The 55,224-nt window shown below is 70.6% G+C and carries 55 protein-coding genes, 1 rRNA gene and 2 pseudogenes (1 of these 58 cut by a window edge); 26 read left to right on the forward strand and 32 right to left on the reverse strand.

Annotated features, from left to right (window positions below):
* Positions 1 to 12: 12 nt before the first annotated feature.
* Together ACFY16_RS03560 and ACFY16_RS03565 are read right to left on the reverse strand one after the other, a co-directional pair.
* Positions 13 to 1,538: ribosomal RNA gene (locus tag ACFY16_RS03560) — 16S ribosomal RNA — on the reverse strand.
* 623 nt (positions 1,539 to 2,161) lie between these two features.
* Positions 2,162 to 2,541: pseudogene (locus ACFY16_RS03565) on the reverse strand (DNA-3-methyladenine glycosylase); the annotation flags it as partial.
* Between the two features lie 130 nt (positions 2,542 to 2,671).
* Between ACFY16_RS03565 and ACFY16_RS03570 the strand changes: the two are divergent.
* Complete coding sequence (locus ACFY16_RS03570) at positions 2,672 to 2,953, forward strand: recombinase family protein (RefSeq protein WP_390645399.1); 282 nt, start codon at positions 2,672 to 2,674, stop codon at positions 2,951 to 2,953.
* Here ACFY16_RS03570 and ACFY16_RS03575 read toward each other — a convergent pair.
* Both ACFY16_RS03575 and ACFY16_RS03580 read right to left on the reverse strand, forming a co-directional pair.
* Positions 2,881 to 3,492: a DNA-3-methyladenine glycosylase gene (locus tag ACFY16_RS03575; RefSeq protein WP_390645400.1), complete on the reverse strand. Its 612-nt coding sequence runs from the start codon at positions 3,490 to 3,492 to the stop codon at positions 2,881 to 2,883. The two genes, ACFY16_RS03570 and ACFY16_RS03575, sit on opposite strands and share 73 nt — an antisense overlap.
* A gap of 20 nt (positions 3,493 to 3,512) precedes the next feature.
* A pseudogene (locus ACFY16_RS03580) lies at positions 3,513 to 3,764 on the reverse strand (DNA-3-methyladenine glycosylase); the annotation flags it as partial.
* A 139-nt stretch (positions 3,765 to 3,903) separates the two neighbouring features.
* Between ACFY16_RS03580 and ACFY16_RS03585 the strand changes: the two are divergent.
* The 3 genes from ACFY16_RS03585 to ACFY16_RS03595 all read left to right on the forward strand — a co-directional run bounded on the left by ACFY16_RS03585 (position 3,904) and on the right by ACFY16_RS03595 (position 5,918).
* Positions 3,904 to 4,686 carry a sporulation protein gene (locus ACFY16_RS03585; protein WP_390645401.1) on the forward strand — a complete coding sequence of 261 codons (783 nt, stop codon included), beginning with the start codon at positions 3,904 to 3,906 and terminating at the stop codon, positions 4,684 to 4,686.
* Between the two features lie 41 nt (positions 4,687 to 4,727).
* A complete protein-coding gene (locus tag ACFY16_RS03590) occupies positions 4,728 to 5,267 on the forward strand; it encodes a YbhB/YbcL family Raf kinase inhibitor-like protein (protein ID WP_390645402.1) in 540 nt (179 codons plus the stop codon).
* Between the two features lie 144 nt (positions 5,268 to 5,411).
* On the forward strand, positions 5,412 to 5,918 hold the full coding sequence (locus ACFY16_RS03595; protein ID WP_390645403.1) for an HNH endonuclease: 507 nt from the start codon (positions 5,412 to 5,414) through the stop codon (positions 5,916 to 5,918).
* A gap of 77 nt (positions 5,919 to 5,995) precedes the next feature.
* Here the strand turns inward: ACFY16_RS03595 and ACFY16_RS03600 are convergent, their stop codons facing one another.
* From ACFY16_RS03600 to ACFY16_RS03610, 3 genes are all read right to left on the reverse strand, one after another.
* Positions 5,996 to 6,952, reverse strand: a complete 957-nt coding sequence (locus ACFY16_RS03600) for an SPFH domain-containing protein (RefSeq protein ID WP_390645404.1) — start codon at positions 6,950 to 6,952, stop codon at positions 5,996 to 5,998.
* Positions 6,953 to 7,082: 130 nt separating this feature from the next.
* Complete coding sequence (locus tag ACFY16_RS03605) at positions 7,083 to 7,514, reverse strand: NfeD family protein (RefSeq protein ID WP_390645405.1); 432 nt, start codon at positions 7,512 to 7,514, stop codon at positions 7,083 to 7,085.
* A 95-nt stretch (positions 7,515 to 7,609) separates the two neighbouring features.
* Positions 7,610 to 8,407 carry an ABC transporter ATP-binding protein gene (locus ACFY16_RS03610; RefSeq protein WP_390645406.1) on the reverse strand — a complete coding sequence of 266 codons (798 nt, stop codon included), beginning with the start codon at positions 8,405 to 8,407 and terminating at the stop codon, positions 7,610 to 7,612.
* A 136-nt stretch (positions 8,408 to 8,543) separates the two neighbouring features.
* Between ACFY16_RS03610 and ACFY16_RS03615 the strand changes: the two genes are divergently transcribed.
* Positions 8,544 to 9,332 (forward strand): hypothetical protein, encoded by a 789-nt coding sequence (locus tag ACFY16_RS03615; RefSeq protein WP_390645407.1) that lies wholly within the window; start codon positions 8,544 to 8,546, stop codon positions 9,330 to 9,332.
* Positions 9,333 to 9,666: 334 nt separating this feature from the next.
* Here ACFY16_RS03615 and chpE read toward each other — a convergent pair whose 3' ends face one another.
* The 3 genes from chpE to ACFY16_RS03630 all read right to left on the reverse strand — a co-directional run bounded on the left by chpE (position 9,667) and on the right by ACFY16_RS03630 (position 11,884).
* On the reverse strand, positions 9,667 to 9,912 hold the full coding sequence (chpE, locus tag ACFY16_RS03620) for a chaplin ChpE (RefSeq protein WP_351146891.1): 246 nt from the start codon (positions 9,910 to 9,912) through the stop codon (positions 9,667 to 9,669).
* Between the two features lie 168 nt (positions 9,913 to 10,080).
* Entirely contained in the window at positions 10,081 to 10,722 is a 642-nt protein-coding gene (locus ACFY16_RS03625; RefSeq protein WP_390645408.1) for a response regulator, read from the reverse strand.
* Positions 10,715 to 11,884 (reverse strand): GAF domain-containing sensor histidine kinase, encoded by a 1,170-nt coding sequence (locus ACFY16_RS03630; RefSeq protein ID WP_390645409.1) that lies wholly within the window; start codon positions 11,882 to 11,884, stop codon positions 10,715 to 10,717. The genes ACFY16_RS03625 and ACFY16_RS03630 overlap by 8 nt, the downstream gene beginning before the upstream one ends.
* 227 nt (positions 11,885 to 12,111) lie before the next feature.
* Between ACFY16_RS03630 and ACFY16_RS03635 the strand changes: the two genes are divergently transcribed.
* The 3 genes from ACFY16_RS03635 (at position 12,112) to ACFY16_RS03645 (ending at position 15,232) form a co-directional block, all read left to right on the forward strand.
* Positions 12,112 to 12,810 (forward strand): SDR family NAD(P)-dependent oxidoreductase, encoded by a 699-nt coding sequence (locus tag ACFY16_RS03635; RefSeq protein WP_390645410.1) that lies wholly within the window; start codon positions 12,112 to 12,114, stop codon positions 12,808 to 12,810.
* On the forward strand, positions 12,807 to 14,108 hold the full coding sequence (locus tag ACFY16_RS03640) for an S-adenosylmethionine:tRNA ribosyltransferase-isomerase (RefSeq protein ID WP_390645411.1): 1,302 nt from the start codon (positions 12,807 to 12,809) through the stop codon (positions 14,106 to 14,108). Before ACFY16_RS03635 ends, ACFY16_RS03640 begins: the two co-directional genes overlap by 4 nt.
* 299 nt (positions 14,109 to 14,407) lie before the next feature.
* The gene (locus ACFY16_RS03645) at positions 14,408 to 15,232 is read left to right on the forward strand and encodes a transglycosylase SLT domain-containing protein (RefSeq protein WP_390645412.1); all 825 of its coding nucleotides are present in this window, start codon (positions 14,408 to 14,410) and stop codon (positions 15,230 to 15,232) included.
* A gap of 86 nt (positions 15,233 to 15,318) precedes the next feature.
* Here the strand turns inward: ACFY16_RS03645 and ACFY16_RS03650 are convergent, their stop codons facing one another.
* Positions 15,319 to 17,835 (reverse strand): FHA domain-containing protein, encoded by a 2,517-nt coding sequence (locus ACFY16_RS03650; protein WP_390645413.1) that lies wholly within the window; start codon positions 17,833 to 17,835, stop codon positions 15,319 to 15,321.
* 238 nt (positions 17,836 to 18,073) lie between these two features.
* On the opposite strand from ACFY16_RS03650, the gene ACFY16_RS03655 reads away from it, so the two are divergent.
* Together ACFY16_RS03655 and serB are read left to right on the forward strand one after the other, a co-directional pair.
* A complete protein-coding gene (locus tag ACFY16_RS03655; RefSeq protein ID WP_390645414.1) occupies positions 18,074 to 20,206 on the forward strand; it encodes a streptophobe family protein in 2,133 nt (710 codons plus the stop codon).
* 495 nt (positions 20,207 to 20,701) lie between these two features.
* Positions 20,702 to 21,916 carry a phosphoserine phosphatase SerB gene (gene serB / locus ACFY16_RS03660; RefSeq protein WP_390645415.1) on the forward strand — a complete coding sequence of 405 codons (1,215 nt, stop codon included), beginning with the start codon at positions 20,702 to 20,704 and terminating at the stop codon, positions 21,914 to 21,916.
* Positions 21,917 to 22,071: 155 nt separating this feature from the next.
* On the opposite strand, the gene ACFY16_RS03665 is transcribed toward serB, so the two are convergent.
* The 4 genes from ACFY16_RS03665 to ACFY16_RS03680 form a co-directional block, all read right to left on the reverse strand.
* Positions 22,072 to 22,590 (reverse strand): SixA phosphatase family protein, encoded by a 519-nt coding sequence (locus ACFY16_RS03665; RefSeq protein ID WP_390645416.1) that lies wholly within the window; start codon positions 22,588 to 22,590, stop codon positions 22,072 to 22,074.
* 112 nt (positions 22,591 to 22,702) lie between these two features.
* On the reverse strand, positions 22,703 to 22,909 hold the full coding sequence (locus ACFY16_RS03670; protein WP_390645417.1) for a hypothetical protein: 207 nt from the start codon (positions 22,907 to 22,909) through the stop codon (positions 22,703 to 22,705).
* A gap of 211 nt (positions 22,910 to 23,120) precedes the next feature.
* Positions 23,121 to 23,237: an SGM_5486 family transporter-associated protein gene (locus tag ACFY16_RS03675; RefSeq protein WP_390645418.1), complete on the reverse strand. Its 117-nt coding sequence runs from the start codon at positions 23,235 to 23,237 to the stop codon at positions 23,121 to 23,123.
* Positions 23,238 to 23,285: 48 nt separating this feature from the next.
* Positions 23,286 to 24,605, reverse strand: coding sequence for a CynX/NimT family MFS transporter (locus ACFY16_RS03680; RefSeq protein WP_390645419.1), 1,320 nt, complete (start codon positions 24,603 to 24,605; stop codon positions 23,286 to 23,288).
* 70 nt (positions 24,606 to 24,675) lie between these two features.
* Between ACFY16_RS03680 and ACFY16_RS03685 the strand changes: the two genes are divergently transcribed.
* Positions 24,676 to 25,365: a FadR/GntR family transcriptional regulator gene (locus ACFY16_RS03685; protein WP_390645420.1), complete on the forward strand. Its 690-nt coding sequence runs from the start codon at positions 24,676 to 24,678 to the stop codon at positions 25,363 to 25,365.
* On the opposite strand, the gene ACFY16_RS03690 is transcribed toward ACFY16_RS03685, so the two are convergent.
* The 4 genes from ACFY16_RS03690 to ACFY16_RS03705 form a co-directional block, all read right to left on the reverse strand.
* Positions 25,346 to 25,693, reverse strand: a complete 348-nt coding sequence (locus ACFY16_RS03690; RefSeq protein ID WP_390645421.1) for a hypothetical protein — start codon at positions 25,691 to 25,693, stop codon at positions 25,346 to 25,348. The genes ACFY16_RS03685 and ACFY16_RS03690 overlap by 20 nt on opposite strands.
* Before the next feature lie 186 nt (positions 25,694 to 25,879).
* Positions 25,880 to 26,647: an enoyl-ACP reductase FabI gene (gene fabI, locus ACFY16_RS03695; RefSeq protein ID WP_390645422.1), complete on the reverse strand. Its 768-nt coding sequence runs from the start codon at positions 26,645 to 26,647 to the stop codon at positions 25,880 to 25,882.
* Between the two features lie 5 nt (positions 26,648 to 26,652).
* A complete protein-coding gene (gene fabG, locus ACFY16_RS03700; protein WP_390645423.1) occupies positions 26,653 to 27,372 on the reverse strand; it encodes a 3-oxoacyl-[acyl-carrier-protein] reductase in 720 nt (239 codons plus the stop codon).
* Positions 27,373 to 27,590: 218 nt separating this feature from the next.
* Positions 27,591 to 28,712 (reverse strand): SEC-C domain-containing protein, encoded by a 1,122-nt coding sequence (locus ACFY16_RS03705; RefSeq protein ID WP_390645424.1) that lies wholly within the window; start codon positions 28,710 to 28,712, stop codon positions 27,591 to 27,593.
* Positions 28,713 to 28,874: 162 nt separating this feature from the next.
* Here ACFY16_RS03705 and ACFY16_RS03710 point away from each other — a divergent pair, with 162 nt between their 5' ends.
* From ACFY16_RS03710 to tyrS, 3 genes are all read left to right on the forward strand, one after another.
* Positions 28,875 to 30,398, forward strand: a complete 1,524-nt coding sequence (locus ACFY16_RS03710) for a TldD/PmbA family protein (RefSeq protein ID WP_390645425.1) — start codon at positions 28,875 to 28,877, stop codon at positions 30,396 to 30,398.
* 82 nt (positions 30,399 to 30,480) lie between these two features.
* Positions 30,481 to 31,875, forward strand: a complete 1,395-nt coding sequence (locus ACFY16_RS03715; protein ID WP_390645426.1) for a metallopeptidase TldD-related protein — start codon at positions 30,481 to 30,483, stop codon at positions 31,873 to 31,875.
* Between the two features lie 56 nt (positions 31,876 to 31,931).
* Positions 31,932 to 33,200 (forward strand): tyrosine--tRNA ligase, encoded by a 1,269-nt coding sequence (gene tyrS / locus ACFY16_RS03720; RefSeq protein ID WP_390645427.1) that lies wholly within the window; start codon positions 31,932 to 31,934, stop codon positions 33,198 to 33,200.
* 66 nt (positions 33,201 to 33,266) lie between these two features.
* Here tyrS and ACFY16_RS03725 read toward each other — a convergent pair whose 3' ends face one another.
* Complete coding sequence (locus tag ACFY16_RS03725; protein ID WP_390645428.1) at positions 33,267 to 33,545, reverse strand: GlsB/YeaQ/YmgE family stress response membrane protein; 279 nt, start codon at positions 33,543 to 33,545, stop codon at positions 33,267 to 33,269.
* Positions 33,546 to 33,790: 245 nt separating this feature from the next.
* Here ACFY16_RS03725 and ACFY16_RS03730 point away from each other — a divergent pair, with 245 nt between their 5' ends.
* Together ACFY16_RS03730 and ACFY16_RS03735 are read left to right on the forward strand one after the other, a co-directional pair.
* On the forward strand, positions 33,791 to 34,168 hold the full coding sequence (locus ACFY16_RS03730) for a DUF3099 domain-containing protein (RefSeq protein ID WP_390645429.1): 378 nt from the start codon (positions 33,791 to 33,793) through the stop codon (positions 34,166 to 34,168).
* A gap of 198 nt (positions 34,169 to 34,366) precedes the next feature.
* Positions 34,367 to 34,585 (forward strand): hypothetical protein, encoded by a 219-nt coding sequence (locus tag ACFY16_RS03735; RefSeq protein WP_351146868.1) that lies wholly within the window; start codon positions 34,367 to 34,369, stop codon positions 34,583 to 34,585.
* A gap of 8 nt (positions 34,586 to 34,593) precedes the next feature.
* On the opposite strand, the gene moaA is transcribed toward ACFY16_RS03735, so the two are convergent.
* From moaA to ACFY16_RS03750, 3 genes are all read right to left on the reverse strand, one after another.
* Positions 34,594 to 35,583, reverse strand: a complete 990-nt coding sequence (moaA, locus tag ACFY16_RS03740; RefSeq protein WP_390645430.1) for a GTP 3',8-cyclase MoaA — start codon at positions 35,581 to 35,583, stop codon at positions 34,594 to 34,596.
* Between the two features lie 157 nt (positions 35,584 to 35,740).
* Entirely contained in the window at positions 35,741 to 37,366 is a 1,626-nt protein-coding gene (locus ACFY16_RS03745) for a cation acetate symporter (RefSeq protein WP_390645431.1), read from the reverse strand.
* Complete coding sequence (locus ACFY16_RS03750) at positions 37,363 to 37,719, reverse strand: DUF485 domain-containing protein (protein WP_390645432.1); 357 nt, start codon at positions 37,717 to 37,719, stop codon at positions 37,363 to 37,365. The genes ACFY16_RS03745 and ACFY16_RS03750 overlap by 4 nt, the downstream gene beginning before the upstream one ends.
* A gap of 262 nt (positions 37,720 to 37,981) precedes the next feature.
* Here ACFY16_RS03750 and ACFY16_RS03755 point away from each other — a divergent pair, with 262 nt between their 5' ends.
* The 3 genes from ACFY16_RS03755 (at position 37,982) to ACFY16_RS03765 (ending at position 42,129) form a co-directional block, all read left to right on the forward strand.
* Positions 37,982 to 39,511: a S8 family serine peptidase gene (locus tag ACFY16_RS03755; protein ID WP_390645433.1), complete on the forward strand. Its 1,530-nt coding sequence runs from the start codon at positions 37,982 to 37,984 to the stop codon at positions 39,509 to 39,511.
* A 112-nt stretch (positions 39,512 to 39,623) separates the two neighbouring features.
* A complete protein-coding gene (locus ACFY16_RS03760; RefSeq protein ID WP_390645434.1) occupies positions 39,624 to 41,018 on the forward strand; it encodes a CoA transferase in 1,395 nt (464 codons plus the stop codon).
* A gap of 100 nt (positions 41,019 to 41,118) precedes the next feature.
* Positions 41,119 to 42,129 carry a CopD family protein gene (locus ACFY16_RS03765; protein WP_390645435.1) on the forward strand — a complete coding sequence of 337 codons (1,011 nt, stop codon included), beginning with the start codon at positions 41,119 to 41,121 and terminating at the stop codon, positions 42,127 to 42,129.
* Positions 42,130 to 42,148: 19 nt separating this feature from the next.
* Here the strand turns inward: ACFY16_RS03765 and ACFY16_RS03770 are convergent, their stop codons facing one another.
* The 4 genes from ACFY16_RS03770 to ACFY16_RS03785 form a co-directional block, all read right to left on the reverse strand.
* A complete protein-coding gene (locus ACFY16_RS03770; RefSeq protein ID WP_390645436.1) occupies positions 42,149 to 43,195 on the reverse strand; it encodes a zinc-dependent alcohol dehydrogenase family protein in 1,047 nt (348 codons plus the stop codon).
* A gap of 42 nt (positions 43,196 to 43,237) precedes the next feature.
* A complete protein-coding gene (locus ACFY16_RS03775; RefSeq protein WP_390645437.1) occupies positions 43,238 to 43,903 on the reverse strand; it encodes a lysoplasmalogenase in 666 nt (221 codons plus the stop codon).
* Positions 43,900 to 44,769: a sterol desaturase family protein gene (locus ACFY16_RS03780; RefSeq protein WP_390645438.1), complete on the reverse strand. Its 870-nt coding sequence runs from the start codon at positions 44,767 to 44,769 to the stop codon at positions 43,900 to 43,902. Before ACFY16_RS03780 ends, ACFY16_RS03775 begins: the two co-directional genes overlap by 4 nt.
* Before the next feature lie 76 nt (positions 44,770 to 44,845).
* Positions 44,846 to 45,556 carry a VIT family protein gene (locus ACFY16_RS03785; RefSeq protein WP_390645439.1) on the reverse strand — a complete coding sequence of 237 codons (711 nt, stop codon included), beginning with the start codon at positions 45,554 to 45,556 and terminating at the stop codon, positions 44,846 to 44,848.
* Positions 45,557 to 45,854: 298 nt separating this feature from the next.
* Between ACFY16_RS03785 and ACFY16_RS03790 the strand changes: the two genes are divergently transcribed.
* The 6 genes from ACFY16_RS03790 to ACFY16_RS03815 all read left to right on the forward strand — a co-directional run bounded on the left by ACFY16_RS03790 (position 45,855) and on the right by ACFY16_RS03815 (position 52,088).
* The gene (locus tag ACFY16_RS03790; RefSeq protein ID WP_390645440.1) at positions 45,855 to 47,255 is read left to right on the forward strand and encodes an NAD(P)/FAD-dependent oxidoreductase; all 1,401 of its coding nucleotides are present in this window, start codon (positions 45,855 to 45,857) and stop codon (positions 47,253 to 47,255) included.
* A 66-nt stretch (positions 47,256 to 47,321) separates the two neighbouring features.
* The gene (locus tag ACFY16_RS03795) at positions 47,322 to 48,317 is read left to right on the forward strand and encodes a DEDDh family exonuclease (RefSeq protein ID WP_390645441.1); all 996 of its coding nucleotides are present in this window, start codon (positions 47,322 to 47,324) and stop codon (positions 48,315 to 48,317) included.
* A gap of 80 nt (positions 48,318 to 48,397) precedes the next feature.
* On the forward strand, positions 48,398 to 48,631 hold the full coding sequence (locus tag ACFY16_RS03800) for a hypothetical protein (protein ID WP_351367102.1): 234 nt from the start codon (positions 48,398 to 48,400) through the stop codon (positions 48,629 to 48,631).
* 49 nt (positions 48,632 to 48,680) lie between these two features.
* On the forward strand, positions 48,681 to 49,472 hold the full coding sequence (locus tag ACFY16_RS03805; RefSeq protein WP_390645442.1) for an SURF1 family protein: 792 nt from the start codon (positions 48,681 to 48,683) through the stop codon (positions 49,470 to 49,472).
* 67 nt (positions 49,473 to 49,539) lie between these two features.
* On the forward strand, positions 49,540 to 51,327 hold the full coding sequence (locus ACFY16_RS03810; RefSeq protein WP_390645443.1) for a glycoside hydrolase family 15 protein: 1,788 nt from the start codon (positions 49,540 to 49,542) through the stop codon (positions 51,325 to 51,327).
* A gap of 5 nt (positions 51,328 to 51,332) precedes the next feature.
* Positions 51,333 to 52,088, forward strand: a complete 756-nt coding sequence (locus ACFY16_RS03815; RefSeq protein ID WP_390645444.1) for an SDR family oxidoreductase — start codon at positions 51,333 to 51,335, stop codon at positions 52,086 to 52,088.
* A gap of 27 nt (positions 52,089 to 52,115) precedes the next feature.
* On the opposite strand, the gene amaP is transcribed toward ACFY16_RS03815, so the two are convergent.
* From amaP to ACFY16_RS03840, 5 genes are read right to left on the reverse strand one after another with little or no spacing between them, the layout of a single operon-like run.
* Positions 52,116 to 52,703 (reverse strand): alkaline shock response membrane anchor protein AmaP, encoded by a 588-nt coding sequence (gene amaP, locus ACFY16_RS03820; RefSeq protein ID WP_390645445.1) that lies wholly within the window; start codon positions 52,701 to 52,703, stop codon positions 52,116 to 52,118.
* Complete coding sequence (locus ACFY16_RS03825; protein WP_390645446.1) at positions 52,700 to 53,386, reverse strand: DUF6286 domain-containing protein; 687 nt, start codon at positions 53,384 to 53,386, stop codon at positions 52,700 to 52,702. The genes amaP and ACFY16_RS03825 overlap by 4 nt, the downstream gene beginning before the upstream one ends.
* Positions 53,383 to 53,805 (reverse strand): Asp23/Gls24 family envelope stress response protein, encoded by a 423-nt coding sequence (locus tag ACFY16_RS03830; RefSeq protein WP_390645447.1) that lies wholly within the window; start codon positions 53,803 to 53,805, stop codon positions 53,383 to 53,385. Before ACFY16_RS03830 ends, ACFY16_RS03825 begins: the two co-directional genes overlap by 4 nt.
* Positions 53,802 to 53,987, reverse strand: coding sequence for a hypothetical protein (locus ACFY16_RS03835; RefSeq protein WP_390645448.1), 186 nt, complete (start codon positions 53,985 to 53,987; stop codon positions 53,802 to 53,804). Before ACFY16_RS03835 ends, ACFY16_RS03830 begins: the two co-directional genes overlap by 4 nt.
* Before the next feature lie 28 nt (positions 53,988 to 54,015).
* Positions 54,016 to 54,504, reverse strand: coding sequence for an Asp23/Gls24 family envelope stress response protein (locus ACFY16_RS03840; RefSeq protein WP_355500497.1), 489 nt, complete (start codon positions 54,502 to 54,504; stop codon positions 54,016 to 54,018).
* A 200-nt stretch (positions 54,505 to 54,704) separates the two neighbouring features.
* Between ACFY16_RS03840 and ACFY16_RS03845 the strand changes: the two genes are divergently transcribed.
* Positions 54,705 to 55,224, forward strand: the 5' portion of a protein-coding gene (locus tag ACFY16_RS03845) for a nucleopolyhedrovirus P10 family protein (protein ID WP_390645449.1). 194 nt of this gene lie beyond the right edge of the window; 520 of the gene's 714 nt are visible here — the first part of the coding sequence; it begins with the start codon at positions 54,705 to 54,707; its stop codon lies off the right edge, out of view.

Raw genomic sequence — 55,224 nt, forward strand, 5'->3', positions numbered from 1 at the left:
GGTGCTCCTTAGAAAGGAGGTGATCCAGCCGCACCTTCCGGTACGGCTACCTTGTTACGACTTCGTCCCAATCGCCAGTCCCACCTTCGACAGCTCCCTCCCACAAGGGGTTGGGCCACCGGCTTCGGGTGTTACCGACTTTCGTGACGTGACGGGCGGTGTGTACAAGGCCCGGGAACGTATTCACCGCAGCAATGCTGATCTGCGATTACTAGCAACTCCGACTTCATGGGGTCGAGTTGCAGACCCCAATCCGAACTGAGACCGGCTTTTTGAGATTCGCTCCACCTCACGGTATCGCAGCTCATTGTACCGGCCATTGTAGCACGTGTGCAGCCCAAGACATAAGGGGCATGATGACTTGACGTCGTCCCCACCTTCCTCCGAGTTGACCCCGGCGGTCTCCTGTGAGTCCCCATCACCCCGAAGGGCATGCTGGCAACACAGAACAAGGGTTGCGCTCGTTGCGGGACTTAACCCAACATCTCACGACACGAGCTGACGACAGCCATGCACCACCTGTACACCGACCACAAGGGGGCGCCTGTCTCCAGACGTTTCCGGTGTATGTCAAGCCTTGGTAAGGTTCTTCGCGTTGCGTCGAATTAAGCCACATGCTCCGCTGCTTGTGCGGGCCCCCGTCAATTCCTTTGAGTTTTAGCCTTGCGGCCGTACTCCCCAGGCGGGGAACTTAATGCGTTAGCTGCGGCACCGACGACGTGGAATGTCGCCAACACCTAGTTCCCACCGTTTACGGCGTGGACTACCAGGGTATCTAATCCTGTTCGCTCCCCACGCTTTCGCTCCTCAGCGTCAGTAATGGCCCAGAGATCCGCCTTCGCCACCGGTGTTCCTCCTGATATCTGCGCATTTCACCGCTACACCAGGAATTCCGATCTCCCCTACCACACTCTAGCTAGCCCGTATCGAATGCAGACCCGGGGTTAAGCCCCGGGCTTTCACACCCGACGTGACAAGCCGCCTACGAGCTCTTTACGCCCAATAATTCCGGACAACGCTTGCGCCCTACGTATTACCGCGGCTGCTGGCACGTAGTTAGCCGGCGCTTCTTCTGCAGGTACCGTCACTTTCGCTTCTTCCCTGCTGAAAGAGGTTTACAACCCGAAGGCCGTCATCCCTCACGCGGCGTCGCTGCATCAGGCTTTCGCCCATTGTGCAATATTCCCCACTGCTGCCTCCCGTAGGAGTCTGGGCCGTGTCTCAGTCCCAGTGTGGCCGGTCGCCCTCTCAGGCCGGCTACCCGTCGTCGCCTTGGTGAGCCATTACCTCACCAACAAGCTGATAGGCCGCGGGCTCATCCTTCACCGCCGGAGCTTTTAACCTCCACCCATGCGAGTGGACGTGTTATCCGGTATTAGACCCCGTTTCCAGGGCTTGTCCCAGAGTGAAGGGCAGATTGCCCACGTGTTACTCACCCGTTCGCCACTAATCCACCCCGAAGGGCTTCATCGTTCGACTTGCATGTGTTAAGCACGCCGCCAGCGTTCGTCCTGAGCCAGGATCAAACTCTCCGTGAATGTTTTCCCGACTGCGTTTAATTAAAAACTGCGGGACGACACCACGAGAGCGGAACAGCCAGGCGGAATAAGCCCGGCCGTTCACAGCGTCCTCGCTGTGTTTTTTCAAAGGAACCTCGCCCCGACCGATCGGCCGGAGACGGGGTATCAACATATCTGGCGTTGATTTTTGGCACGCTGTTGAGTTCTCAAGGAACGGACGCTTCCTTTGTACTCACCCCTCTCGGGCTTTCCTCCGGGCGCTTCCCTTCGGTCTTGCGTTTCCGACTCTATCAGATCTTTCCGATCCGATTTCCTCGGTGCTTTCCAGGTTTCCGCTCTCGCGTTTCCCTTTCAGGCGTTTCCGACTCTATCAGACCTTTTCTCGATCCGATTCCCTGTCGGTGGGCTTCGTCTCGGGCCTCTTCGCTTTCGCTCGTCGGCCTTTCGACATTCACTACGTTAGCCGATTCCCCCGGCAACTCGTAATCGAGCTCCGCGAGTCCGAATTTCGGGCATGCGGGCATGCCGAATTCGACCCCGTTAGGGATGTCGTAGGTAGTGGGTTGGCCGCTTCCGGCTGCTGGCGATTGCCATACCCGGTTCAGCGGCTCGGGCTACATTACGCACCTCGTGGGGGCGAGTCAACTTGGGCGGCGCCTGGGCGTGTGGGACCGATAGGGGCTCACCGTCAGGTCGTTGGCGACCCAGAACCGCCACGGGTGCACGCCGCCGTCGCCGGCCACGCCGGTGCGGGGACCGTTGCGTACCTGGTCGGGGGGTACGGGCATGCCCGTAAGGATGGTCAAGGGGGAGCCTTCGGGCGCGCACGCGTCCGTACCGTCCAGGGCTCGGTCCGCGCCGAGGGCCGTGGCCAGGCGGGCGGGACCTTTGGCCAGTTCCTTGTCATTTCGGGCCGATAGTCAACGTTTGCGGGCCAGCTCCGCACCCTCGACGATCTCGCCGGCTCTGAGGAGGACCGCGCTCGCCCGGCCCTCGGGATGAGGTTCATGCAGAACCACATGCGTAGGTAACGCACTGAACATGTCTGTCTCTCCTGCTCATCGACAAGGCGACGACAGACTCTTCGGCGTCGAAGTTCCGCGTCGTTTGAGGGCCGCAAGGTGTCGGCTCGCGGGGAAGGCTGGAGGCGCGTGGTCGAGCTGGTTCGGACGGGTACAGCTGATGTCGTCGTAGCCAGGCACTACGACCGCCTCTACCGGACGACACGAGACCTAGTCGAGCTGGTGGACCTGACCGAGGAGACCGGCGTTCATCTGGCCGCCGCACAGGCTCAGGGCGTTCCTGGACTTGGCGACTACTTCGGGTCGTCTGGCTGGCTGCGAGCGAGGCGCACAGCGGCTCAGGCTCCGGCGGACGGCTTGGCTCTCGGGCTCAGTCGGTACGCCGAGACCGTTGGATCGCCGGCGAGGTAGAAGCGGTGCTGCCAGTCGTGGGCCCTACTCACGCCTACCCGAGGGCCCACCCGGATGAGCACAGCGGGTACCGGATCGCCCTCGGACAGCACGACCGAGGCGCCTGTCAGTAGGTCTGTGCCGTTGTGCTCTGCCGTGATGCCGAGCGCTTGGCAGAAGTTCCCCGGCCCCCGCGCGAGACGTGGACTCTCGACCTTGCCCCCTCGCCGCTTGCGTGCCAGTTCTTCTCCTTCGGTGACCCTGCCCGCCCGGATGAGGACGGCTGTGGCAATGCCGTCTGCCCCGGTGACGATGTTGGCGCACCAGTGGAGACCGTGAGACCGGTAGACGTACAGGTGTCCTGCCGGTCCGAACATGACGGCGTTGCGGGGTGTCCTGCCTCGGTAGGCGTGGGAGGCGGGGTCGGCCGCACCTGCGTACGCCTCGGTCTCCGTGATGGTGATGCTCACGGTTCCCTCGGGGGTCTCGTGGGTGAGGATGGCGCCGAGCAGCTTGGGGGCGACTTCTTCAGCGGGGTGAGCAAGATCCGCGATGTTCATGCTGACCGCCCTGACATGGCATAGGTGAAGTAGACATACACGTGTCCTGGCGGACCGAACATCACGTCGTTGCGGGGTGTGCGGCCGCGATAGGCATGGGAGCCGGGGTCGTTCGGGCCGTCGTAGGCCTCGACCTCCGTCAGGCGCAGGGCGATCGGACCGTCCGGGGTGGTGCGTACGAGGGTGCGCCCGAGGAGGTCTGGGGCGACTTCCAGTACAGGCCGGTCGAAGAAGTCCCTGGGGAGGGGCGTACGGTCGAGGGTCGCGATCATGCCCTCCGAGCGTAGTGCAGACGGGTGGGTGCGACGGGGTGGTCAGGGAGCACTCGCCTTGCCAGGGTGTGGGGCGCGGAACCGGTCACGGCCGGATCGCGTTTGTAGGGATCAAGGGTCCACTCGTAAAAGGAGAGTCATGGCGTTCAAGAAGCTGCTCGCGAGTCTGGGGGCCGGCGGGGCTTCGGTCGAGACGGTGCTGACCGAGGTCAACGTCGTTCCGGGCGGCGTCGTCCAGGGTGAGGTGCGGATCCAGGGCGGGTCCGTCGCCCAGCAGATCGAGGGGCTGTCGGTCGGACTGCAGGCCAAGGTCGAGGTCGAGAGCGGCGACCAGGAGTACAAGCAGGACATCGAGTTCACGAAGGTGCGGCTCGGCGGGGCCTTCGAGCTCCAGGCGGGGGCCGTGCACGCGGTGCCGTTCGGGCTCGAGATCCCGTGGGAGACGCCGATCACGATGATCGACGGGCAGGCGCTGCGCGGGATGAACATCGGGGTGACGACCGAGCTGGAGATCGCCCGGGCCGTGGACTCCGGTGACCTGGACCCGATCAACGTGCACCCGATCCCGGCGCAGAAGGCGATCCTGGACGCGTTCATCCAGCTGGGCTTCCGCTTCAAGAACGCGGACATGGAACGCGGCCACATCCGGGGTACGCGGCAGAAGCTGCCGTTCTACCAGGAGATCGAGTTCTTCCCGCCGTCGCAGTATCGGGGCCTGAACCAGGTCGAGCTGAGCTTCGTGGCCGATGAGCACGCGATGGACGTCGTCCTGGAGATGGACAAGAAGCCGGGGCTCTTCAGTGAGGGCAGCGACACCTTCCGGTCGTTCCAGGTGGGTCTCAACGACTACCACGGGACCGACTGGGCGGCTTACCTCAACCAGTGGCTGTCGGAGGTCGGCAGCAAGCGCAACTGGTTCTAGGCTCGGGGCCTACTGAAGGAAACCGATCAGGAGGTACCGAGGTGACCGAGCTCAAGCGGCGGCCGCTCCCGCACGACTTCCATCCGCCCGTGCCGTCGTTCACGGTCACGAGTGAGGACGTCCAGGAGGGCGCGACGCTCAAGGACGCTCAGGTCTACGCGGCCGGCAACACCTCGCCGCAGCTGCGGTGGGAGGGCTTCCCGCCCGGGACCAAGAGCTTCGCCGTGACCTGCTACGACCCGGACGCCCCGACGGGCAGCGGGTTCTGGCACTGGAGCGTGTTCGACATCCCGGCTTCGGTGACGGAGTTGCCGACGGGTGCGGGCAGCGGCAAGTTCGAGGGGCTTCCCGAGGGTGCCGTTCAGGTGCGCAACGACTACGGCAGCAAGGACTTCGGCGGTGCCGCGCCGCCGCCCGGGGACGGTCCGCACCGGTACGTCTTCACGGTGTACGCGGTGGACCAGGAGAAGCTCGGTCCGGACGCGGACGTGTCGCCCGCGGTCGTGGGTTTCAACCTGCGGTTCCACGCGATCGCGCGTGCACAGCTGGTCGGTGAGTACGAGGTGCCCGCCGAAGACTGACGTTCATTGAACGTTTGCCCGCCTCTGGTCTTGGAAGTGATCAGAGGCGGGCATTTTTATTGCGTTGTCCATCTCGGCGTGCCCGGCCAGAGTTGATCCCAGCCCGCCAGGGGGTGGGCCGGTGCGCATGGGAGGTGGGCTGGAATGCGGGACACGCTGGTACTGAACGCCAGTTTCGAGCCGCTGTCGACGGTGACGTTGAACCGAGCCGTCGTTCTGGTGCTGCAGGACAAGGCCATCGTCGAGCAGGCCCACCCCGAACTGCGCATGCGCGGAGCCGCGGTTGACATACCGGCGCCGAGGGTGATCAGGCTGTGCAGGTACGTACGAGTGCCCTTCCGAAGACAAGCTCCCTGGTCGAGGCGAGGTGTTCTGGTACGCGACCGGCACAGGTGCGCGTACTGCGGCAGGCGGGCGACGACCGTGGACCACGTGGTGCCGAGGGCGCAGGGCGGTAGGGACTCCTGGCTGAACACGGTCGCCTCCTGCGCGGAGGACAATCACCGCAAGGCGGACCGGACTCCGGAGCAGGCGGGTATGCCGCTGCTGCGGCAGCCGTTCGAGCCGACGCCCGCGGACGCGATGCTGCTGTCGCTGGGCCACGAGGACTTCGAGGCGCTGCCGGAGTGGCTGGCACAGTCTGCCGCCTAGGCGGTATGTGAGACCGGGGTCCATCTCCGTCAGGAGATGGACCCCGGTCTCGTATGCGTCTGCGGGCCGTCGGTCGGTCAGTCGATGGACGGCTGTTCGCGGCGCTCCGTGCCGCCGCCCGAGCCGGAGTTGTTGCCGCGGCCGCCCGAACCGCCGCCCATGGCACCGAAGTTGCCCATGGCGCCGGACAGGCCCTTGAGGGCGTCGCCGATTTCGCTGGGCACGATCCAGAGCTTGTTGGCGTCGCCTTCGGCGATCTTGGGGAGCATCTGGAGGTACTGGTACGAGAGGAGCTTCTGGTCCGGGTCTCCGGCGTGGATCGCCTCAAAGACCGTACGGACGGCCTGGGCCTCGCCCTCGGCGCGCAGGGCGGCTGCCTTGGCCTCACCCTCGGCCCGGAGGATCTGGGACTGCTTCTCGCCTTCGGCGGTGAGGATGGCGGCCTGGCGCGTACCTTCGGCGGTGAGGATCGCGGCGCGCTTGTCGCGGTCGGCGCGCATCTGCTTCTCCATCGAGTCCTGGATGGAGGTGGGCGGTTCGATCGCCTTGAGCTCGACTCGGTTGACGCGGATGCCCCACTTGCCGGTGGCCTCGTCGAGGACTCCGCGCAGGGCCGCGTTGATCTCCTCGCGGGAGGTCAGGGTCCGCTCCAGATCCATACCGCCGATGATGTTGCGGAGCGTGGTGACGGTGAGCTGCTCGATGGCCTGGATGTAGCTGGCGACTTCGTAGGTGGCGGCCCTGGCGTCGGTCACCTGGTAGTAGATGACGGTGTCGATGTTGACGACCAGGTTGTCCTGGGTGATCACCGGCTGCGGCGGGAACGGGACGACCTGTTCCCGCAGGTCGATGCGGTTACGGATGGTGTCTATGAACGGGACGACGATGTTGAGGCCCGCGTTGAGGGTGCGTGTGTAGCGGCCGAAGCGCTCTACGATGGCCGCGCTCGCCTGTGGGATGACCTGGATCGTCTTGATCAGGGCGATGAAGACCAACACCACCAGAATGATCAAGACGATGATGACCGGTTCCATCGTGCTCCCCGTGCCCTTCTCCGCCTCGGCGCTTTCGGAAGATCTTATGGTTGTTGAAGATCTTGCTGGTCGAGTCTGACAGACCGTCGTGTGCCTTGTGGGGTGTTCCGGTCACTTGCGTCGTACGAGGTCAGATGACGATCGCCGTGGCTCCTTCGATGTCGACGACGTCCACTTCCTGGCCCACTTCGTAGGCGCGGCCGACATCGAGTGAGCGCGCCGACCAGACCTCGCCGGCGAGCTTGATGCGGCCTCCGGAGCCGTCGACGCGCTCCAGGACAAGGGCTTGTTTGCCCTTCAAGGCGTCGATGCCCGTGGCGAGTTGGGGCCGCTGTGAGCGGTGTCTGGCCGCGATGGGGCGTACGACGGCGATGAGGGCGACCGAGACGACGGCGAAGACGAGGACCTGGACGACGACATCGAAGCCGAGTCCGGCCATGACGGCGGCGGCGACGGCGCCCACGGCGAGCATGCCGAACTCCGGCATCGCGGTCACCACGAGGGGGATTCCGAGCGCTGCCGCGCCGACGAGCCACCACACCCATGCGTCGATGTCGTTCACAGGGTCATGGTAGGTCCGTGGCAATGTCGCCGACAGGGCGCCCATCGGGTTGGCGGGGGCTTCTTACCCTTGTTTCCGCGGGTACTTCACGGGTTTCAGGCCATCGGCAGGCCCTGCGCGGTCCAGCGGTCGCCGACCTGTTCGACGACGAGCGGGAGGCCGAAGCAACGGGACAGGTTGCGGGAGGTGAGTTCGAGCTCCAGCGGGCCTGCGGCGAGGACCTTGCCCTGGCGGATCATGAGGACATGCGTGAAGCCCGGGGCGATCTCCTCGACGTGGTGCGTGACCATGATCATGGAGGGGGCGATCGGGTCGCGGGCGAGGCGGCCGAGGCGGCGGACCAGGTCCTCGCGGCCGCCGAGGTCGAGGCCGGCGGCGGGCTCGTCCAGGAGCAGCAGTTCGGGGTCGGTCATCAGGGCGCGGGCGATGAGGGTGCGCTTGCGCTCGCCCTCGGAGAGGGTGCCGAACCTTCGGTCGAGGTACTCGCTCATGCCGAGGCGGTCGAGGAAGGCGCGGGCGCGCTGCTCGTCGATGTCCTCGTACTCCTCCTGCCAGCCGGCTGTCATGCCGTAGGCGGCGGTCAGTACGGTCTGCAGGACTGTCTGGCGCTTGGGGAGCTTGTCGGCCATGGCGATACCGGCCATGCCGACGCGCGGGCGCAGCTCGAAGACGTCGGTGCCCGGCCGGCCGAGGGCCTCGCCGAGGACGGAAACGGTGCCGGAGCTGGGGAAGAGGTAGGTGGAGGCGATGTTCAGGAGGGTCGTCTTGCCGGCGCCGTTCGGGCCGAGGATGACCCAGCGCTCGCCCTCCTTGACGGACCAGGAGACCTGGTCCACGAGAGCCCGGCCCTCGCGGAACACGGATACGTCCTGAAGCTCCAGAACATCGCTCATGAGCGCGTTGTCTCCCCTTGCAGTGTGGCCGGTCTCGGCGTCTCGGCTGTCGTGCGCCGGTGGGCGCAGCCCTCAAGGAAATCTACGCCACCAGTCGCCCGGTCCATTCCATCGGTCCGGTCCTTAGGCTGGGGGCATGCTCTCGGAACCGCGCTCTGGACGCCTTGCCGCTTGGGGAAATGCCCTTTTGGCCGGACTTGTCTCTCCTGACGACGCCGTGCTCGCCGTCGTCGGGGAGGATGCCGTGCACCGGGTGGAGGGGCTGCCCGGCGAGCCGGCGCCTGTCGGGCTCACGCTGGCCCTGGGGCGGCTGCGGAGGCTGGGAGTGACCGGGTTGCGGGTGGCGCTGCCCGCGCCGGGGCATCCGCTGGGGCTGAGCGGGCCGCCGGAGTTCAATGCGCGAGCGCTGGAGGCAGAGGAGGCGGTGGTCTGCTACGGGGCCGCGCTGGGGCTGGTGCCCGAGGTGTCCGAGGCCGGGCCCGTTGGTGATGTACATGTCGAGGTGGTGTGGCACTGCCTGCCCGTGTGGGAGGCTCCGCCTGCGGACGTGCCGTCGCTGGGCGAGGCCGAGCGGGAGCTTGCCGAGGCCTTGCGGGAGGCGACGGAGGTCCTGTCCCGGCTGGACGTCGCCGGGTCGGGGCCGGTGGCTGAGGCGGCGCTCGATGCGTATCGGGCGCGGGCCGAGCGGGGGCGGGAGGTGTTGGCGCCGGGGTATCCGCCGCGGGCGGTGCGGGTGCTGGAGCTGGCTCAGCGGGTGGGGTTGTTGATCTCTCTGGCGTATGAGAACGGGCACGGGGGTGCGGTGAGTGCGTCCGAGATGGGGGCACGGGGGGCCGCGTTGCGACCGGTGGAGCGGACGGCTCGGCGGGCGCAGGTCGCGGCGTACAACTCCGTTGTGGAGGAGCGGGAGCGAGGGGTGCGGTGAGGGTTGGCTGGTCGGTGATCGGGGGTGAGTGATCGCCGATCGGCGAGCGGCGGCCGGTGACCGGCAGTGGGCGAGCGACGGCCGGTCACCGGCAGTGGGTCGTGCGGCGGCCGGTGACCGGCAGTGGGTCGTGCGGCAGCCGGTGACCGGCAGTGGGTCGTGTGGCAGCCGGTGACCGGCAGTGGGTCGTGTGGCCGGGTGCTTGCTGGGCGGCGCCCGCGCCCGCCCGTGCCGCCCTGGGCGGCACGGTTGCCCGCGGCTCTGCAAAAACGAGCCGACCGGCCCCCCAGGAGCGCCTGGGAGGCCGGAGGTCGTTGCCGCCGGGTGGCGGGTGTCAGCGGTTGATGCCGAGGTTGCCGAACGCCGGGTTCAGCACACCGATGACGTTCACGCTGTTGCCCACCGCGTTCACGGGGATGTGCACCGGGGCCTGGATGACGTTGCCCGAGACGACGCCGGGCGAGCCCTTGGCCTCGCCGCCGGCCCACGCACCGTCGGTGGCGGAGGCCATCCCGGCCCCGGCGGCGATCAGCCCGCCGGCCACCATCGTCACGGCCGCTGCCTTCTTCAGGTTCTTCACTTCTCAACCCCTCCTGGCGATCGCCGCGGCAGTCGCCGCAGCACGCACTGGAGAACGGCGGAGAGGCACGAAGGATGCGCCAGGCGAGGGACATTCCCACGACGGTATGAATCTCAGACCGGAGTGGACCTTCCCGGTTGCCGCGGCGAGCGCCTCCGGGAGGTCGTCTCAGCTGGTCACGCCATGACGTACGGCCCACAGCGCGGCCTGGGTGCGGTCCGCCAGGTCGAGCTTCATCAGGATGTTCGAGACGTGTGTCTTGACCGTCTTCTCGGACAGGACGAGGGCCCGGGCGATCTCGCGGTTGGACCGGCCGTCCGCTATCAGCCCCAGTACCTCGCGCTCCCGGTCCGTCAGCGAACCGCCTCTTCCCTGGGTGGAGTTGGCCTCCTCCTGGGACAACAGAACGACCGCGACCTCGGGTTGGAGCAGGACGTGGCCCGCGTGCACGGAGCGGATGGCGGCGGCGAGCGCGTCCGGGTCCACGTCCTTGTAGACGTAGCCGGCGGCACCCGCGCGCAGGGCCGGGACCACCGTGCGCTGTTCGGTGAAGCTGGTGACGATCAACACGCGCGCGGGGTTGTTCAGCTCGCGGAGCTTGCGGAGGGCCTCCACGCCGTCCATGCCGGGCATCTTGACGTCCATCAGGACGATGTCGGGTTTCAGTTCCTCGGCGCGGGCGACCCCTTCGGCACCCTCCGCCGCCTCGCCCACGACCTCGATGTCGTCCTGGATCTCGAGGAAGGTGCGCAGGCCCCGGCGGACGACCTGGTGGTCGTCGACGAGCAGCACTCTGATTGCGTCAGCCACCGGGGACCTCCAGCTCGATCGTGGTGCCCTTGCCGGGCGCCGATTCCACCACCAGGGTGCCGCCGACCCCGCCGGCCCGGTCCCGCATGGAGACCAGGCCGAGGTGGCGTCCCGCCCGGCGTACCGTGTGCGGTTCGAAACCGCTGCCGTCGTCCGTGACACGCAGGACCGCACCGCAGCCGCGCCGGTCCACCGTCACGTCGACGTGCTCCGCCCCGGAGTGCCGCAGGGCGTTGTGCAGGGCCTCCTGGGCGACCCTCAGCACGGCTTCCTCCTGGGCGGCCGGGAGCGCGCGGAACTTGTGGGCGGCGAAGGTCACACGCGCGGTGTGGGCGCGGTCGAGGACCTGTATCTGGGTGCGGAGGGTGGCGACCAGGCCGTCCTCGTCCAGCGCCGCGGGGCGCAACTCGACGACCGCCGCGCGCAGTTCGTCGGCCGCCTCCGCGGCGAGCACGGCGACCTGCTGCAGCTCGCCCTTGGCGCGGGCCGGGTCGCGGTCGACGAGGGCCGCGGCCGCCTGTGCCGTGAGGCGCAACGAGAACAGTTTCTGGCTGACCGCGTCGTGCAGTTCGTGGGCGAGGCGCGAGCGTTCCTCGGCGATGGTCAGTTCGCGGCTGCGCTCGTAGAGGCGGGCGTTCGTCAGGGCTATGGCGGCGTGCTGGGCGAGGATGGCGAGCAGTTCCTCGTCCTCTTCGGTGAAGCCGCAGCTGCCTTCCGGTTCGGGGCCCGGGGGGTGTCCTTCCACGGGACGCAGCTTGTTGGCGAGGAACAGCGCGCCGATCACCTCGTCGCCGTCGCGGATCGGCAGCCCCAGGAAGTCCGACATGTCGGGGTGGGCGGACGGCCAGCCCTCGAAACGGGGGTCCTTGCGCACGTCGGCGAGGCGTTCGGGTCTGGCCTCGTGCAGCATCGCGGCGAGGATGCCGTGCTGGCGCGGCAGCGGGCCGATGGCCTTCCACTGCTCGTCGCTGACGCCGTCCACCACGAACTGGGCGAAGCCTCCGTGGTCGTCCGGGACGCCGAGCGCGGCGTACTGCGCGTCGAGCAGCTCGCGGGCCGAGGCGACGATCGTCTTGAGGACGTCGCGCACCTCGAGGTGCCTGCTCATGGCCAGCAGCGCGGAACTCACCGCGGCGAGGCCGGACCGGGGGCCTTGACTCATGACCTCACGGTACCGGCGGGGTACGACAGCGGGGATCGGACCTGCGGCGCGGTCGCCCGGGCCGGTGGGCCTAGGACTGGCCTAGGTCCGGGGTCCTGGGAACTGCGGCTTAGGGCGAAGGGCCCCACCGTTCTGCGGCTCGCGTCCGAGGCGGTGCGACTGGCCCGGTTCCTACGTTGGGGGCACCGCCGATCGGAGGCGGTCAGGGACGAGGAGACGGGGTTGTCATGCCGGTAGCGATCATCACGGGGGCGTCCAAAGGGCTGGGGCGGGCGCTCGCCGAGGCCCTGGCCGTACGCGGCTGGGATCTGGTGCTCGACGCCAGGACGGCCCGGGCCCTCCAGGAGACGGCAGCGGCGCTGGGGGCGTACGGCACGCGGGTGGCGGCGCTCCCCGGGGACATCACGGATGCCGGGCACCGGTCCGAGCTGGTGGCGGCGGCCTGGAAGCTGGGCGGTGTCGATCTGGTGGTGAACAACGCCAGCGCGCTCGGCGCCGAGCCGCTGGTGCGCTTGGAGAGGCTTCCGCTGGAAGGGCTGCGGCGAGCGCTGGAAGTGAACGTGGTGGCCGCGCTGGGAGTGGTCCAGGAGGCGCTGCCCCTGCTGCGGGCCTCGGCGGCGGGCTCGGTGATGGCGGTCAGCTCGGACGCGGCCGCCGAGGCGTACGAGACCTGGGGCGGCTACGGGGCCTCCAAGGCGGCCCTGGACCAGCTTGCGGCCGTGCTCGGCGAGGAGGAGCCCGGGCTGCGGGTGTGGGCGGTCGATCCCGGGGACATGGCGACGGACCTGTATGCGGCGGCCGTACCGGACGACGACGATCCGCGGCCGCAGCCGGCCCGTGTGGTGCCGGCCTTCCTGCGGCTGCTGGACGAACGGCCGGCGAGCGGCCGCTATGCGGCTCCCTCGCTGCTGGAGGAGCGGCGATGACGCTGACGACGGGGGTTCCCCCGCACGAGCGCGGTCGAGGGTGGGAGAGGGTGCCCGAGGGGCTGTCCGCGCGCGTGCCGGTCGAGCAGCGCGGGCCGGGGCTTGATCGGGACGCCGTTCGGCTGCTGGTGTCGCGTGGGGTCGAGGTGGCGCACCACGCGTTCGTGGAGTTGCCCCTGCTGCTGCGGGCCGGGGACCTGCTGGTGGTCAACACCTCTCCGACGCTGGCCGCGGCGGTGGACGGGCGGCTCGGGCACGCGCGCGTGGTGGTGCATTTCTCGACGCGCGGCGACGACGGGCGGTGGGCCGTGGAGCTGCGGGATCCGGACGGTCTGGGCACCACGCGCGCGCGTACGGGCGGGCCCGCGGGGGCAGAGGTGCGGTTGCCCGGGGGCGTACAGCTGGTTCTGGAGGAGCCGCTGAGTGCGCGCGGTGAGCGGTTGTGGTGGGCGCGGGTGTCAGCGTCCGGGGGTCGCGCTGCCCACGGCTCCGGGGCTGCGGCTGCGGACGGCGCCGACGCCGCGACTGAGGCTACGCCCACCGACGACGCCGGGGCCGCGACTGCGGCTGCCGCTGCCCATGGCGACGAGGCTGCGGCGGTCTCTGCTGTTGACAACGCGGCGGTCCAGGGGTCCGAGGAGGCCACGGCGGTGGTCGGGCTGTTGCGGGAGCACGGGCGGCCGATCCGCTACTCGTACACCGAGCGGGACCAGCCGCTTTCGGTCTATCAGACGGTGTTCGCGTTGGCGTCCGGCGACGGGTCGGGCAGCGCCGAGATGCCGAGTGCGGCCCGGCCCTTCACCGCGCGGCTGGTGGCGGAGCTGGTGAGCCGGGGTGTGCAGTTCGCGCCGGTCTCGCTGCACACCGGGGTGGCTTCGGCCGAGGCGCACGAGCCGCCGTATCCGGAGCGGTTCGCGGTGCCGGAGGCGTCGGCTCGGCTGATCAACGGCGTGCGGGGCGGGGGCGGGCGGGTGATCGCGGTCGGTACGACGGCCGTGCGGGCCGTGGAGTCGGCGGCCGGGCCCGACGGAGTGGTGCGGGCGGCCGAGGGCTGGACGGATCTCGTGGTCACGCCCGAGCGCGGGGTGCGGGCGGTGGACGGGCTGCTGACCGGGCTGCACGAGCCGGAGGCCTCGCATCTGCTGATGCTGGCGGCCGTCGCGGGGCGAGCGGCGATCGACCGCAGTTACGAGGAGGCGCTGCGCGGGCGCTACCTGTGGCACGAGTTCGGGGACGTGCACCTCATCCTCCCCGCGGAGACCGCTGACGCAGAGCATTGCTTCAGCAACCGTTGGTGAGACTGCCGCGACACCGATGTGAGCCCGCGCATAGGGCCCACATCACGTACGAAGGGACATAGGAGACAAAGGTATCCGCTGAACGGGGCAGACGACCCAGTCTGTCCCGTTTTGCCCCTCCCGGGTCCACTACCCGGGGTCGTATGTCACACCTTTGCCTCGCGTTTTTGCGGGCGCTAAGAATTGCTCTCGTCGCTCAGCGCCGTGGGTTCTCCCCGCGGCGTTCGTGCCGAAAGCACCGGTGTCCCCCGTCGGACAGGAAGAGCGACCTCCGCGCTATTCGAAGAGGTCTATCTGCCATGCCCAAGAACAACCGCACCCGTGGTCACAGTCGCACCCTGACCAAGTCCCACAAGATCGCGATCGCGGGTGTCGCCACCCTCGGCGCTGCCGCCGTCGCCTTCTCCGCGGTTCCGAGCAGCGCGCAGTCGACCACGACGGACGCCGCCTCCTCGGCCCGGGTCGCCTACAGCCCCGAGCAGATCAAGGACGTCAAGGCCAGCGTCACCGACCAGCTCGCCGGTGCCAGCGTGAAGGTCGAGACCATAGCGGCGAAGCAGAAGGCCGCTGCCGAGACCGTCGCAAAGGCCGCCGCCGCGAAGCAGGCCGCCGTGAAGGCCGCCGCAGCGAAGCAGGCCGCCGCAGCGACCGCCGCGAAGGCCGCCGCAGCGAAGCAGGCCGCCGCAGCGACCGCCGCGAAGGCCGCCGCAGCGAAGAAGGCCGAGGCGGCGCGCCAGGTCAAGGAGGCCGTGAGCCGCTCCGCGCAGCGCCCCCAGGTCGAGACCGTCGCCGCGAAGACGTACGCCAACAACCTCGACGGCTGGATCCGGCAGTCCCTGGACATCATGAAGGCCAAGGGCATCCCCGGCACCTACGACGGGCTGCACCGCAACATCATGCGGGAGTCCTCGGGCAACCCCTACGCCATCAACAACTGGGACATCAACGCCATCAACGGCATCCCGTCGAAGGGCCTGCTGCAGGTCATCCCGCCGACCTTCAAGGCGTACCACGTGCCCGGCACCTCGTGGAACATCTACGACCCGGTCGCCAACATCACCGCCGCCGCCAACTACGCGGCCGACAAGTACGGCTCGATGGACAACGTCAACAGCGCGTACTGAGGCCGGCGCGGGCCTCGGATCGCACGACGCCGAAGGGCGGCACCCTCGTGACGAGGGTGCCGCCCTTCGGCGTCGTGCGAGCGCGGTTACTTGCGCATGACCTCGGGCTCGTGGCGGCGCAGGAAGCGGGCCACGAAGAAGCCGCAGATCACGCCGAGGACGATCAGGGCGGCCATGTCCAGGCCCCAGGCGCCGACCGTGTGGTCCCACAGCGGGTCCGTGCTCCCGCCGTCCGTCGGCGGGCTGATCTTGTTGAAGTCCAGCGTGGCGCCGGCCGCGCCGACCGCCCAGCGCGAGGGCATCAGGTACGAGAACTCGTTGACGCCGATCGAGCCGTGCAGGGTGAACAGGCAGCCGGTGAAGACGACCTGGATGATCGCGAACATGACCAGCAGCGGCATGGTCTTCTCGGCGGTCTTGACCAGTGCGGAGATGATCAGGCCGAACATCATCGAGGTGAAGCCCAGCGCCATGATCGGCACCGAGAGCTCCAGGATCGGCGCACCGCCGAAGACCAGGCCCTTGTCCGGGATCTCGCGGCTGAAGAAGCCGATGGTGCCGACCAGGGCGCCCTGGAACACGGTGATCGCGCCGAGCACGAACACCTTGGACATCAGGTACGCCGAACGGGACAGGCCGGTGGCGCGCTCCCGCTCGTAGATGACACGTTCCTTGATCAGCTCGCGGACGGAGTTGGCCGCACCGGCGAAACAGGCGCCGACCGCGAGGATCAGCAGGACCGTGGTGGCCGTGCCGTTCGGGATGATGCGGCCGGTCTGCGGGTTCGCCGGGTTGGGCAGCAGGCCCTTGTCCGCGTCGATGAGCAGACTCACCGCACCGAGGACGGCCGGCAGGATCACCATCAGCAGCAGGAAGCCCTTGTCGGAGGCGATCACCACGGTGTAGCGGCGTACCAGCGTGACGAACTGGGACATCCAGCCCTGCGGCTTCGGCGGCTTCATCGCCTGCATCGGCGCCATCGGTACGGACTGCGGCGCGACCGCGTCGATGTCCGCGGCGTACATCTGGTAGTGCTGCGAGCCCTTCCAGCGGCCCGCCCAGTCGTAGTCGCGGTAGTTCTCGAAGGCGGAGAAGACGTCGGCCCAGCTGTCGTAGCCGAAGAAGTTCAGCGCCTCCTCCGGCGGACCGAAGTAGGCGACGCTGCCGCCGGGCGCCATCACGAGGAGCTTGTCGCAGATCGCCAGCTCGGCCACGGAGTGGGTGACGACAAGGACCGTACGGCCGTCGTCGGCGAGGCCGCGCAGCAGCTGCATGACATCGCGGTCCATGCCTGGGTCGAGGCCGGAGGTCGGCTCGTCCAGGAAGATCAGCGACGGCTTGGTGAGCAGCTCCAGAGCCACGGAGACGCGCTTGCGCTGGCCGCCGGAGAGGGAGGTGACCTTCTTCTCCTTGTGGATGTCCAGCTTCAGCTCGCGCAGCACCTCGTCGATGCGGTCCTCGCGCTCGGTGGCCGTGGTGTCGGCCGGGAAGCGCAGCTTGGCCGCGTACTTGAGGGCCTTCTTGACGGTCAGCTCCTTGTGCAGGATGTCGTCCTGCGGGACCAGACCGATGCGCTGGCGCAGCTCGGCGAACTGCTTGTACAGGTTCCGGTTGTCGTAGAGGACCTCGCCCTGATCGGCGGGCCGGTAGCCGGTGAGCGCCTTGAGCAGGGTCGACTTGCCGGAGCCGGACGGGCCGATGACCGCGATCAGCGACTTCTCCGGGACGCCGAAGGAGACGTCCTTGAGGATCTGCTTGCCGCCGTCGACCGTGACGGTGAGATGGCGCGCGGAGAAGGACACCTCACCGGTGTCGACGAACTCCTCGAGCCGGTCGCCGACGATCCGGAACGTCGAGTGGCCGACGCCGACGATGTCGGTCGGGCCCAGCAGCTGCGAGCCGCCCTTGGCGATCGGCTGGCCGTTGACGTACGTGCCGTTGTGCGAGCCCAGGTCGCGGATCTCCATGCGGCCGTCGGGCGTGGAGTGGAACTCCGCGTGGTGGCGGGAGACCTGAAGGTCGGAGACGACCAGGTCGTTCTCCAGGGCACGGCCGATGCGCATCACGCGGCCGAGGGAGAACTGGTGGAACGTGGTCGGGCTGCGGTCGCCGTAGACCGGCGGCGCCCCTGCGCCGCCACCGGGCACCTTCTGCGCGTACTGCTCGGCCGGGGCCTGCTGTTGCGGGATCGACTGCGCAGGGTTCGCCTGTGGTGGGCGCCAAGCGGCCTCCGGTTCCGGTGCCTGCGGGGCCCAGCCGGGGTTCGCGCCCTGGGCCGCGTACGGCTGCTGCTGGGGCTGTGCGACAGCCGCGGCGCCCGAGAGGCTCACGCGCGGTCCGTCGGTGGCATTGCCCAGGTGGACCGCCGAGCCGGGGCCGATCTCCATCTGATGGATCCGCTGGCCCTGCACGAACGTGCCGTTGGTGCTGCCGTGGTCCTCGATGACCCAACTGCGGCCGTTGAAGCTGACCGTGGCGTGACGCCAGGAGACCCTGGCGTCGTCGAGAACGATGTCCCCCTGCGGATCACGTCCGAGGGCGTATGACCTGGACGCGTCGAGCGTCCAGGTTCGTCCGTTCAATTCCAGTACGAGTTCTGGCACTCCAGCCCCACTGAGTTGTCCCCCGAATTACCCCCAACACAGGGAGTCTAGGGATGTCGAACATCGGGGGGAACTATTTCAGGAGCGGCCCCCTGACCGAAAGTCGAGCCTTGCGAAGACGGCGTACGGGCGCTTCGACTGTTCCCGTTGACGGGGTTGAAACCGGCCCGGAGAGTGGTAATCCCCCGCGAGGGGGACATGCGCGGCGGACGCCGCGCAGCGGATCGGGGGGTCTGCCATGAGTGCTGGCACGGACGTCGGGACCGAGCAGAGCAGGAGCGTGCCCTGGGCGGACGTCCTGTTGTCCGCGATCGCCTCGGTGAGCTGGGCGTTGATCGGGATGGCGGGCACGGCGGCGCTCGGGCTGCATCTGGTGGAGGCCGACGCGGCGGGCTCGCTCGGCCCGATGACCGCGGCGGTCGTGGCACTTGGGGCGGGTGGTTCGGTCTCGCCGTCCGGCGACGTGTCCGCTTTCGGCCTGAAAGGCGCGGAAGCCACCACGGCCATCGAGATCACGCCACTGGGCGTGGGCCTGGTCGGGGCGCTGCTGTTGTCGTGGTTCTTCCTACGGTCCCTGCGCACGGCCGGAGTTGGGATCTCCCCCGCCGAACTCCTCGCGCGCGTGGGCGCGGTGGTCGCCGTGTTCGTGGCGATGCTGGGCGGGCTGGCCTGGGCGGGGCACGACGTCATCACCATCGACGGGGGCTCGCTGGGCCTCGACGACCTGCCCGGCGGGGGCGGCGGGGGCGGCGGGGTCGGCATCCCGGGTCTGGGCGACATCGGGGACCTCGGGGGGCTGCTGCCGGACCGGCTCGGCGACCTGGTCGACGCGAAGGCGGCGGTCGGGTTCACCGTCGACACGGCACCCACCCTGCTGGGCGGTCTGGCCTGGGCGGCCGGCGTCCTGCTGATCGCCCTGCTGGCCTCGCGCCGCACCCCTCTGCCTCGCGGCTGGGCGGCCGTGCACCGGGTGGTACGGCCGGCCGTGTCCGCGCTCGTCACGGTGCTGCTGATGGCGGTGGCGGCGGGGCTCGCGGCGGCGGCGTACGCGGCGATCGGTGACGACCATCCCCAGCGGATCGCGGGAGCGGCGCTGCTCGGCGCGCCGAACGGGGTGTGGCTGGGCATCCCGATCGGCCTGTTCGTGCCGTGGGACGGCCGGGCGACGGGCGCGCTGGCGAAGCTCCTGCCCAACCCCCTGGACGACCTTCTCGCGGTGCGGTCCGACCAGCCCGTCACGCTGGGGCGGCTGGCGGATCTGGACGGACGGGTGTGGCTGCTGGGGGTCGCGGCGGCACTGATGATGCTGCTCGCCGGGGTGCTGACGGCGGTACGTACTCCGATGGGGACGGTGGTGGAGGGGCTCGGAGCGAGCGGCGTAGGCGGTGCGGGGGCGGGTGCGGCAGGGGGTTGGCCTCCTGGAGACGTACGGGGCTCTGGGACCGGAGCTGTAGGGGCCGCCGCCGTCGGCGTCGTACGGGATCCGGGCGCCCTCGCCTTCGCCGGGCGGTGTGCGCTGCGGCTGGGCATCGTGACCGCGTTGGCGCTGCCGCTGCTGGCCTGGCTGACGGAGGTGTCCGTGGACGCCTCCCTGTCGGTGCTGGGCTTCGACGCGTTCGGCGCCGGGATCGAACTCCACGGTCACCTGGGTATGGCGCTGCTCCTCGGCGCGGTGTGGGGGGCGGGCGCGGGGGCCGCCGGGGCTCTGTTGGCGTACGTGTGCGGGGCGGCGGGGCGACGGGCGGCGCCGCTGGCACTGGGTGACCTGGCTGGGGGCGGGGCCAAGGGGGTCGCGGCGGACGGCACGGGAGTCGTGGGCACCGGAGCCGACACCGCAGTGCCGGGGCAGTACGGGGCGCCGTCGGGGCCGTACGCCCCTGGTGCGCCGTACCGGCCGCCCAACGCTGCCACCAATCCGTACCTCCAGCTGCCGGACGAAGTACGCGAACCGCAGGACGGGCGGCCGGAGGGCGGAGCGGTTCGGGGTGAGGGCCGGGGGTCCGGCGGAGGTAGGCAGGGGCAGGCCGGGCCGACGGGGGAAGCCCGAGACGGCGGGCCACGGCCGCCCGGCTGGGACCGGCCCGACGGGGCCTGGCCGGCCGGGGGTCGGCCCGCGCCGGATGCGGGCGGGGCGGGGACGGACCCGTCCGGTGCGCGGTCGCCCGGTGACTTGCCCGAACCGCGGTCGCCCGGTGCCCCCTCGGCGCACGACGACCTGTACGGCGCCCCCACCATGGCCCGACCGCTCGATCCGCCCCCGCGGCGGCCTCCGGGGTCGCGTCCCGAGAAGCGTCGGTCGGCTCCGCGGGACGACGGGCCGCCGCCACCTCCGCCGCCACCTCCCCCGGCGCCACCGAAGCGGCCCCGGTGAACCAGGCGACGGACAGGGCACCGCGGCTCCGGCCCAGGGCATGCCTCCGGCACCCCGTTTCCACCGAAGCCGCCCCGGCCGGAGAGGCGGCCCGCTCCGGCACATCCCGACAACCGCCGCCGACCCCACCGGACGACAGCCCGCCGCCGCCCCTCTCACCTCCGCCAAGCCCACCCCACCGAACTTCACGGCCGGACAGGCACCGCCGCACCGCCTCCCACGGGGCACCCCCGACAGCGCGCCGTCGCCCCCGCCGGACGCGGAGCCGACGCCTCTCTCCCGCCTCGCCCGAAAGCGGCCGGTGACCTGCGGTCGGGCAAGGGGTCGGGACCGGTCCCGACCGTGCCGTCGCATGTGAGCCCGGTCGACGTTCGGGGGTAGGAGCCGTAGCCTGCTCGTAAGATCCGCGCTGGTTGCCGGACACCCAGTGTTCCGTGTCCGTCAGACGGACCTCAGGCGCGGAAGGCACTGGGTGCCGGATACGGTGGGAACACCATGAGCGCTTCGCAGACCTCGACCTCTGACGTCCCCACTCTCCTCGTCAAGATCTTCGGCAAGGACAGGCCCGGCATCACGGCCGGTCTCTTCGACACCCTCGCCGCCTTCTCCGTCGACGTGGTCGACATCGAGCAGGTCGTCACCCGTGGCCGCATGGTGCTGTGCGCGCTTGTGACCGAGCCGCCGCGCGGGCTGGAGGGGGATCTTCGGGCCACCGTCCACAGCTGGGCCGAGTCGATGAAGATGCAGGCGGAGATCATCTCCGGCCTCGGTGACAACCGGCCGCGCGGCCTCGGCCGCTCTCTCGTCACCGTCCTCGGCCATCCGCTCACCGCGGAGGCGACCGCAGCCGTCGCCGCCAGGATCACCAAGGCCGGCGGCAACATCGACCGTATCTTCCGGCTGGCCAAGTACCCGGTGACCGCGGTGGAGTTCGCGGTGTCCGGGGTGGAGACCGAGCCGCTGCGCACCGCCCTGGTGACCGACGCGGCCGCGCTGGGCGTGGACATCGCGGTCGTGGCCGCGGGCCTGCACCGGCGCGCCCAGCGACTGGTCGTCATGGATGTGGATTCCACGCTCATCCAGGACGAGGTGATCGAGCTCTTCGCCGCCCACGCCGGCTGCGAGGACAAGGTCGCCGAGGTGACAGCGGCCGCGATGCGCGGGGAACTGGACTTCGAGCAGTCGCTGCACGCCCGCGTGGCCCTGCTCGAGGGGCTGGACGCCTCGGTGGTGGACAAGGTGCGCACCGAGGTGCGGCTCACCCCGGGCGCACGCACGCTGATCCGTACGCTGAAGCGGCTCGGCTACCAAGTCGGCGTCGTGTCCGGTGGGTTCACCCAGGTCACCGACGATCTGCAGGAGCGGCTCGGGCTGGACTTCGCCCAGGCCAACACGCTGGAGATCGTCGACGGGAAGCTGACCGGCAAGGTCACGGGCGAGATCGTGGACCGGGCCGGCAAGGCGCGACTGCTGCGGAGGTTCGCCGCCGAGGCGGGCGTACCGCTCGCCCAGACCGTGGCGATCGGCGACGGCGCCAATGACCTGGACATGCTCAACGCGGCCGGCCTCGGGGTCGCCTTCAATGCCAAGCCGGTGGTGCGCGAGGCGGCGCACACCGCGGTCAACGTGCCGTTCCTGGACACGGTCCTTTATCTGCTGGGCGTCACCCGCGAAGAGGTCGAGGCGGCGGACACCCACGACGACCACTGAGATAGACCACCACTGAGATGACTGAGAACCGCCGAGATAACCGAGACCGCTGAGCCCCCCGCTGGGATCACGAGCGGTCAGCCGCCCGTGACGAGCGACGAGGGGTCCGGCACCGACCCGCGGTGCAGGACCCCTCGCGCACGGTGTCCGGGGACTCAGTCGGTCGGTGCCCAGTAGTCGACCAGCGTGGCCACTCCCGGCTCCAGAGTCTTCCAGGAGCCGTCGAAGGACAGCACGGCGAAGGCGGCGGCCGGGAAGTCCCGGGAGTTCATCCGCTCGCGGGTGTCGCCCTCGGCCGAACCGGCCAGGATGTCGGCGAGGCCATGCACGCCCGGGTTGTGGCCGATCAGGATGACGTCGTGCGCGTCGTCGGGGGTCTCGTTGAGCAGGGCGATCAGCTCTCCGGGCGAGGCCTCGTAGATCCGCTCCTCGTAGACGGTTTTCGGCCGGTGCGGGAACTCATGGACGGCGAGCTTCCAGGTCTCGCGGGTCCGGGTCGCGGTGGAGCACAGGGCCAGGTCGAAGGGGATGCCGGTGTCGGCGAGCTTGAGTCCGGCGACTGCGGCGTCCTTGCGGCCCCGGTCAGCGAGCGGCCGCTCATGGTCGGTCACCTGTGGCCAGTCGGCTTTCGCATGCCGGAAGAGGACAATCCTGCGGGGTTCTGCGACGCTCATGGAATCCAGCTTCGCATGAAACACGCCATGGGGCGCAGGGGGTTGACATGCCGCTTTACTGGCGGCTTCCGGTACGGCAGCGGCGCCCAGAACGAGGCCGGCCGTCCCGTCCCTAGTGTGCGAACAAGGCCTGCACGCGCTCGAGGAGATGGGTGATCGCCGGATCACCGGTGGCCGCTTGGGCGTCGGCCGGGTTCAGTATCAGCGCGAGCAGGGTGATGAAGGCGAGCGCCGGGAGGGCGAGGGCCCACCAGGGCAGCCGGATGTCGACACGTCCCGTGGTCGCCGGGTGGGGCCGGGTGTGCGTAGGGGCCGACATGGGTGCCTCCGCTGGTCGCCGAGTGATCGGTGGCCCGCGCCTCGCGGCCACACCTCGAAGTTACGGAATCCCGGGCCCCCAACCCATCCGGTGACCCACCCACTTGACCCTGACCCTCACCCCCTAGGGGATGGGGGGGCTGGCACCACCATCGGCTCCCAGGTCGACCCCCGCCGTCGGCTTCGCGAGGGGTGGGAGGAGGCCGGGGCGGTCACGGTGAGGCGATCGTCGCGATGATGGCGATGATCACGAAAATGGCGAAGAACGAGCCGAAGACGAGCAGCATCTTCTTCTGGCCGTTCGGCGGGTTCGGGTCGAGCACTGGCATGGGGCAAGTCTCGCACCCCTCGCCCGCACCGGGCCCGCCGGGGTGAGGTCAGCGGGCCGCCTCGTCCTCCACCGTGCGGTCGCGCCCCGCCATCAGGCCCACGACCATCTGCGGAACCATCAGCGCGGCCATGAGCGCGATCGGCAGCCCCCAGCCGCCGCTGTGCTGGTAGAGCACGCCGACCAGCAGCGGGCCGGGGATCGAGATCAGGTAGCCGGTGCTCTGCGCGAAGGCCGACAGCTGGACCACGCCCGCGCCGGTCCTGGCCCGCATCCCGACCATCGTGAGTGCCAGGGGGAAGGCGCAGTTGGAGACGCCGAGCAGCACGGCCCAGGCCCAGGCACCGCCGGCCGGCGCGAAGTACAGGCCGGCGTATCCGGCGAGGCCGCAGGCGCCGAGCGCGAGCACGATCGGGCCCTGGTGGGGCAGCCGGGTGGCCAGGCGCGGGATGACGAAGGCGAGGGGCACACCCATCACCATCGTGACGGCCAGGAGCAGCCCGGCCGTGCCCGCGGGCACCCCGGCGTCCCGGAAGATCTGCGCCATCCAGCCCATCGTGATGTAGGCGGCGGTGGCCTGGAGCCCGAAGAAGACAGCGAGTGCCCAGGCGGTCCGGCTGCGGGTGATACGCAGCGCGGCCTGCTGCGCCTCCCCGCGCGCGGGCTCCTGCGTGGCCGCCGGGCCCCGGTCCCGCACCAGCGGGATCCACGGCAGTACGGCCGCCGCCGCCAGGCCCGCCCAGACCGCGAGCCCGGTCTGCCAACTGCCGCCCAGCATCTCGGTCATGGGCACGGTCACCGCGGCCGCGGCGGAGGTGCCGAGGGCGAGGGCCATCGAGTACAGGCCGGTCATGGGGCCGACCCGGTCCGGGAACCAGCGCTTGACGATGACCGGCATCAGGACGTTGCTGACCGCGATGCCCATGAGGGCGAGCGCGCTGGCCGTGAGGAAGCCGGCCGTGCTCCCCGCGTACGGCCGGATGAGCAGACCGGCGGTGATGGCGGCCATGCCCGCGCAGACGACCGCGCCCGGTCCGAAGCGGCGGGCGAGCCGGGGCGCCATGGCGCCGAAGACGGCGAAGCAGAGCGGCGGCACCGAGGTGAGCACCCCGGCCAGGCTGCCGCTCATGCCGAGCCCGTCGCGCACCTCTTCGAGGAGGGCGCCGAGGCTGGTGATGGCGGGGCGGAGGTTCAGGGCGGACAGCACGATGCCGACGACGACCAGCCGCGTCGCCCACGCGCGCGTGCCGTCGGGCACGCCCGGCACGTCGGACATCGACACCGGGGACTCGCCGACGGCCGGGGCCGGACTGCGTACGGTCGTGGACGTCGGCGTCCGGCTTTTCTCGCTCACCATGAGGGTCATCATAGGATCATGGGATGATTGGTTGTCCATCCCCGGGTGGCCCGCTCCCGCCCCCCGCGTGCGAAGGTGTGCCATGCCCCTGAGCCATCCCCGTCGCTCGGCGCTGTCCGAGCAGGTCATCGCCGAGCTGCGCAACCAGATCACCTCGGGCGAGTGGCCGGTCGGCTCCCGCATCCCGACCGAGCCCGAACTGGTCGAGCAGCTCGGGGTCGCCCGCAACACGGTCCGCGAGGCCGTCCGGGCGCTGGCGCACAACGGTCTGCTGGACATCCGCCAGGGCTCCGGCACGTACGTCGTGGCGACGAGCGAGCTGGCGGGCGTGATGCACCGCCGTTTCTCCGGCGCCGACCCGCGGCACGTCGCCGAGCTGCGCTCCGCACTGGAGTCGGCGGCGGCGAGGCTGGCGGCCGAGCGGCGCACCGAGAAGGACCTGAAGCAGCTCGACACACTGCTGCTGCGGCGCGAGGAGGCCTGGGCGTCGGGTGACACGGAGGCGTTCGTGGCTGCCGACGCCACCTTCCACCTGGCCGTGGTGTCCGCCTCCCACAACGACGTCATGACCGCGATGTACGCGGACCTGGGCGAGGTGCTGCGGGACTGGCTGCGTGACGACGTCGGCGAGGAGCTGACGCCGGAGACGCACATGGATCACACTCGCCTGGTCGACGCGATCCGCGCCGGCGACGCCGACTCCGCCACGGCGGAGGCGGCGAGCTATCCGTTCCTCTGCCGTCCGGGACGGTTCACCGCTTCTGGTGGCTGATCCACACCGAGCGCACTTCCTTCCAGCAGCGACCGGTGAGCCGTACGGTCATCGCGGGGCCGGTGTCGACGGGGGCGCCGTCGGTGTCGAGGTCCCACCAGCGGTCGCACTCGACGTGCAGGCTGACACGATCGGTGTCGGCATAGGGGTTGTGGCAGTAGGCGACGACGTGGGAGCCGCGGACGGTCGTACGGCACTCGGCGCCGAACGGCTCCCTCGGGGCCGGTCGCCCGGTCTTCACACGCGCGTGGGGCATCGCCTCGTACGGCAGGGACAGCACAAGAGCGACGGCAACGGTCACTGAGGCCAGGCTGCGGGACAAGCGCACAAGGGGACCTCCTGGGCCGTGCTCGGGAGGGTCTCGCGTGGTGAACGCGTTACTCCAGAGTGCGCAATCGTCGCCCTCACCCGCCCGGCCGGATGCGCCGAACGGGTGACGCCCCGCTCCCCGCGCGCTGCGGGAAACGGGGCGCCGACGACGTACGGGACGTCATAGGAGACGACGTACGGGAGATCACGCACCGATGGCGTGCAGACCGCCGTCCACGTGGACGATCTCGCCCGTGGTCTTCGGGAACCAGTCGCTCAGCAGCGCCACGATGCCCTTGCCGGCCGGCTCCGGGTCCTTGAGGTCCCACTCCAGCGGGGAGCGGCTGTCCCAGACGGAGGCCAGGTCGCTGAAGCCCGGGATGGACTTGGCGGCCATCGAGCCGAGCGGGCCCGCCGAGATGAGGTTGCAGCGGATGTTCTGCTTGCCCAGGTCTCGGGCGAGGTAGCGGCTGGTGGCCTCCAGGGCGGCCTTGGCGGGGCCCATCCAGTCGTACTGCGGCCACGCGTACTGCGCGTCGAAGGTGAGGCCGACGACCGAGCCGCCGTTCTGCATCAGCGGCAGGCAGGCCATGGTCAGCGACTTCAGGGAGAACGCCGAGACGTGCATGGCGGTGGCGACCGACTCGAACGGCGTGTTGAGGAAGTTGCCGCCGAGCGCGTCCTGCGGCGCGAAGCCGATGGAGTGGACGACGCCGTCGAGGCCGCCGAGCTCCTCGCCGACGACGTCGGCCAGGCGCGCGAGGTGCTCGTCGTTGGTGACGTCGAGCTCGATGACCTTGGTGGGCTTCGGGAGCTTCTTGGCGATGCGCTCGGTCAGCGTGGGCCGCGGGAACGCGGTCAGGATGATCTCGGCGCCCTGCTCCTGGGCCAGTTTGGCGGCGTGGAAGGCGATGGAGGACTCCGTCAGCACACCGGTGATCAGGATGCGCTTGCCCTCGAGAATTCCGCTCATGGTGATCAGTGACCCATTCCCAGTCCGCCGTCAACAGGGATGACGGCTCCAGTGATGTACGAGGCGTCGTCCGAGGCGAGGAACCGCACCGTCGCGGCGACCTCCTCCGGCTGCGCGTACCGGCCGAGCGGGACCTGCGCCACGATGTTCGCGCGCTGCTCGTCAGTGAGCGCCTTGGTCATGTCGGTGTCGACGAAACCGGGCGCGACGACGTTGAAGGTGAGGTTGCGCGAGCCCAGCTCACGGGCGAGGGAGCGCGCGAAGCCGACGAGGGCCGCCTTCGAGGCGGCGTAGTTCGCCTGGCCGGGGCCGCCGTACAGCCCGACGACCGACGAGATCAGCACGACGCGGCCCTTCTTGGCGCGCAGCATGCCGCGGTTGGCGCGCTTGACGACGCGGAAGGTGCCGGTGAGGTTGGTGTCGATGACCGAGGTGAAGTCGTCCTCGGACATGCGCATCAGGAGCTGGTCCTTGGTGATGCCGGCGTTGGCGACCAGGACCTCGACCGGGCCGTGCTCGGCCTCGATCTCCTTGTAGGCCTGCTCCACCTGCTCGGTGTCGGTGATGTCGCACTTGACGGCCAGGCAGCCCAATTCCGTCAGGGCGGCCGGCGGCTCACCCGAACGGTACGTGATGGCGACCTTGTCGCCGGCATCGGCGAATGCGCGGGCGATGGCGAGGCCGATGCCCCGGTTGCCTCCGGTGACGAGAACCGAGCGGCTCAACGGATCACCCTTTCCATAGGGGTCTGACACACCCGCCCGAACACCTGGATGACCGGCGGCTTCCCTCGAAAACCTATCGGTCCGGCCGCGTCGGGGGACATTCGGGCACCGACAGTGGCGCACCCTGCCGTCTGTTGGATCCCTACAGTCGCCACACTCGTCGTACCGGAGTCGGTCCGCCGTGCGATCACCCATGGGGGCAGGCCGGCTCCCTCGGTTCACTGGAGGGCGGGGTTCCCGCAGCACTTCTTGTACTTGCGCGCCGATCCGCACCAGCAGGGGCCGTTGCGAAGCGGGGGCCAGTCCGTCACCTGCCCCGTACGGGCGAGTTCGGCGGCGTACGCGGACCGGGTGGCCGGCACATCGGGCGATCCGCCGTCTCCCGCCGCGTACGTCTCCAGGCCGCGCACCGAGGCACGGCCGACCGCGAGGTGCGTGGCTCCCTCCCCGGAGAGCTCCCGGAGCGTGTCCTCGACCCGCCGCCGATGCTCGCCGTGCTCGCTGCCGTACGCTTCCGCGGCCTTCGGCCAGTGTCCCCGCAACCGGGCGAACTCCTCCGGAGGCCAGTACAGGACGCAGGTACTGCGCAGGCCACGTGTCTGGCGGCGCCCGCCCGTCAATCCGTCCGTCAATGCCGCGATCTCGGCTTCCAGCAGCTCCGGGGCGCCCTCCGCCGTCCGCTTGAGCAGCAGAGGGTCGTGCATCTCGTCCAGCGGACGTACATGGCCGAGGAAGGGGGCCGCGCGCCGTTCGTGCAGTACGTCGGCCACCTGGTCCCAGTCGTCGTGCGGCTCGCCGAGCAGCCGCCGCACCCGGTGCCGGCCGATGACAAGCATCTCCACGTCGAAGTGGTGCGGATCCCTTTCCACCGTGTCCGCGGTCACCGGGGTCCCCGCACCGAGGGCGTGCGTGACGCCGGCCGTGAACCACTCGGCGGCCGTGGCCGTCTCGTTCCGCGACTCGAAGCTCTCCGCGACGAAGTTCCAGGCGCCCGCGTGCCTGGGGTGGCGCCTGCGGAACGCACCCGCCGCCGCACGTGCCTCCTCGTCGCGCCCGGCGTCCCACAGCGTGTCGATCCGGTACGCGTCCACCAGGTCGGGTTCGGCAAGACCGCCGCTTCCCGGGTCCAGCAGCCGTTCGTACAGCGTGATCGCCCGGTCGTGCTCGCCCGCCTCGTTCCACGCGTCGGCGGCCTCCAGAAGGAGTTCCTCGCGGTCCTCGGGGCACTCCGCCGCCACACTCTCGCATTCCCGCGCCACCGTGGCGTCGTCGATCGTGGGCAGGGATGCGCTGGGGCGGTTCTTTCCGTTGCCGGCGCCGGTGCGGTGCTTGCTGGACATGGATCCACCGTAGTGCGGCGGGAGTTGACGCAGCCGGGCGATCAGGGCGGGATTCACCCCTCCGTCCCGCGTTCCGTCCGCGAGGCGTGTTTGACTTCGGTCTGGCGATTCGATGGTTCGAGCAGGACAGACCCGGTGGTCAGAGCGAAGGGAATCCCACCCGTGCCCCATGAAATCGATCAGTCGTTCCTGGCGCTACCCCTCAGGGCCTTGGCCGACGCCGCACTGGCACGCGCGCGTGCCCTCGGCGCCGAGCACGCCGACTTCCGGTTCGAGCGGGTGCGCAGCGCCTCGTGGCGGCTGCGGGACGCCAAGCCGGCCGGCTCGTCGGACACCACGGACCTCGGGTACGCGGTACGGGTCGTGCACGGCGGTACGTGGGGGTTCGCGTCGGGCGTGGATCTGACGATGGACGCCGCCGCCAAGGTCGCCTCGCAGGCGGTGGCGATGGCCAAGCTCTCCGCCCAGGTGATCAGCGCGGCCGGGTCGGACGAGCGAGTGGAGCTCGCCGACGAGCCCGTGCACGCCGAGAAGACGTGGATCTCGTCGTACGAGATCGATCCGTTCGCCGTGCCGGACACGGAGAAGGCGGCGCTGCTGGCGGAGTGGAGCGCGCGGCTGCTGGCGGCCGACGGGGTCAACCACGTCGACGCCTCGCTGCTCACGGTGCACGAGAACAAGTTCTATGCGGATACCGCCGGGACCGTCACCACACAGCAGCGGGTGCGGCTGCATCCGCAGCTGACCGCCGTGTCGGTGGACGAGTCGAGCGGCGAGTTCGACTCGATGCGGACCATCGCACCGCCCGTGGGGCGCGGCTGGGAGTATCTGACGGGCACCGGGTGGGACTGGGAGTCGGAGCTCACCCAGCTGCCGGAGCTGCTCGCGGAGAAGATGCGGGCGCCGAGCGTCGAGTCGGGCGTGTACGACCTGGTCGTCGACCCGTCCAACCTGTGGCTGACCATCCACGAGTCCATCGGGCACGCCACGGAACTGGACCGCGCGCTCGGCTACGAGGCCGCCTACGCCGGCACCTCCTTCGCCACCTTCGACCAGCTCGGCAAGCTGAGGTACGGCTCGCAGCAGATGAACGTCACCGGCGACCGCACCGCCGAGCACGGTCTGGCGACCGTCGGGTACGACGACGAGGGCGTCGAGGCGCAGTCCTGGGACCTGGTGAAGGACGGCACGCTGGTCGGCTACCAGCTGGACCGGCGCATCGCGCGGCTGACCGGGTTCGACCGGTCCAACGGGTGCGCGTTCGCCGACTCCCCGGGGCACGTGCCCGTGCAGCGCATGGCCAACGTGTCGCTGCAACCCGATCCGGCGGGAATGTCCACGGAGGACCTCATCGGGGGTGTCGACCGGGGCATCTACGTCGTCGGGGACCGATCCTGGTCCATCGACATGCAGAGGTACAACTTCCAGTTCACCGGGCAGCGCTTCTTCAGGATCGAGAACGGGCGGATCACCGGCCAGCTGCGGGACGTCGCCTACCAGGCCACGACCACCGACTTCTGGGGGTCCATGGCGGCCGTCGGCGGCCCCCAGACGTATGTCCTCGGCGGCGCCTTCAACTGCGGCAAGGCCCAGCCGGGCCAGGTCGCGGCCGTCTCCCACGGCTGCCCCTCCGCCCTCTTCAAGGGCGTCAACATCCTCAACACGACTCAGGAGGCCGGTCGATGAGCGCCAGCATCGGAATCGGCTGGGGGTCCGGGGGTTACCCCCCGGGAAAGCACAGTCTCAACACGACTCAGGAGGCCGGTCGATGAGCGCCCGTACGAGCAAGCCGCACGAGGTCGTCGAGCGGGCCCTCGCGCTGTCCCGGGCGGACGCGTGCGTCGTCATCGCCGACGAGTACTCCACCGCCAATCTGCGCTGGGCGGGCAACGCGCTCACCACGAACGGCGTCACGCGCGGGCGCACGCTCACCGTGATCGCGACCGTCGACGGCAAGGAGGGCACCGCCTCCGGTGTCGTGTCGCGGTCCGCCGTGACCGCGCAGGAGCTGGAGCCCCTGGTGCGGGCCGCCGAGGCCGCCGCGCGGGGCGCGGGGCCCGCCGAGGACGCGCAGCCGCTGGTCACGGGCGTGCCGGAGTCCCCCGACTTCGCGGAGGCGCCCCTGGAGACCTCCTCCGCGGTGTTCGCCGACTTCGCGCCGGCGCTCGGGGAGTCGTTCGCACGCGCGCGTGCGGGTGGGCGCGAGCTGTACGGCTTCGCCAACCACGAGCTCGTGACGACCTACCTCGGTACGTCCACGGGGCTGCGGCTGCGGCACGACCAGCCCAACGGGACGCTGGAGCTCAACGCCAAGTCACCGGACCGTACGCGCTCGGCCTGGGCCGGGCGGTCGACGCGGGACTTCAAGGACGTCGACCCGGCGGCGCTGGACGCGGAGCTGGCCGTACGCCTGGGCTGGGCGGAGCGGCGGGTGGAGCTGCCCGCGGGCCGCTACGAGACGCTGCTGCCGCCGACCGCCGTCGCCGACCTGCTGATCTACCAGATGTGGTCGGCGTCGGGCCGGGACGCGACCGAGGGACGGACGGTGTTCTCCAAGCCCGGCGGTGGCACGCGCCTCGGGGAGAAGCTGACCGACCTGCCGCTGACCCTGCGCAGCGACCCGAACGAGCCGGGCCTGGAGTCGGCGCCGTTCGTGATCGCGCACTCCTCCGGGGGTGACCAGTCGGTGTTCGACAACGGACTGCCGATCCGGGCGACCGAGTGGGTGGGCGGGGGTGAGCTGAAGCACCTCACGACCACGCGCCACAGCGCCGGTCTGACCGGGCTGCCGGTGGCACCCGCGATCGACAACCTGATCCTGGACGGCGGCGAGGACCGCTCCCTGGAGGAGATGGTCGCGGGCACCGAGCGCGGGCTGCTGCTGACCTGCCTGTGGTACATCCGCGAGGTGGACCCGGCGACGCTCCTGCTCACCGGCCTGACCCGGGACGGCGTCTACCTCGTGGAGAACGGCGAGGTGAGCGGCGAGGTGAACAACTTCCGGTTCAACGAGTCGCCGGTCGACCTGCTGGGGCGGGCGACCGAGGCCGGGCGCACGGAAAAGACGCTGCCGCGGGAGTGGGGCGACTGGTTCACTAGGGCTGCGATGCCCGCGCTGCGGGTGCCCGACTTCAATATGAGCTCTGTCAGCCAGGGCGTATAACCTCGTAGCCGGTGGTCGTTCGACCACGCAAGATCATCCAAGGAGATACGAGAACCGTGACGGACATCGTCGACGAGCTGAAGTGGCGGGGCCTGTTCGCCCTCTCCACCGACGAAGAGGCTTTGCGCAAGGCGCTCGCGGACGGTCCCGTCACGTTCTATTGCGGCTTCGACCCGACCGCGGCCAGCCTGCACGTCGGACACCTGGTGCAGGTGCTCACCATGCGCCGGCTTCAGCAGGCGGGCCTGCGCCCGCTCGCCCTGGTCGGCGGCGCGACGGGCCAGATCGGCGATCCACGCCCGACGGCCGAGCGCACGCTGAACGACCCGGAGACGGTCGCGAACTGGGTGACCCGGCTGCGCTCGCAGATCGAGCCGTTCCTGTCCTTCGAGGGTGAGAACGCCGCGGTCATGGTGAACAACCTCGACTGGACGGCCGGCCTGTCGGCCATCGAGTTCCTGCGGGACATCGGCAAGCACTTCCGCGTCAACAAGATGTTGACCAAGGACTCGGTGGCCCGGCGTCTGGAGTCCGAAGAGGGCATCAGCTACACGGAGTTCAGCTACCAGCTGCTCCAGGGCATGGACTTCCTGGAGCTGTACCGGCGGTACGGCTGCACCCTCCAGCAGGGCGGCAGCGACCAGTGGGGCAACCTCACGGCGGGTCTGGATCTGATCCACAAGCTGGAGCCGCACGCGAACGTGCACGCGCTGGCGACGCCCCTGATGGTCAAGGCGGACGGCACCAAGTTCGGCAAGACCGAGGGCGGCGCCGTCTGGCTCGACCCCGAGATGACGACGCCGTACGCGTTCTACCAGTTCTGGCTGAACGTGGACGATCGGGACATCTCGACGTACATGCGGATCCTGTCCTTCAAGTCCCGCGAGGAACTCGAGGAGCTGGAGAGGCAGACCGAGGAGCGTCCGCAGGCCCGCGCCGCGCAGCGTGCGCTGGCCGAGGAGCTGACGACGCTGGTGCACGGCGCCGACCAGACGGCCGCCGTGATCGCCGCTTCCAGGGCGCTCTTCGGCCAGGGCGAGCTGGCGGACCTCGACGAGAAGACGCTGGCCGCGGCGCTCTTTGAGGTGCCGCACATCCAGGTCGCCGAGCTGGGTCTCGTCGTGGACCTCTTCGCCGAGGTCGGCCTGGTGGCGAGCAAGTCGGCGGCACGCCGCACGGTCAAGGAGGGCGGTGCCTACGTGAACAACGCGAAGGTCACCACCGAGGACGCGGTCCCCGCCCAGGAGGACCTCATCCACGGCCGCTGGCTGGTGCTGCGCCGGGGCAAGAAGAACCTGGCGGCGGTCGAGGTCAAGGCCGGCTGAGCCGACACGGACAGGACGAAGGGGTGGCTTCCCGGACGGGGAGCCACCCCTTCGCCGTGCGTGGCCTCAGACTCGGTGCTTCTTGTGCCCCCACAGGGCCATGTACGCCATGTCACCGAGGAACACGATGATGATCGCGGCCACGAGCTGGAACACGTGCCGGCTCCAGTCGATGCCCCGGGTCTCGGCCACCCCGAGGCCGCGGGCCACGGCATTGCCGACGATGGCGCCGAGGATGCCGAAGATGGTGGTCAGCCAGAGGGGGCTGTGCTGCTTGCCCGGGATGATCGCCTTGGCGATCAGACCCAGCACGAATCCCACGATGATGGCCCACAACCAGCCCATGACTGCCTCCTCGTACGGCTTGACGCGAGCAGTACGGTCAGTGTCCGTCCGCTCGCCGTACGGCGCATGTCGGGTACGGCAGTACGTGCGAGGGCGCATGTCGTTCGCCCGGGCAGGAGGTGCCCCGGTCTCGAAGGCGGCGGAGCCGCGGCGTAACGTTGAAGCTGTTCGGGGCCCGGTTTCCCGGCCGGGTGCCGACCGGGCGCGGGCCAGGGGAGTCCGATACGGGTGGATGGTGGAATGTGATGCGGAAGCAGCGCGGCGGCGGCAACGTCCAGGTGTTCCGGATCACCGGAGCCCGGCAGGGCCTCCAGGATGACGTCCGCGGCCGGCAGCGCCGGTACGTCATCTCGATGACGATCCGTACGCTGTCGGTGATCCTCGCGGCCACCCTGTGGAACGTGGAACGGCACGTCGCGATCGTGGCCCTGGTCCTGGGCGCCGCTCTCCCCTACATCGCGGTGGTCGTCGCCAACGCCGGGCGGGAGAACGCGCCGTCGCTCCCGACGACGTTCGTGACCGTGCCGACGCCGCCGATGATCGAGCCGCCGCGGGCGGAGGGCGACGACGCGGAATCCGTCCCGGAAGACGTCGCGGGCGAGCAGGCTGAGCGCAGACCATGAGCAGGCCATGAGCAGCCTGTGCGCCAAGCTCAAGAAAAGCTCAGATCAATCCTGTTGTTCCGGCTCCCGGCGACCGGTCACCCGTGACATACTTCGTACGCGCTCCGCATCCCCCGTCGGAGCGACAGACCGACGCCGGGCAGCTCCCCCCGTGGCTGCTCGGCGTCGCCTTGTTTGCGCAAACCGTGAGATGAATCCGTGAGTGACGAGACACCTGTCTGTTCCGCCAAGGGCTGCCGTGCCGACGCCGTGTGGGTGCTGGCGTGGAACAACCCGAAGCTCCACACGCCGGAGCGGCGCAAGACGTGGCTCGCCTGCGAGGAGCATCGCGAGCACCTGTCGCAGTTCCTCGGGGTGCGGGGTTTCCTGAAGGACGTGGTGAAGTTCGCGGAGTGGGAGGCGCCCGAGGGCGCCTGACCTTCCGGTCACCCTCCGATCGCGGACATCGGGCGCTCCGGCTGCAGGAACGACGGGTCGTCCAGCCCCGAGCCCGCCTTCTTGCCCCACATCGCCAGCCGCCAGATACGGGCGATCTCCTCGTCCGGGGCGTCGCTGCGCAGTGCGGCGCGCAGGTCCGTCTCCTCGGTGGCGAACAGACAGGTGCGGATCTGGCCGTCGGCCGTGAGGCGGGTGCGGTCGCAGGCCGCGCAGAACGGCCGGGTGACGGAGGCGATGACGCCGACGCGCTGCGGTCCGCCGTCGACGATCCAGCGCTCGGCCGGGGCCGAGCCGCGCTCGTCGGAACCCTCGGCGGTCAGCTCGAAGCGGGTGCGCAGGGAGGCGAGGATGTCATCCGCGGTCACCATGCCCTCGCGCTTCCAGCCGTGCTGGGCGTCCAGGGGCATCTGCTCGATGAAACGCAGTTCGTAGTCGTGCTCCACCGCCCAGGCCAGCAGGTCCGGGGCCTCGTCGTCGTTCAGGCCCGGCATCAGGACCGAGTTCACCTTGACCGGGGTCAGGCCCGCCTCGCGGGCGGCTTCGAGGCCCGCGATGACGTCCTTGTGGCGGTCCCGGCGGGTGAGGGTCTTGAAGACGTCGGGGCGGAGGGTGTCCAGCGAGACGTTCACCCGGTCCAGGCCCGCGGCCTTCAGGGCCTCGGCCGTGCGCTTGAGGCCGATGCCGTTGGTGGTGAGGGACATCTGGGGGCGGGGGGCCAGGGCCGCGACCCGCTCGACGATGCCGACCAGTCCGGGGCGCAGCAGGGGCTCACCGCCGGTGAAGCGAACCTCCTCGATGCCCAGAGAGGTGACCGCGATGTCTATCAGGCGGACGATCTCGTCGTCCGTGAGGAGGTCGGGCTTGGCCAGCCACTGCAGGCCCTCCTCGGGCATGCAGTAGGTGCACCGCAGATTGCACCGGTCGGTCAGCGAGACTCTCAGGTCGGTGGCCACCCGGCCGTAGGTGTCGATGAGCACGTGGGCCCCCTCCCTCGTCGCGGATTCCATCTTCGTTCCGTCACCTGCGAGCCTACGTGACGTCACGGACAACGACAGTTGCCGATCCCACGAGGTAGGACGCGGCCGCGTCGTAGGACCCTACGATCCCTGCGACGCGGCCGCGGACGGGGAACGCTCAGTGCGCTCCGGTGCCGGTCAGTGACCGCACCTCGAGCTCGGCGTACTTGCCGGTGTCGGGCTCCTCCTTGGACAGCAGGGTGCCGACGACGCCCAGCAGGAAGCCGACCGGGATCGAGATGATGCCCGGGTTCTCCAGCGGGAACCAGTGGAAGTCGACGTCCGGGAACATCGACGTGGGCTTGCCCGAGACCACCGGCGAGAACAGCACCAGACCGACCGCCGTGACCAGGCCGCCGTAGATCGACCACAGTGCGCCGGCGGTGGTGAACCGCTTCCAGAAGAGGCTGTAGAGGATGGTCGGCAGGTTGGCCGAGGCGGCGACCGCGAACGCGAGGGCGACCAGGCCGGCGACGTTCAGGTCGCGGGCGAGGGCGCCGAGCGCGATGGAGACGGCGCCGATGCCCACCGTCGCCCAGCGGGCCGCACCGATCTCCTGCTTCTCGGTGGCGGTGCCCTTCTTGATGACGTTGGCGTAGATGTCATGGGCGAAGGAGGAGGACGAGGCCAGGGTCAGGCCCGCGACGACCGCGAGGATCGTGGCGAAGGCGACCGCCGAGATGGTGGCCAGCAGGATCGCGCCCCAGTTGGAGTCGACCCCGCCGAGATGGAGGGCCAGCAGCGGGGCCGCGGTGTTGCCCGCCTTGTTGGAGGCGATGATCTCATCCGGCTTGATCAGCGCGGCGGCGCCGAAGCCGAGAGCGAGAGTCATCAGGTAGAAGGCGCCGATCAGGCCGATCGCCCAGATCACGGACTTCCGCGCGGCCTTGGCGGTGGGCACGGTGTAGAAGCGGATCAGGATGTGCGGCAGCCCCGCGGTGCCGAGGACCAGGGCGATGCCGAGCGAGATGAAGTCCAGCTTGGTCGTGGACGTGGCGCCGTACTTCAGGCCCGGCTCCAGGAAGGCCGAGCCCTTACCGCTGTTGTCGGCGGCCGAACCCAGCAGGTCGGAGATGTTGAAGTCGAACTTCAGCAGCACCAGGAAGGTCAGCAGCAGGGCGCCGATGATCAGCAGCACCGCCTTGACCATCTGGACCCAGGTGGTGCCCTTCATGCCGCCGATGGTGACGTACACGATCATCAGGACGCCGACCAGGGCGACGATGCCGACCTTGCCGCCGTCGCTGGTGATGCCGAGCAGCAGCGAGACCAGGACGCCGGCGCCCGCCATCTGGGCCAGCAGATAGAAGATCGACACGACGATCGTGGAGGTGCCGGCCGCCGTACGGACGGGGCGCTGGCGCATGCGGTACGCCAGTACGTCGCCCATCGTGTAGCGGCCGGAGTTGCGCAGCGGCTCCGCGACCAGGAGCAGGGCGACCAGCCAGGCGACCAGGAAGCCGATGGAGTAGAGGAAGCCGTCGTAGCCGAAGAGGGCGATGGCGCCCGCGATGCCGAGGAAGGACGCGGCGGACATGTAGTCGCCGGAGACGGCGAGTCCGTTCTGGAAGCCGGTGAACTGCCGTCCGCCGGCGTAGAAGTCGGCGGCGTCCTTGGTCTGGCGGCCCGCCCAGACGGTGATGACGAGGGTCGCGGCGACGAAGACCGCGAACAGGGTGATGATCAGCGTCCGGTGCTCGCTCGCCTCGCCGGCGGCGAGCAGGGTGTGCTGCGCGGGGCTCATGCTCCGCCCTCCATCCGGGACTTGATGGCGTCGGCCTTCGGGTCGAGCTTGGCGGCGGCGTGCCGCGCGTACCACCAGGCGATGAGGAACGTGGTGAGGAACTGGGCGAGGCCCAGGACGAGGGCGACGTTGATGTTGCCGAACAGCTTGGTGCCCATGAAGTCGCCCGCGTAGTTCGACAGCAGGACGTACAGCAGGTACCAGGCGATGAAGGCGACGGTCAGCGGGAAGGCGAAGGACCGGTAGGAGCGGCGCAGTTCACCGAATTCGGCGCTCTCCTGCACCGCGACGAACTCCTCTGTGGAGGGGAGCCGGTGTTCTGTTTTCGAAGGGGGCGGTGCGTCGGTGGCCACGGAGTCTCCTCGCGTTGCGGGTGCGGTGACGACGGTGAACGAGGGGGGCGGGCGGGCGGTCACCCTCCCGTTCCCTGTTCAGGCTCACGGCGCCCGGCGAGGCGCGGTTCAACTCGGCGCGGTTCTTTCGGAAGTCATCTCCGTAAGTCATTGCTGGCCAGAGAGTTCGGAAGATAGCTTCACTCTGCACCACCCGTCATGTACCTGCCCGAGCACCATCCGTGTCCGGGCCGGATTTGTTTCCGGATGATGTGGAGATCCCATGGCTCATCTGCGTTCCAGACGCCGTCTCGCCCTCGCCGTGCCCGTCGTGCTGTCCTTGACCGCCTCGCTCGGTTTCCTGCCGGCCGCGGCATCGGCCGCACCTCGCGTGGAGTCCGCGGCACAGGCGGCCGACGCGGGGACCTTCGCGTACGTCGTCAACACCAAGCTGGACCACCGTACGATCGAGTCGGTCGAGAAGGCGGTCGTCGCGGCCGGCGGCACCGTCGTCGTGACGTACGACGAGATAGGCGTGATCGTCGCCCACTCCGCGAACCCCGGCTTCGCCGCGCAGATACGCACGGTGCGCGGCGTGCAGTCGGCCGGTGCCACGCGTACCTCGGCGGTCACCGCCGCGGGCACGACGGACGAGGGCGCGGTCCAGTACCTGTCCAAGGCCGAGGCCGCGAAGGTCGCCGCGCAGAGCACGGCTTCCGGCCAGGAGCCCCTTGAGGCCGACCAGTGGGACCTGCGCGCGATAGGCGCCGACAAGGCCGCGACGATCAACCCGGGCAGCAAGAAGGTGACCGTCGCCGTGATCGACACCGGCGTCGACGACACCCATCCCGACATCGCCCCGAACTTCTCCGCCTCGCAGTCCGCGAACTGCGTGAGCGGCAAGGCGGACACGACGTACGGCTCCTGGCGGCCGGTGGACGCCGAGCACTACCACGGCACGCACGTGGCGGGTGAGATCGCCGCGGCCCGCAACGGTATCGGCGTCGCGGGCGTCGCCCCCGGCGTGAAGGTCGCGAGCATCACGGTGGCCCAGCCGGACGCGAACAGCCTGTTCTTCCCCGAGAGCGTGGTGTGCGCCTTCGTCTTCGCCGCCGATCACGGCGTGGAGATCACCAACAACAGCTATTACGTGGACCCGTGGCTGTACAACTGCACGGACGACCCCGACCAGAAGGCCATCGTCGACGCGGTCAACAGGGCGCAGCTGTACGCCCAGAAGAAGGGCACCCTCAACGTCGCCTCGGCGGGCAACTCCAACGACGACCTCGACTCGGACGCCCTCGTCGACGACTCCAGCCCCGACGACTCGACCGCCGTGACCCGGACGGTCGACCCGCACGAGTGCTTCGACATACCGACCCAGCTGCCGGGTGTCGTCACCGTGAGCGCGACCGGCGTCAAGGGCACCAAGTCGTACTACTCCAGCTACGGTCAGGGTGTCGTCGACGTGGCGGGCCCGGGCGGCGACAAGTACCAGGTCCCGGGCACCCCCTCGCAGAACGGCCGCATCCTGTCCACGCTGCCGAACAACGGGTACGGCTACCTCCAGGGCACCTCGATGGCCTCCCCGCACGTCGCCGCGGTCGCCGCGCTGCTGAAGTCGACCCACCCGAACGCGACCCCGGCCCAGCTCCAGGCGCTGCTCAAGGCCCAGGCGGACAACCCGGGCTGCCCGACCGGCCCGTACGACGGGGACGGCGACGGGGTCGTGGACGCGACCTGCGTGGGCGGCAAGCGCGTCAACGGCTTCTACGGCTTCGGCATCGTCAACGCGCTGCGCGCGGTGAAGTAGCCGGCAAGGAGCACGCAGAAGGTCGGGCCGGGCGGTCGAACCGCCCGGCCCTTCTGCTGCCCCTGTGCCCCTGCTCAATATGTTGATCCAGTACATACTGCATAGTGCAGTCATGACTGGAATCAAGTTTGTCTGGTCCGCGCTGGACGGCGATCCCGCCCTCCTCACGCGCGTGTCGACGGTCGTACGGCGTGGAGCGCTCGAAGCACGTCTTCCGGTGCGGGAGTTGGCGCGGGCTTGCGTGGGCACGTGCGCGCTGGCCGCCGCCGAGCTCGGGGCGCGGCGGGCCGGGCTGCCGGAGGTGCCCGGGGTCCACGTGGACGACGGGGCCGTGGCCGCCGCCTTCGTCAGCGAGCGGCATCTGCTGGTCGACGGGCGGGCGCCCGTCAACTTCGCACCGCTGTCGCGGTTCTGGCGGACCGCCGACGGATGGGTGCGCACGCACGCCAACTATCCGCACCACCGGGCCCGGCTGCTGGGCGCGTTGGGGCTCGCTGAGGGCGCGACGGTGGACGACGTGGCCGGCCGGCTCGCCGAGCGGTCCGCCCTGGAGGTCGAGGACACGGTGTACGGCGCGGGGGGCCTCGCGGTCGCGCTGCGCACGGCGAAGGAGTGGGCCGGACACCCGCAGGCGGTCGCGGTGGCCCGGCGGCCGCTGGTGGAACGCGGGCGGCTGGACGCCGCGCACACGCGCGTGCTCACTCCGGTCGACGGCGGTCCGCTGCTGCCGGCCGCCGGGCTGCGCGTCCTCGACCTCACCCGGGTGATCGCCGGTCCGGTCGCCACCCGGACGCTCGGCCTGCTGGGCGCGGACGTCCTGCGCGTCGACGCCCCGCAGCTCCCCGAACTCCCCGACCAGCACGCCGACACGGGCTTCGGGAAGCGGTCGGCGGCGCTGGACCTGGTGGCCGACCGACGTGCCTTCGAGGAGCTGCTCGCGGCGGCGGACGTCGTCGTCACCGGGTACCGGCCGGGCGCCCTGGACCGGTTCGGCCTCTCCCCCGAGGCGCTGGCCGAGCGCAGGCCCGGGCTGGTCGTGGCACAGCTGTCTGCCTGGGGTGCGTACGGGCCGTGGGGCGAGCGGCGCGGCTTCGACAGCCTGGTGCAGGTCGCCACCGGCATCGCGGCCGTCGAGGGCTCGCCGGAGCAGCCAGGCGCGCTGCCCGCGCAGGCCCTCGACCACGGCACGGGCTATCTGCTGGCCGCCGCGGTGCTGCGGGCGCTCACCGAGCAGTCGTACGAGGGAGGCAGCCGGTTCGTACGGCTGGCGCTGGCGCGGACAGCGGCCTGGCTGACGGGCGGAATCTCGGACGGGATCGCGGACGGGATCGAGCCGGGGCCGTCGGGCGAGGTGCCGTACGACGGGCCGCGGCCCTGGCTGGCCGAGGCCGACGGCGGGATCGGACGGCTGCGGTACGCCCTGTCGCCGGTGTCGTTCGCGGGCGGACCGGCCGACTGGGTGCGGCCGCCGGGGCCCTGGGGCGGGGACGCGGCGCGCTGGCTCTGAGCCGGCGGACGGCCGGAATCGCATCGATGGGCGGAATGCCGTTCTCTCAGTTGTTTCCCTGGAGTTGCCCCGTTCTGCGACGGGTGGTGAAGATCCTGAGGTGACCCTGATACGACCGACCGAGGTTCCCGAGGCGAGTGGCCCCGAACGGCGGCGTCCCGGTACGGGCCGGGCCGTCGGCGTTCTGGTGCTGGTGGCGCTCGGCGCCCTGATACCCCTGCTCGGGCCGTCCACCGCGCTGCACGGCACCGGAGAGGCCGCCGCTCCGGGCGCCGGTGGCATCGCGCTGCTGCGGACGGTGCTGTTCGCGGCGCTGTGCGTCCCCGTCGGCGAACTCTTCATCGACCACCTGGCCGGGCGGGTGCCCGGCGCTCCCTCCGACCGGCCGCGAAGATGGGCCCCGTACGCGGCCGCCGCCGGTTTTGTCGCGGCGCTGGGGCTCGCCTCGGTCGTCGCCACTGGCAACCTGGTACCGCACGGCCTCGCCGAGATCGATGTCGGCGGCCTCTACCGGTCGCGCGACGGCCGGCTGGCGCTGCTGGAGGTCAACGCCTTCGCGGTGGCGGGCCTGTGCGCGCTGTCCCGCCGACCGGTCACCCGGGTGTGGCCCCTGGCCGCCGTGGTCGTCTCGGAGGCGCTGCGCGCGCATCCCCCGACCGAACACAGCCCGCTGACCGGCTCCGCGCTGACGCTCGTGCACCTGACCTGTGCCGCGCTGTGGACGGGCGGTCTGCTGCGCGTGCTGCGCACGCTGGGGCAGTGGCCCACATGCGCCGCGGGCACGGCCCTGTTGGGCCTCTACGCGCGCGTGGCGACCGTACTGCTGGCCGCGATCACCGCGTCGGGGATATGGAGCTCGCTGCGCCGGATGCCGGCGGACACGATCCTGGACCAGCTGACGACGACCGCCTACGGGCGCACCCTGCTCGCCAAGGTGCTCCTCGTGGCCGCCGTCGCCCTGCTGGCCCTGAGTGCGCGGACCCGGCTGCGCCGCGCGGCCGACCCGCTGACCGCCTGCTCCCCCGCACGGGTGGAGGTCGTCGCGCTGGGGGTGGTGGTCGCGGTGTCGGGGGTGCTGACGGCGCTGCCGCTGCCGATCCGCTGGCGGTGATCAGCCGTTCTGGCGGTGATCAGCCGTTGGTGACGAGCACCTTGAGAGCGGTGCGCTCGTCCATCGCCCGGTAGCCGTCGGGGACGCCCTCGATGTCGACGGTCAGGTCGAAGACGGGGGACGGGTCGATGGTGCCGTCGAGGACGTCGGGCAGCAGATCGGGGATGTAGGCGCGGACCGGCGCGACGCCGCCGCGCAGGGCGATGTTCCGGTCGAACATGACGCCGAGGTCGAGGCCGGTGCCGCTGCCGTGCGGCACGCCGACGAAGCCGACGGCACCGCCGTCGCGGGCGATGTTCACGGCCGTCCGCATCGACTGCTCGGTGCCGACCGCCTCGACGACCGAGTGCGCGCCCTGCCCGCGGGTGAGCTCGCGGACGGCCTCCACAGCCGCGTCCCCGCGCTCGGCGACGACGTCGGTGGCGCCGAAGCGGCGCGCGATGTCGGTGCGGACCTCGTGGCGGCCGAGGGCGATGATCCGCTCGGCGCCGAGCCGCTTGGCGGCCAGCACCGCGCACAGGCCGACGGCCCCGTCACCGACGACGGCGACCGTGGCACCGGGGCGGGCGCCCGCGCCGAGGGCGGCGTGATGGCCGGTGCCGAGCACGTCGGAGAGGGTCAGCAGGGCGGTCAGCAGGTGGTCGTCGGAGGCCGCGTCCTTGGGCAGCCGCACGAGGGTGCCGTCGGCGAAGGGGACACGCACGGCCTCGCCCTGGCCGCCGTCGTGGCCGACGGAACCCCAGAAGCCGCCGTGCTCGCAGGACGTCGTCAGTCCCTCGCGGCAGTAGTCGCAGACACCGTCGGACCACATGAAGGGCGCGACGACGAGGTCACCGCGCCGGACACCGCTCACCTCGCTGCCGGCCTCCTCGACCACGCCGAGGAACTCGTGCCCGATCCGCTGCCCCGGCTGCCGGGCCGCCTCGCCGCGGTACGCCCACAGGTCGCTGCCGCAGATGCAGGCGCGCAGCACCCGGACCACGGCGTCGGTGGGCAGCTGCACCACGGGCTCGGGCACGTCCTCCACGCGCATGTCGTAGGGGGCGTGAATGGTGGTGGCGCGCATAACGAGGGTCCTTCTCGTGCATTCTGTGCTGTACGGGTGCGCTCAGGGGGTGGTGGAGCGCACTTCACCGTACGCCGCTGTCGGCGCCCGCCGCTCGTCGAGGGTGCCCCGGACCAGCAGGAACTGCGCGGCGGCATAGGTGAGCATGATCCAGAAGGCGGGCCTCGGCAGCTGCGGCCAGTCGGCGACGCCGGTCGCGATGAGGGTGTCGGAGACCATGAAAAGCGCGCCGCCGAGCCCGGCGACAAGGCCGAGCCGGGTGGCCGCCGAGTACGCCATGGCCATGAGCAGGGTGCTGTAGACGACCAGGGGCAGACGCAGGTCCGCGGGCAGGTCCGGCCACAGCAGGGCGACGGTGGTGACGAGGGCGGCGGCGTAGCCGGGCAGGAGGAGAGCGGCACGCGCGCGTGGGGGGCCGGTCCTGCGGAACAGGGCGAGGTAGCAGACGTGCCCGGTCGCGAAGGAGGCCATCCCGGCGAGGAAGGCGGGGTCTGCGTCGGACAGGAGCAGGATGTCGCCGCCCCAGCCGAAGAGGAGGGCGGCGACGAGGAGGCGGGGCGCGCCGCGCAGGCCCGCGTAGCCGGCGAGGAGCGGCATCAGCAGGGTCTTGGCCACGGTGTGCCCGGTGCCCGCACCGGCCAGGAGGAAGCCCAGGTCGAGGGCTGTGGCCAGGGCGAAGGCGGCGAGGAGGACGCGGGACGCTCTCACGCGGCTGTGGTCTCCTCGACAGGAGCGGCGGCAGGGGGCGTCGGCTGCCAGCCCGGCCCCCGGAACACCCGCCCGGCACGCTCACGCCACCCGTGCGCCGCCCTCAGGTCCTTGGCGATGGCGACGTACTCGTGGGTGGCGACCTTCAGCGGGTTGTACGTGGCGATGTTCTTCGTCAACCCGAACACCGGCCGCTCGGTCTCCGGCACGAACGACCCGAACAGCCGGTCCCAGACGATCAGGATCCCGCCGAAGTTGCGGTCGAGGTAGCCGCCTTGGGAAGCGTGGTGCACCCGGTGGTGGGACGGAGTGTTGAACACGAACTCGAACCAGCGGGGCATCCTGTCGATCCGCTCCGTGTGGATCCAGAACTGGTAGACGAGGTTCGCGGAGGAGCAGAACGCGAGCGCGGCGGGGTGCACACCGGCGACGACGAGGGGGACGTAGAACGGCCAGACGGTCAGCGTGGTCCAGGGCTGGCGCAGGGCGGTGGTGAGATTGAACTTCCGGCTGGAGTGGTGGACGACGTGGCAGGCCCACAGGATGCGGACGACGTGGTGGCCGCGGTGGGACCAGTAGGAGAAGAAGTCCTGCGCGAGCAGCATCAGCGGGACCGTCCACCACAGGACGGGCACGCGCAGGGGTGTCAGCTCGTAGACCGCCGTGTAGACGGCGACGATCGGGATCTTCCAGACGAAGTCGAAGACGAGACTCCCGAGCCCCATGCCGACGCTCGTCGCGGCGTCCTTGGCCTCGTATCCCGCCGCGTCCTCGTCGGGATGGATGCGGACGCTGATCACCTCGATCACGGTGAGCAGCACGAAGGCGGGTATCGACCACAGCACGACATCGGGCAGGTTCGGCATGGAGGCACCGTAGAACCGCTGGTCGTCCGGGGCCAGATGTGGTTACCGACAAGTATTACCGGCGGTACGTCGACCCTCACACCCCCGCCGCCCCCAACAACGTCCCGACCGCATACGTGACCCCCATGGCCACCGCCCCGCCCGCCACGTTCCGCAGCACCGCGCGCGCCGGTGCCGCCGCGCCCAGCCGGGCGCTGGTCCAGCCGGTGAGGACGAGGGCGGCCAGCACGGACCCGACGGTGACCGGCAGGCGCCAGTCCGCCGGGGGCAGGACGATGGCCAGCAGCGGCAGCAGCGCGCCCACCGTGAACGCCCCGAAGCTCGCCCAGGCCGCGTGCCAGGGATTGGCGAGGTCCTCGGGGTCGATGCCGAGCTCCACGCGCGCGTGGGCCCTCAGCGCGTCCCGTTCCGTCAGCTGCTGCGCCGCCTCCCGCGCCACGTCCCGCGAAAGCCCGCGCTCCTGAAGCAGCTCGGTGAGCTCCTCCAGCTCGGCCTCGGGCTGTTCCCTCAGTTCCCGTTTCTCCAGGGCCAGCGCCGCCTTCTCGGAGTCCCGTTGTGTCGACACCGACACGTACTCCCCCACGGCCATCGACAGCGAACCGGCGAGCAGGCCGGCCAGGCCCGCCGTCAGCAGCGCCGAGCGGTCCTCCGTGGCGCCGGCCACGCCGACGACGAGCCCCGCGGTGGACACGATGCCGTCATTGGCGCCGAGGACCGCGGCGCGCAGCCAGTTGAGCCGCGAACCCAGTGCGCCGCCGTGGGCCTCGTCGTGCGTCGGTTCTGTCACACGGGGAGGATTCCATCCGCGGCGTCACCAGCCCCGTACCGACGCTCCAGACCCGTACCGACGCTGCCGACGCACACACCGGGCTCGTCGCGTTCTCGGGGGAGAGCATGTTCGCCGAGGCAGTCGGCGAACGTCTTCGCCGAGCCTTCCAATTGACCTGTGATCATTGAGAGTTGCCCGAACGGACGCGTAGGCTGCGCGGGCCCCCGATGGGAGACACCCCGCGACGAGCGCCGAGGCCATGAGCCCCCTGCTCGCCGCCCTGGGCGGGAAAGCAGCACAGAAAGCGTGAACCACCATGCCTGACACGGCCCTCACCCGCCGGCCCACCGCGGTCGTCATAGGCGCGAGCGCCGCCGGTCTCTTCGCGGCGGCGGCGCTCGCCGAGTTCGCCGACGTCACCCTCGTCGAACGGGACGTGCTGCCCGAGGGGCCCGAGCCGCGTCGCGGTGTCCCCCAGGCCCGGCACGCGCACCTCGTGTGGAGCGGCGGCGTGCTCGCCTTCGACGAGCTGCTGCCCGGCCTCGTCGGCGAGGTCGTGGCCGGCGGCGGCCGTCTCGTCCACATCATGGGCGACATGGTCTCCCGGGCTCCCAACGAGGTCTGGTTCCGCCGTTTCCCGACCACCCACCACCGCAACCTGGTGTGCTCCCGAGACCTGCTCGACTCCGTGATCCGCGCCCGCGTCCTGGCCGACGCGCGCATCACACTCCGTCAGGGCACCACCGCACTCGCCCTGGAGGGCGACGCCACCCGGGTCACCGGCGCCCGGGTGCGTACCGGCGACGAGGAGCTCACCCTCACCGCCGACCTGGTCGTCGACGCCTCCGGCCGCGGCTCCCGCGCGCCCGGCTGGCTGACGGACCTGGGCCTGCCGGGCGTCACGGAACGCGAGGTCGACGCCGGCGTCGCCTACGCCACCCGCGTCTACGCGGCGCCGGGCACCACCAAGGACATCGGCTTCCCGCTCGTCAACGTGCAGGCCAATCCCGCCAAGGCCCCGGGCCGGGGCGGCATCGTCCTGCCCGTCGAGGGCGACCGGTGGATCGTCACCCTCTCCGGCACCCGCGGCGGCGAGCCCACCGCCGACGCGGACGCCTTCGCGGACTTCGCGCTCAGCCTCGGCGACCCCGTCATAGGCGAGCTGATCAAGGACGCCGAGCCGCTCGGCGACATCGCCACCACCCGCAGCACCGCCAACCACCGCCGCTACTACGAGAAGGCGAAGCGCTGGCCGGACGGCTTCACCGTCCTCGGCGACGCCGTCGCCGCCTACAACCCCGTCTACGGCCACGGCCTCACCGTCGCCGCCCAGTGCGCCCTCGCCCTGCGTACCGTCCTGCGCTCCGCCTCCCTCACGGCCCCTGGCACCGCGCGCCGCCTCCAGCGCGCCGCGGCCCGGCCGGTCGCCGCCGCCTGGGACCTGGCGGTCGGCCAGGACGCCTTCTACCCCGGCGCCGCCACGACCCAGCCCACGGCCCTGGAGCGGTTCCTCGCCCGTTTCGTCGACCGGGCCGTCGAGACCGGCGCCCGCAATCCGCGCGCCCTCGGCGCGCTGCTCGACGTGATGAGCCTGGAGAAGCCGGCCACCCGCCTCTTCTCGCCCGACATGCTCGTCCCCATGCTCCTCGGCCCGAAGCAGCCGCACCTGCAGGCGCCGCCGCTGAGCGAGGCCGAGCGCGAGTCCGCCGCTTCCTGACCGGGACCGCCCGATGCCGGGACACGCGCACCACGCTGTCAGCAGTGGCCCGTATCCTCATTGACCATGCTCGAAGACCGCACGACCGCAGCGTCGTCCCCCACAACGTGGCCGACCGCGTATCCCCAGGGGTACGCGGTCGTTGACGTGGAGACCACGGGCCTGGCCCGCGACGACCGGATAATCTCCGCGGCCGTCTACCGGCTGGACGCGCGCGGCGAGGTCGAGGACCACTGGTACACGCTGGTCAACCCGGAGCGGGACCCCGGCCCGGTGTGGATCCATGGTCTGACGAGCGATGTGCTCGAAGGCGCGCCGCTCTTCCCGGACATCGCCGAGGAGTTCGCGGCGCGCCTGGCGGGCCGGGTGCTCGTCGCGCACAACGCCGTCTTCGACTGGCAGATGATCGCCCGCGAGTACGCGCGCGCGCAGCGCGAGGCCCCGGTGCGGCAGCGGCTGTGCACCATCGCGCTCTCCAAGGAACTGCGTCTGCCGCTGCCCAACCACAAGCTGGAGTCGCTGGCAGCCCACTTCGGCGTCGTGCAGCAGCGGGCGCACCACGCGCTGGACGACGCGCGCGTGCTGGCGGAGGCGTTCCGGCCGAGCCTGCGGGCCGCGGCCGCGGGCGGCGTACGGCTGCCGCTGCACGAGTGCCGGCCGCTGACCGAGTGGCAGGACCGGCCCGCGCCCCGGATCGGCCGGCAGGCGGGCAACAGTGGCTACGGCGGCTACCCGCAGGGCAGCTGGCGCCCGTCCCGCAAAAGGCCCGCATGCCCCTATCCCAACCCTGGACGGTATGAAGAGGGCAAACCGCTCAAGCAGGGCATGCGCGTCGCCTTCTCGGGTGACACGTCGGTCGACCGCGAGCTGCTGGAGGACCGTGCGACGGAGGCCGGACTGCACGTCGCCACCAGCCTGTCCCGACTGACCAGCCTGCTGGTGACCAACGACCCCGACTCGAACACGTCGAAAGTGCTCAAGGCACGGCAGTACGGAACGCCGGTCATCGACGAGGCGGCGTTCGGACAACTGCTGCGCGATGTGTCACCCGCCGGCGAGTGACCCGTACGGACGGGTGATTGCCGCGCGACTCGCCCGCCGCCCGCTCGCCCGGACGACGCGGACGGCTCACCCTGTGGCGCATGGCGAGATGCGAAGTTTGCGGCAATGACTACGGAATGACCTTCGAGGTGCACGCGCAGGGCGCGGTCCACGTCTTCGACTGCTTCTCCTGTGCGATCCACCGCATGGCCCCCATCTGCGAGCACTGCCGGGTGCAGATCATCGGCCAGGGCGTCGAGGTCGAGGGCCACTGGTACTGCGGCGGCCACTGCGCCCGCGCCGAGGGGAGGGTGGGGATCGTCGACAAGGTGTGACCCGGTACCCGGCTGACCGCTCCCCACGACCGAGTTGTACGGTCGTGGGGTGTACCGCTTCCTGATGTCCCGGCAGTGGGTGATCGTCACCCTCGTCGCCATTGCGCTCATCCCGACGATGATCGAGCTGGGCATCTGGCAGATGCACCGGTACGAGATGCGCAGCGCCCGCAACCAGCTGGTCTCCGACGCCCTGGCCGCCAAGTCGGTCCCGGTGGAGCAGCTGGCCTCCCCCGGGAATGCCGTGACCAGCGCCGAGCGGTACCGCACCGTCACCGCGACCGGCACGTTCGACACCTCTCGGGAAGTCGTCGTCAGGCGCCGCGTCAACTCCGACGACGAGGTCGGCTTCCATGTCCTCACCCCGTTCGTCCTGACGGACGGCAAGGTGCTGCTGGTCAACCGGGGCTGGATCCCCGCGAACGGAGCGCAGACCGCGTTCCCGAAGATCCCCGCACCGCCCGCCGGCCGGACCACCGTCACCGGGCGGCTGATGCCGGACGAGACGACCGCGGCGAGCGGCATCAAGAACGTCAAGGGACTGCCGGACCGGCAGATCATGCTGATCAACAGCGCGGAGGAGGCACAGCGCCTCGACGCCCAGGTGCTCGGCGGCTACATCCAGCAGACGGCACCCGAAGCGAAGGGCGACACTCCGCAGCAGATCTCCGACCCGGGCAAGGAAGACGCCCCGCTGAACTACGCCTACATGATCCAGTGGTGGCTGTTCGCCGCGGCCGTCCCGGTGGGCTGGTGGGTCCTGGTACGGCGAGAGCGCCGCGACCGGGCGGAGGCCGCGACCGGGGCAGCGGCGCCGGAGGCGGAACCGGCGACGGTGTAGGGCCGCACTGACCCACCCGGCCGCATACGCTGATTGCGCCGTCCGTCCCCTGGGAACCCGCAATCCCGTGCACCCTGCTATCGAGGACTACGCCCTCATCGGCGACGAACAGACCGCCGCGCTCGTCGGCAGGGACGGCTCCGTCGACTGGCTGTGCCTCCCCCGCTTCGACTCGGCCGCCTGCTTCGCCAAACTGCTCGGCGACAAGGACAACGGCCACTGGCGGATCGCGCCCAAGGGCGCCAAGGGCCCCTGCACGCGCCGCGCCTACCGACCCGACACCCTCGTCCTCGACACCGAGTGGGAGACGGACGAGGGCACGGTCCGCGTCACCGACCTGATGCCCCAGCGCGAGCGGGCCCCCGACCTCGTACGCATCGTGGAGGGCGTCAGCGGACGGGTCACCGTACGCAGCACCATCCGGCTCCGCTTCGACTACGGCTCGATCATTCCGTGGATGCGCCGGTCCGACGGCCACCGGATCGCCATCGCCGGCCCGGACTCGGTCTGGCTGCGCAGCGAACCCGAGGTACACACCTGGGGCGAGGACTTCGGCACGCACTCCGAATTCACCGTCGCCGAGGGCGAGAAGGTCGCGTTCGTCCTCACCTGGCACCCCTCGCACGAGCCGCGCCCGCCGCTGGTCGACCCCTACGAGGCGCTGAGCAGCAGCGTCGTCGACTGGCGGAGGTGGGCGTCCCACTGCCGCTACGACGGGCCGTACCGGGACACCGTCGTACGCTCGCTGATCACCCTCAAGGCCCTCAGCTACGCCCCCACCGGCGGCATCGTCGCCGCGGCCACCACCTCGCTGCCGGAGGATGTGGGCGGCGTACGCAACTGGGACTACCGCTACTGCTGGCTGCGCGACTCCACCCTCACCCTGGGCGTCCTGCTGTCGGCGGGCTACCACAAGGAGGCCGAGGCCTGGCGGAACTGGCTGCTGCGCGCGGTCGCGGGCGACCCGGCGGACCTCCAGATCATGTACGGCCTCGCGGGCGAGCGACGCCTGCCGGAGTTCGAGCTGCCGTGGCTGGCCGGTCACGCCGGCTCGGCGCCCGTACGGATCGGCAACGGCGCCGTGACCCAGCTCCAGCTGGACGTCTACGGCGAGGTCATGGACTCGCTGTACCTGGCCCGGCGTTCGGGTCTGTCGCCCAAGCCGCACATGTGGGCGATGCAGCGCGCCCTGCTCAAGTTCCTTCGGTCGGCGTGGCGGCAGCCGGACGAAGGGCTGTGGGAGGTGCGGGGCGGCCGCCGCCACTTCGTGCACTCGAAGGTGATGGTGTGGGTGGCCGCCGACCGGGCGGTGCGCACCCTGGAGGAACACCCGGAGCTGAGCGGCGACCTGGACGCCTGGCGCGAACTGCGCGACGAGGTGCACCGGGAGGTGTGCGAGAAGGGCTACGACCCCGGGCGCAACACCTTCACGCAGTACTACGGCTCACGCGGACTCGACGCGGCACTGCTGCTCATCCCACGTGTCGGCTTCCTGCCGCCCGACGACTCGCGCGTGATCGGCACGGTGGACGCGGTGCGCGCGGAACTGGGCCATGGCGGCTTCGTACGCCGCTACGACGTCGAGGACGGGCCCGTCGACGGCCTGCCGGGTGGCGAGGGCGTCTTCCTGGCCTGCTCGTTCTGGCTCGCGGACGCGCTGCACATGACGGGCCGTACGCAGGAGGCCCGGCAGCTGTTCGAACGACTGGTGGGCCTCACGAACGACGTGGGACTGCTGGCCGAGGAGTACGACCCGGTGGCCGGCTGCCAGCTCGGCAACTTCCCCCAGGCGTTCAGCCACATCGGCCTGGTGAACACCGCCCTCGTCCTGTCCGAGGGCGACCAGGCAGGATAGGGACCATGGATCTTGAACTGAAGGACCGGGTGTACGTCGTCACCGGGGGCACCCGCGGACTGGGCAACGCCGCCGCGCGCGAGCTCGTGGCGGACGGCGCGAAAGTGGTCGTCACGGGACGTGACGAGAAGCGGGTCGCCGATGCGGCGGCCGAGCTGGGCCCGAACGCGATCGGAGTGGCCGTCGACAACGCCGAGGAGGACGCCCCGGCCCGGCTGATCGCCGCCGCGCGCGAACACTTCGGCGGCTTCGACGGCATCCTGGTCAGCGTCGGCGGCCCGCCGCCCGGCTTCGTCGCCGACAACACGGACGAGCAGTGGCGTACGGCGTTCGAGTCGGTGTTCCTCGGCGCGGTACGGCTCGCCCGCGCGGCGGCCGCGGAGCTCGACGCCGGCGGCGTCATCGGGTTCGTGCTGTCCGGCTCGGTGCACGAACCGATTCCGGGGCTGACCATCTCCAACGGTCTGCGACCGGGCCTGGCCGGGTTCGCCAAGTCCCTCTCCGACGAGCTGGGTCCGCGCGGCATCCGCGTCGTCGGGCTGCTGCCGTCCCGCATCGACACCGATCGCGTGCGCGAGCTGGACGGGTACTCGGCGGATCCGGAGGCGACCCGGGCGGCGAACGAGTCCCGCATTCCGCTGCGGAGGTACGGGACGGCGGAGGAGTTCGGGCGGGTGGCGGCGTTCCTGCTGTCTCCGGCGGCTTCTTATCTGACGGGGATCATGTTGCCGGTGGACGGTGGGGCCCGGCACGGATTCTGAGGCGGCGCGCGGGCCTCGGCAGCTGTGTCAACTCACCCTTTCCGCACGGTGCCTGACCCCTCGTAGGCGCACCTTTGCCGGCAACGCCGCGAGCCCCGCCGAGTCCCTCGCGTGCGCCAGCGCACGGGTCGTGAAGTGGTGCAGCGCCGTTCCGGGGTCCACGTGCGGTTCCACCAGGAGCCGTACCCGTACCTCAGGGGCGTTGCGCCGTCCGGTCAGCTGGACGTGGGCGTGTGCGACACCGTCCAGATCGTCCGTCTCTGCGGCCAGCACCCCCTGCAGCGCCCGCCCCCGCAGCAGGGCGCCCGCGCCGTCGCCGGTGTCGACGAGGACCTCGGCAAGCCGACGGCGGCGCAGCACCGCGATCAGCCACCACAGGGCGAGCAGGACGAGGGCGGCGAGGACGGCGAGAACGGCCGGCCACCACCAGCCGGCGTCCCGCCAGCGGGTGCGTTCGGCAACGGTCAGCAGTACGTCATGGGGTCCCTGGTGGATCCACCAGGAGGGCGCGGGAGCGCTCAGGCCGATGGCGAGCACCGAGCCGCCGAGGAACACCAGTACGAGGCCGACAAGGCCGATCAGCACCCGGTTGACGATCTTGAGCACCGTACTCACCCCTTCCGTCCCGGCCGTCGGACGTGCACCGACAGCGCGGGCGGCCGGGTGAGCCCCAGCCCCCTGATCGCGTCGGCGAGCACGGCGTCGAGGTCGGCGCGTACGTCGTCCAGTTCGCGGAAGTGCGAGACCGCGCGGACGTCGACCCGCCTGCGGTGCGCCCGCACGCGTACCGACTGCACGCCGGCGACCTCCATGGCCCGGTCGCGCAGCACCAGCGCGGCCGCGTCCCGGTGCAGTCCGGCGCGCACGTCGGGGTGGGTGCGCCGCATCGGCAGGACGGCCCGCAGGCCGGGGGTGGCGGCCAGGACCAGCAGCCAGAGACCGAGGACCGCGGCGACGCCCGCGCCGACGAGCACCCAGATGTCGTCGAGCGGCCGTTCGGCGAGCTGCCGGGCCAGTGCCCGGCGCCAGTGCATGGCGGGCCGGTGGGCACGCACGGCGACGATGTCGTACAGGAAGGCGCCCGCGACGACCAGCAACACCACGGCGACGACGGCCGCGGGGATCCGGCGTGCCGACCAGAAGCGGTGGCCGGGGCCGTCGTCCGCGCCGTCGAGGGTCGGTGGCAGGGGATCATAGGCCGCCGCCGACGCGGACTGGCCGAGTCCGTGGCCGGTGTCGTCCTTCTCGATGACCGGCATTCGCTGTGTGGTTCCCTCGGAGCCCTGGGGCTCGCTCATCGCGTCCTCCCCTGTGCCACGCCGTGTGCCGGGGCCAGGTGCAGCCGCTCCACATGGACCGCGACCTCCGGCACCTCCATTCCCACCAACGCGCCTACCCGCTCGGCGACATGCCGACGCACCTCGCGGCAGCGGGCGCCGATGTCGCAGGGGTAGTCGAGTTCGAGATGGACGCGGATGTGGGCGGTATCGACCGTTGTCTCCCCTGCTCGACCGGAGTCGACAGCCCGGGGACGTACGACGACCGTGGCGTGCGGGGGCGTGGCGTCGGCGGGCAGCTTACCGGCAGCCTCGCGCGCCGCCCGGGCGGCGATCTTCGACACCACCCGGTCGGCGATCCGGGTCGCGCCGCGTTCGCCCGGCGGAACCACGGCCAGGTGTCCGCCGCCCCGGACGGCCCCTTCACTCACGGGCGTCACCGCCGCCGGTCGCCACGCGTACGGAAGAAGTCGCCGGCCTCCAGGTCGCCCTCCAGGAACCGGCCGACGACGAACCCGATGGCGCCCAGTGCCGCCACCAGCACGAACGCGCCGAACCCGCCGAAGTACCCGGCGAAACCCAGCGCCATCCCGGCGATCATGCCGACCACGGCCATGCTCATGCTGCGCTCCTCAGCTCAGTCTTCCGGCCTACTGGATCCGGGGCTCCGGCTCCTCTTCTTCCTCTTCCTCGGGCAGCTTGACGTCACTCACGGCGATGTTGACCTCGACGACCTCGAGGCCGGTCATCCGCTCCACCGCCGAGATGACGTTCTCCCGCACGGCCTTCGCGACGTCGCCGATCGACACGCCGTAGTCCACGACGATCTCCAGGTCGAGCGCGGTCTGCACCTCGCCGACCTCGGCCTTGACCCCGCGCGTCACGGACTTCGACCCGCCGGGCACCCGGTCCCGTACGGCGCCGAAGGTGCGGCTGAGGCCACTGCCCATGGCATGCACGCCAAGGACGTCACGCGCCGCCAGCCCGGCGATCTTCTCCACGACCCCGTCGGCGATGGTGGTCCGCCCCCGGGTCGCCGGGTCCCCGCCGCCGCGCCTGGTGGCCTTGCGGGTCTGGACCGGCGACTCTGCCGCACCTTCGGGGTTCTGCGTCCGGTTCTGCTCCGTCATGTCGGTCATGACCGTACGTCCCTTCCGGTCGTCGTCCTTCCCCCACCGTAAGCGCGGTTGACCGCTCCCGCCCCGGTGATGCGGCACCAGTCGGATCAACGACCCGTAGATCGCGTGGCGGACTGTCCCAGCACCAGGACACGAAGACGATCGGCTCACACCCCTGAGCAATACTGGGGATCACTGAGCCAATCAGAGACGCTGGTGCAATGACGGCAGAGCGACTGACGCGGGCTGTAAGAGATCAGGTGGGGCTGGGCAGGCTGCTGCCACTGGGCGGTCGGCACGACGGCGCGTGGATCACGGAGAGGGCGGCCGAGGCTGCGCTGCGGCGCGCGGCGCAGAACGTGCCCGGTGTACGCCCCGGTGCGCTCCGGATCGCCCTCGCCGATCCGGAGGAGGTGTACGAGCCGGCCGTACCGCCGCCGCCGGGCGCACTGCCCCCCGGCCCGCTGCGCATCACGGCGGACTTCGCGGCGACGCCGTCCGAGCCCCTGCCGACTACCGCGTCCCTCGTGCGGGAGGCGCTGGCGACGGCGGCGACGGCAGGACTCGGCCTGTCGGTCACCGAGGTGGACCTGCGGGTGACGGGCCTGCTGGATGAGGCACCGCAGCCCTCCCCCGTACCTCCGCCGGAGCCTCCTGCGGCCAAGGAGGCCTCGGAGCCCGACGAGGCGCGGGCCGCCGCGGCCGCGCTCGCCATCCCGGGCGTGGCCCGCCTGACCGGCG

It is taken from the genome of Streptomyces sp. NPDC001315 (genome assembly GCF_042896175.1).
In the GTDB taxonomy this organism is placed as follows: Bacteria; Actinomycetota; Actinomycetes; order Streptomycetales; family Streptomycetaceae; genus Streptomyces.

Coding starts and splice junctions, on each gene's coding strand:
- ACFY16_RS03575 (WP_390645400.1), bottom strand. CDS start 3,492: ATGAACATCGCGGATCTTGCTCACCCCGCTGAAGAAGTCGCCCCCAAG.
- ACFY16_RS03600 (WP_390645404.1), bottom strand. CDS start 6,952: ATGGAACCGGTCATCATCGTCTTGATCATTCTGGTGGTGTTGGTCTTC.
- ACFY16_RS03680 (WP_390645419.1), bottom strand. CDS start 24,605: ATGATGACCCTCATGGTGAGCGAGAAAAGCCGGACGCCGACGTCCACG.
- ACFY16_RS03640 (WP_390645411.1), top strand. CDS start 12,807: ATGACGCTGACGACGGGGGTTCCCCCGCACGAGCGCGGTCGAGGGTGG.
- ACFY16_RS03675 (WP_390645418.1), bottom strand. CDS start 23,237: ATGCCAGTGCTCGACCCGAACCCGCCGAACGGCCAGAAGAAGATGCTG.
- ACFY16_RS03800 (WP_351367102.1), top strand. CDS start 48,398: ATGGCGAGATGCGAAGTTTGCGGCAATGACTACGGAATGACCTTCGAG.
- ACFY16_RS03780 (WP_390645438.1), bottom strand. CDS start 44,769: ATGCCGAACCTGCCCGATGTCGTGCTGTGGTCGATACCCGCCTTCGTG.
- ACFY16_RS03595 (WP_390645403.1), top strand. CDS start 5,412: ATGCGGGACACGCTGGTACTGAACGCCAGTTTCGAGCCGCTGTCGACG.
- ACFY16_RS03730 (WP_390645429.1), top strand. CDS start 33,791: ATGCGGAAGCAGCGCGGCGGCGGCAACGTCCAGGTGTTCCGGATCACC.
- ACFY16_RS03585 (WP_390645401.1), top strand. CDS start 3,904: ATGGCGTTCAAGAAGCTGCTCGCGAGTCTGGGGGCCGGCGGGGCTTCG.
- ACFY16_RS03645 (WP_390645412.1), top strand. CDS start 14,408: ATGCCCAAGAACAACCGCACCCGTGGTCACAGTCGCACCCTGACCAAG.
- ACFY16_RS03755 (WP_390645433.1), top strand. CDS start 37,982: ATGGCTCATCTGCGTTCCAGACGCCGTCTCGCCCTCGCCGTGCCCGTC.
- ACFY16_RS03670 (WP_390645417.1), bottom strand. CDS start 22,909: ATGTCGGCCCCTACGCACACCCGGCCCCACCCGGCGACCACGGGACGT.
- ACFY16_RS03655 (WP_390645414.1), top strand. CDS start 18,074: ATGAGTGCTGGCACGGACGTCGGGACCGAGCAGAGCAGGAGCGTGCCC.
- ACFY16_RS03770 (WP_390645436.1), bottom strand. CDS start 43,195: ATGCGCGCCACCACCATTCACGCCCCCTACGACATGCGCGTGGAGGAC.
- ACFY16_RS03795 (WP_390645441.1), top strand. CDS start 47,322: ATGCTCGAAGACCGCACGACCGCAGCGTCGTCCCCCACAACGTGGCCG.
- ACFY16_RS03635 (WP_390645410.1), top strand. CDS start 12,112: ATGCCGGTAGCGATCATCACGGGGGCGTCCAAAGGGCTGGGGCGGGCG.
- ACFY16_RS03665 (WP_390645416.1), bottom strand. CDS start 22,590: ATGAGCGTCGCAGAACCCCGCAGGATTGTCCTCTTCCGGCATGCGAAA.
- ACFY16_RS03745 (WP_390645431.1), bottom strand. CDS start 37,366: ATGAGCCCCGCGCAGCACACCCTGCTCGCCGCCGGCGAGGCGAGCGAG.
- serB (WP_390645415.1), top strand. CDS start 20,702: ATGAGCGCTTCGCAGACCTCGACCTCTGACGTCCCCACTCTCCTCGTC.
- ACFY16_RS03615 (WP_390645407.1), top strand. CDS start 8,544: ATGCTCTCGGAACCGCGCTCTGGACGCCTTGCCGCTTGGGGAAATGCC.
- ACFY16_RS03705 (WP_390645424.1), bottom strand. CDS start 28,712: ATGTCCAGCAAGCACCGCACCGGCGCCGGCAACGGAAAGAACCGCCCC.
- ACFY16_RS03685 (WP_390645420.1), top strand. CDS start 24,676: ATGCCCCTGAGCCATCCCCGTCGCTCGGCGCTGTCCGAGCAGGTCATC.
- ACFY16_RS03725 (WP_390645428.1), bottom strand. CDS start 33,545: ATGGGCTGGTTGTGGGCCATCATCGTGGGATTCGTGCTGGGTCTGATC.
- ACFY16_RS03715 (WP_390645426.1), top strand. CDS start 30,481: ATGAGCGCCCGTACGAGCAAGCCGCACGAGGTCGTCGAGCGGGCCCTC.
- ACFY16_RS03840 (WP_355500497.1), bottom strand. CDS start 54,504: ATGACCGACATGACGGAGCAGAACCGGACGCAGAACCCCGAAGGTGCG.
- ACFY16_RS03610 (WP_390645406.1), bottom strand. CDS start 8,407: ATGAGCGATGTTCTGGAGCTTCAGGACGTATCCGTGTTCCGCGAGGGC.
- ACFY16_RS03825 (WP_390645446.1), bottom strand. CDS start 53,386: ATGAGCGAGCCCCAGGGCTCCGAGGGAACCACACAGCGAATGCCGGTC.
- ACFY16_RS03790 (WP_390645440.1), top strand. CDS start 45,855: ATGCCTGACACGGCCCTCACCCGCCGGCCCACCGCGGTCGTCATAGGC.
- ACFY16_RS03630 (WP_390645409.1), bottom strand. CDS start 11,884: ATGAGTCAAGGCCCCCGGTCCGGCCTCGCCGCGGTGAGTTCCGCGCTG.
- ACFY16_RS03815 (WP_390645444.1), top strand. CDS start 51,333: ATGGATCTTGAACTGAAGGACCGGGTGTACGTCGTCACCGGGGGCACC.
- ACFY16_RS03835 (WP_390645448.1), bottom strand. CDS start 53,987: ATGAGCATGGCCGTGGTCGGCATGATCGCCGGGATGGCGCTGGGTTTC.
- ACFY16_RS03760 (WP_390645434.1), top strand. CDS start 39,624: ATGACTGGAATCAAGTTTGTCTGGTCCGCGCTGGACGGCGATCCCGCC.
- fabI (WP_390645422.1), bottom strand. CDS start 26,647: ATGAGCGGAATTCTCGAGGGCAAGCGCATCCTGATCACCGGTGTGCTG.